Genomic DNA, 57671 nt, shown 5'->3' on the forward strand with positions numbered 1-57671 from the left:
GGTAAAGGTGGGGAAAGCTATCTTCCGGGAACAGTAATTTTTAGGGATCAAATTATTTATGTGTATGCTGAGTCTGAGGACGGATTGTGTACAGACGAGAGTAGTTATTCGGTTAAATATAACGAGTGTCCTATACAGAAAGGTATTTCTCCAAATGGCGATGGACTTAATGATTTCTTTGACTTGTCGAGTCATGGAGTAGATGATCTGAAAATCTTTAATCGTTATGGTTCTGAGGTATATTCATATGGTTTTGGTTACACAAATCAGTGGGCTGGACAGGATAAGAATGGGAATAAACTTCCAGATGGAACGTACTATTACGTGGTGATATCAAAAGGTAAAACCAGAACTGGATGGGTACAAATCAATAAATAATGTATTAGTAATTATTAAGTAAAGTAAAAAAGCTACCTGAAAGGGTAGCTTTTTGTTTTTATTGCTGTCATATAAAGGGATTGGATTTATTAATGCTATTTTTGTAAATATGAATGGTTATAGGGTTATTTGTAAAGGATTTTAATTGTAAAAAGTGTTTAATGAGCGTAATAAAAGGATTGTATGAAACCCATTTGTATGTTGAAAGCTTAGAGCGATCCATAACTTTTTATGAGGATGTTTTGGGGTTGGAGTTGTGTCATGTGGAAGAGGAAAGAAGAATCGCTTTCTTTTGGATAGGGAATACGCAAGAAGCCATGTTGGGATTGTGGGAGAAACCCAAAGTCGAAATAGAACTAAGGCACTTCGCTTTTCGTTGTGAAAAAGATTTTATATTAAATGAAGCTGTTTCCTTCTTAAAAGGACATGGCATTCTACCTTATAACTTTTTAAAAGATGGAAAAGATACACCTATGGTATTTGCTTGGATGCCTGCCTTAGCAATCTATTTTCACGACCCAGACGGACATGAGTTAGAGTTTATCTCTATTTTAGATGGAAAGGCAAGACCCGAGTTAGGTGTAGTTAAATATGATACTTGGTTAGCATTTAATTTATAATACAAGATTAAATTGGCTTTTTATCTGTTGCTTTTTTTGTAGGAATCAAAAAGTTAATTCCTGTTTGAAAGGCGATGCCTCCAAATCGGTTTTCTGTAGCGAAGTTTTGTGTAACTCGAGCCATTAGACCTATTTTGTGGGGAACAATCCAATAGGATACAAAACCTCCAACTCCTGCGGTTTGGTCTGAAACAAAACCACCTTGTGTGCCTTTGTCATCAGATATTTGTTTGGTGTAATGACCGAATAGTCCGACTTCATCACCGCGAGAGTTTAATAGGTAAGAACCTCCAAAATCTAAAGTTAAGTGGGTCCCTTCTTTAAAATCAGTGTCTTTCTGCCATTGATTAAGTTCTAATGTAGGAGCAATACTTAAATTAACTTTAGCACTTGGTTTATATTTCAAAGCTACTCTAATATTGTGTGACCAATATCCATGACCACCATTGTCTAAATCATTTGGTTTATATTTTCCCGTTGGAGCCCAAACACCATAGTTTAAAGCATATTGGAAATTTCCTTGTTTCCATGACAACCAGATTGGTTGTATATACATATCTCCAAAGCCTATGCTTTTGTTGGTGAAATCATATCGTCCAGAACCGGTTTGTATTGAATAATAGTCTAAAGCAATATTTGCAGTTGGACTGTTCAATGTTGGAATAATCATCATTCCCCAGTTGGCATTTAATATTTTTCCTTTACCTCCATAAATTGCCATAGCAATGAATGAGTGGGTTTGAACTTTTTGTTCTATTTGTAAAGAAGTTGGATTGCCTGGAGCCGGGTTGATCAATTGATCCGATTTATTTCCTTTGGCATTGTAGTAATTCATGTCTGCATAGCCATACCAGACTGGAATGATTATACCTTCATGAGGAGCAAAATAATCGTTGGGATTGAAGGAGGAACCATTGTAGTGTCCTTGACTATAACCAATTACACTGAGAAGGCTTAATGCGGTTAAAATAATTATCTTTCTCATAACATTTTAGATTTTAATAGTAGAGTAGTTTGATAAGTTCTCGTTAATTCAATTTTTAATCTAATTCGTCTTTGTGATGCTTGTGAAATATAATTTGTTAATTAAACAAGATTATATAATTGTAATTAAATTTACAATATATTTTAATACGAAATGGATTTTTTCTTTAATGGAGATCTGACAACTTTTAATAAAAAATCCCATACTTATTAAGTATGGGATTTTTTATTAAAAATAAAGGAGAGTCTATTATTCTCTTGCGATAGCAATTTTAACTTTCTTGTTTTTAAGTTTAGTATTTTCTAATTTTTCTAAAAGTGGTTTAACCTTATATGAGCTTATGGCAACAAAGGCTTGTGTATCGCGTACATCAATTAGGCCTATGTTTTCTTTGTTTAAACCGCCTGTTTTTATTAAATAGCCTACAATATCAACTTTGTTGATTTTGTCTTTTTTACCTGCGCTGATGTAGATAGTTTTGAAATCTGTTTGATTGTCAATTTGATACTTTCCACTCAGAACTTCCAAAGGCATTTTAGGGTCAATAAAAGGAAAGTTTTCTTCTTTAGTTACCATAATATAAGCTTTTCCTGAAGCTTTCATACGTGCTGTACGTCCATTTCTATGGATAAAAGCATCTTCTTTCTCAGGAATCTGGTAGTGGATAACGTGTCCTATTTCAGGGATGTCTAATCCACGAGCAGCTAAATCAGTAGAAATAAGAATATGACAACTTTTATTTCTAAACTTCATTAAAGCACGTTCACGATCTTCTTGTAACAATCCACCGTGGAAAGCACTATTTGCAACTCCTTTTTTAGAAAGTGTTTCACTGATTCTAGATACAGCATCACGATGGTTACAGAAAATTAAAATAGTGTCTTTACCAATCTTACCGATTAGTTTAATTACTGTTTCTAACTTCTCTTCTGCTGTAGATACTACTTTACTAAAAGTGATTTCTGGTTGAGCATCTTCTGATTTAAGAAAATGAAGATATTCAGGAGCTTCAAGTCTAGTAAATTCCGGAATCTTTTTTAAAGCAGTCGCTGATGTTAGGAGTCTAAAATTGATATTGTCGAATGAATTAATGATATATTCCATATCATCTTGAAATCCCATTTCAAGAGCTTTATCGAATTCATCTATCACGTAACTTGTAACCGATTCAGTGTTAAATGAGTTCTCTTCAATATGAAAAGCTATTCTTCCTGGAGTTCCTACTAATACAGCAGGAGGTGTGCTAAAGTTGTTTAACTCTGTTTTTGTTGAATGTCCCCCATAGCAGGCATTAATTTTAAACGGAGTCCCCATCTTTTTGAAAACGGTTTCTATTTGAAGAGCTAATTCTCGAGAAGGCACTAAAATAACGGCTTGAACCCCTTTCGTATTAAGGTTTAAACGCTCTACAATTGGCATTAAAAAAGCCAATGTTTTACCTGAACCTGTAGGAGATAAAAGAACGATATTGTTTTTCTTTTGAGCTGCGTTTAATGTCTTGTTTTGCATTTCATTTAACGCTGCTATATTCAAATTTTGAAGTATTGCTGCTTTATTCATAACTGCAAAGGTAGGTTTATTATCTTTTGGTTGGTCTCCTAGGTATTTATTTGGGAAAAAATAAACAGTCTGTTACTTAGTTATTGAAAGTGATTAAAATTTTAAATTTTTAAAAGCTCTGTGTTGATAAAGCGAATTTCTTCTGTATTTAAATCAATATCTATCGCTTTTGCATTTGCAATTGCTTGATTTGCATTTCTGGCGCCGGCTAATACGATTGTAATTGCAGGTTGTAAACTAGTCCAACGAAGAACTAATTGTGATAAAGTAGCACCTTTGTCTAAGGCTAGTGGAGTTATTGCGTCTAGAAATGTTTTTACTTTAGACATGTCAAATTGTTGAAAATATTCATTTCTATGATCGTCGTCTTTTAGTTTTCCTTTTTTAAAGTAGTTACCTGCTAATAAACCTCTTTCCATAGGACTGTAAACGATAATTCCTAGATTGTTTTCCAAAGCGTATGGGATTAAGTCATTTTCGATTCCTCGATTTAGCATACTATATCCAATTTGATTACTAGAAATGTTTACATTTTTGCTGGCTTCTATTACTTGGCTAATATTGTAATTACTTACTCCAGCTGCTCTAATTTTTCCTTGTTTTAGTAAAATTTCAAAAGCTTCCATTGTTTCTGAAATAGGCGTAGTGCTATCAGGCCAATGAATCTGTAATAAGTCTATATAATCTGTTTGCAAACGCATTAAACTTTCTTCTACTTCTTTTATAACATTTTCTTTTGAAGCATACTTATATATAGGTAGCGATTTCCCTGCTTTTTCCGAATTAAAGAAAAACTCACCTTTTCCTTGATTACTTCCGTCCCATACCAAACCAAATTTGGTTAATAATTGAATTTTTGTTCTGTCATAGTCTTTGATTGCTTCTCCTATCATTTCCTCACTAAGTCCGAAACCATAAAAAGGAGCAGTGTCTATAGAGGTCACCCCATTATCTATTGAGGCTTTTATCGATTCTATAGAGTCTTTTTTTTCATTACCTCCCCACATGGTCCCTCCTATAGCAAAAGCACCATATGCAATAGTTGATAGTTCTAAATCTATGCTTCCTAATTTTCTATATTCCATTTTTATAATTTTTGAGTTATGAGTATTGTAGGTTCTCCTTGTGTTTTTTCTTGTATGAATTGATTAAATTCTGTGATGTAAGTTTGTTGATTATGAATTTCTAAACCCTTCTTGTTATTCCATATTTCATAGAATACAAAAGTGTTTAAATCGACTGTTCCCTGATGTAAATCATATTGTATGCAAGCTTTTTCTTTCCGAGCTTTTTGCATCATGTTTTCCAAAATAGTTTTAAGGTCATCGCGATATTCTGTTTTTACTTTAATAATGGCGGTTAAGTATATATTCATGATAATTGTTCATGTATTGTAAATTGTTTTTTGATATGTTGAATGTATTGTTGACGGTAGTTTTCAAGGCGCTCTTCTGTCGCATTTTTTTCTAAATCATGAAAGTGAAATCCTTTTATTTTACTTAAACCTGCAAATTGATTCATTTTATGAAAACCAAATAAAACTCCTTCATCTACAGAGTGCTGGTCAAAGAATTCACCTTTTAATGTGAATGCGGTTTCAGGAGCATTCCAAGAAGTAGTCACCATATATTTCTTACCATGCATCAATCCACCTGTTCCATAATTAATATTTGGATTCTTTCTACTTCTTCCATCATTGGCATAAATACCATTGTTGTGTCCTGCTGTAAATACTTCATCAATGTATTTTTTCAGGCGATTAGGTACTTGAAACCACCATATGGGCGTATGATAAATTATGATGTCTGCCCATTTAAAATTTTCAACTTCTATAAGAGCATCGTACTCATCGTTAATATTTGATATTCTTATCTCAAAGTCATTTTCTAATAGTGTTTCATGGGTCCATTGAGTTAGACTGTTATTAAAAAAGCCTCCTGAATGAGCAAAGGTTTGTCCTCCGTTTATAATAAATATATTTTTCATTTCTATTATTTTAATTATTGATAATACAAAGGTCTATTATTACAATGTATTATCTAAATAACTTAAATGATATGATTGTATTATAATTATGATACATAAGATCTATTGTTGTGTTTAAGACTATACAAGGAAGATATTTAATAACCTATGGATTATATTAGTGTATTATGTTAAGCTAAGGAGGTGGAATTAAGTTTTAAATGAAAGCAGATATTACTGTGTATGAATATAAATGATTTAAGTTTTATATTTGTATTATTTAAATAATAGATATGCGTTGGAATTTAGAATGGCTTAGAACTTTTAAAGCTATATATGAAACAGGTACATTATCTGCCGCAGCACAAGAACTTTTTATTTCACAGCCGGGCGTGAGTTTGCATTTAAATTCATTGGAGGCTTATACGGGATATAAGTTATTTGATAGATCAGCACGCAAAATGGTGCCCACTGAAAAGGGGAAAATACTTTATAATTGGGTGTTAGAACCTCTGAAGAAAATGGAAAATGCCGAGCAACACTTTCACAAGCGGTCCAAAGAGGAACGTGCGACTATTAGTGTAGGAATGTGTTTTGAAACTTTTCAATATACTTTAGAGGAACAGATCGCGAGTCTTCCCTTCAACTTGATAATCAAGTTTGGAGAATATCCTCAAATGCAACAAGACTTGGATAACGGCCTTTTAGATTTAATAATAACTCCACAAATAGGTAATCAACAAAATTTAGAATACAAACCTTTTTCTAAAGAGAGAATAGTTTTAATTGCAGGGAGCAATACTAATACAACTGAGATAGAGAGATTACTAAGTTTAAATGATATAAAAGAAGTTTCTGTGTTGCTAAAGCAACAACTTTGGTATAGTACTACTGCTGATATGGAGCATTTAAGGAACTTTTGGTTACAACATTTCGGTGAACATCCCGATTTTAGTCCGAACTATATAGTTCCTAATATTAGCTCGATAATTAGATGCTTAAGCAATAATACAGGTTTTTCTGTAGTACCTGATTTTTTATGTAGAGAGGCTATTGCATCGGATAAAATCAAATTGATATGGGAGGGAAGTAATCCTTTGGAAAATACACTTTATTTCGGGACAAGAAAGAAGACCATATACCATAAAGAAGTGGAACAACTCGAAAAATTATTGACGAATAAATGGGAATTAGGGAATAAGGAGATTGTTTAAAAGTAATTATTTCTTTTTTTATAAAAAAAACATAAAATGCTAACTTTTTTCTATAAAAATGAGGAACTTAGTATAGTAATTTTAAAATACATAGATATGAAAAACGTAGCAATTAAAATTTTATCAGTTGTATTCCTTTTAATAGGAATGAGTGCCAATGCACAAGAATCAATAATTACGAAAAAGGAATTACCACAATCAGCCCAAAAGTTTATTTCGGATAATTTTTCGAAAGGCATTATTGATTATGTAAAAATGGACAAAGAAGTGTTTTCGACAGACTACAAGGTGAAATTCACAGATGGTTCTGAAATCGAGTTTGATTCGAAAGGGGTCTGGATGGAGGTAGATGGAAATAAAAATACAATCCCGACAGGGTTTATTCAAAAAAACATTCTTACTTATGTGAAAGATAAATTTCCTAATACTCATATTGTAAAAATTGAAAAAGGACGTTTTGAAAAACAACAAGTTAAACTTTCAAATGGATTGGAATTAGAGTTTAATTCTAAAGGTGATTTTAAAAGAATTGATGATTAATAATTTTTTAAAAATGTAAAGTAAAATGAAAAAGATATTTTTATCAACAGTTTTAGTATTGACATTTGCTTTTGCAACAGTATCTTGTTCTTCTGATGATGATAATTCTTCTGATAGAATAATTAATTATTCAGAATTGCCTACAGAAGCCAAGGCTTTTACTGAAACTTATTTTTCTGAGTCAGAAATTATGAGAGTGGAAAAAGACGTGAATTCTATAGATGAATATTATGAGGTAAAGTTTGTTGGTGGTATGGAAGTTGATTTTACTCAGTCTGGAATTTGGACAAATGTTGATGGTAATAAAAAATCAATTCCAACAGGCTTTATTCTGACTCCAATTGTTGAATATGTCACAACAAATTATAGTACGACTTCGATTGAAAGTATCGAAAAACAAACATATGGATTTGATGTTGATTTAGTAAATAATGTTGAACTGCGTTTTGATTTAGAAGGAAACTTTTTGGGATTAGATAATTAGTTGCAAGAGTTTTTTAAAGTAAAAAAAGTCTCGTATGATTTAAACCATACGAGACTTTTTTATAATGTATTTAAGGTGAGGAACTATAAAATAGAGTTTAGTATGAATAACTACTCATTAATAGTTACCCCTAAATAATCAACTTCTTTGGCTAGCACTTCCATCTTCTTGAGGTCTGTCAATTTGCTAAATTTAAGTTTCTCCATTTCAAAGTCGCGTATTACTTGATCGTCAACGCGTTCACCTATCTTTTCAACTAAAGCCGTTGCTGAAGAGTAACAATTGATATTGGTTTCTACGAACTGTAAATAATACAATGCTTTACTATAGTCCCTTTGCGATTCTGCTGCATGTGCTTTCTGAACTAGATTTCTGCAATTTTCTTCTTTAGAATCAAGATAAATTTTAGTGATTATTTTCTCTGATTCTTGATAACAGCTAACAGTTTCTGGTACATATCTTAAATAGTCAAATGCCTTTGAATATTCTTGTCGTTCAATATTCACTCGTACAGTGTTTAAAACAGTAGCGCAATTTGATTGATAAAAGGCAACTATGTTTTTATTGCTTTCAATAAAAAAGCTTTTTAGTTTTTGTTCTTTTCGCAATTGTTGTATTGCTTTTGAAATAGCTTCGGAAGCGTTATCAGCAGTAATGGTGAATACGTGTCTGAATTTATGAAATACAAAATCACTATTAATCCCTTGAGAGGTTAAACCGATTTCAAGCTTTATTACTTTTACTACTTGGATTTCTCCCGCAATCTTCTCACTAATAATTTTAATTGAAGGTACAATTGCAAAAGGACTTTGATGACTAAAAAGATTTTTAGAGGTATAAGTTCCTTGTAAAATATCTTTTAGTTGCTCGTATTGTTCTATTGTTACAGTATGATTTCCTACAGGGGGGTCATAGTTATAATTAGCTTGATATTCTTGTGATTGAGAGAACAAAGTATTGAAAGAAAAGAATAAAAACAGTACACTCAGAATAGTAACTTTTGTTGTTTTGCTTTTCATTATCATGCTTTAATAGTGATATACAATTTTTGTCCGTGGATATTTCTACTAGCTTGAATCCCTTTACTTCTTAAGTATTTAATAATCTCTGTTGCAAAACGATTTAGATTATATGGTCTGTTGGTTTCTTGGTCATAAAGTGGTATTCTTACTTCGTCAAATACCATTTTGTTTTCTAGAATTCCTGTTAAGTTAGCTCTTCCTTTATAAGCGTTTGTAGCAATCCAATCTTCAATAATTTCATTTAGATATTCACCGCCAGCGATTTCACTATCAAAATCTATAGTAGTATTTTCATCTAGATTGAACTCTACCATAGTAGCTCTACCAATTTCACGAATCTCATCGGTTTTAACCATTAATGTATTTAGAAATTCTTCTTGAATTTGATCGAATGCTTTAGAAATTAATTTTTCATAATCACTACTTGCAAACTTACTAGTACCTGTTTTATTTGAAAAACTTGCTCCAGTATGTGTTTCAAAAGCTGTTACATTAAGGACTGTACTTGTTCCACTATCCGACGTAGTTATTTGTACATCGACTTGAACATAGAAATCAGCTCCAGAAGTCGTCAATAGATCTGATTTAAAGTTAGCTTGTCTGTCAGATGTAAAAGCGGCATTAGCTTGTGCAGCTCTTAGATTTGCAACGAAATCTACCGTAGACCACCCGCGTTGATCAAAAGCTTCTTTTACTTTAGAAACTGCTGTTCTGATGTGCGGATTGTCGTCTAAGACAGTTCGTATATCTTCATCTTGTTTATTGTAAGGGACTACCATTATTTTTGCGGCAGCACGAGTAGATTCATCACTTTGAGTTCCTGCAATAGTTGGAGCTTGTGCAAAAGCACTTTCTCCAACTATTAAAGTAAGTATTGCAATAAATAAACACTTAAAAATACTGTTATTTACTATTTGCATTAGAAACCTATTTTATTGATTACTTTGTTGGCTTCAAGCTCTTTGCGTAACATATTGTAGTTTAGTGTAAAAACGGAAACAGCCGAAGTACAGTTACTCTTCTTTTCGCAAGAGTAAAACTCAGTTTTGCCATCTGTTATGAAGCGTTCATATCCACCATTCCAGAAGCTATCAAAGAAAGCTTTGTGTTTCGTTTCTACGGAGATTCCTTCTCTTATTATTGGGTTTTTAAAATCAGTTCCTACAAAACCGAAATAAAGAAGTTGTTGTATTGCTTTTTTCTGTGCTGCTCTACGCGATTTTAATTCTTGTTCTTTTTTCTTTCCATCTACTTCTTCTCCAATTCCTCTAAGTACAACTGCTCCTTGTGTTGGATGTGAAATGACTGCTGAATCGGTGTATGGGCTTGCTACTTTTGTTCCGCAACTTCCTAAAGTTAGTGCTACTAATAATGTAGCTAAGTAAATTTTTTTCATGTTTTTAAATGTTTTAGTTAGATTTTATTTTATTATTTGGTAAGAATTTTAATAGCACCATTGCTTTCACGTACTTTTTTATAAGCTTTTTCTGTTGAGATAATAAGTGCTTCAGAAAAGTTTGCATCTTCAACTTTAATAATACAAGCCACTGCAATTTTTTGATTTCTAGTTATTGTACGATCTCCGATAGTTGCTTCTGTTGTATGGACAACGTCTAATAATTGTCCTTGAGATAATCCAATACCACTTCCAGCTGCAATCATAAATAGATTTCTGTTTTTAGCATCCCAGCTTAGTATGTCAAGTGTTATTGGGAAATTAACATTGGAGAAAGATTTCATGTTTTCATCCAAACGATCTAAGGCTACCGAAAAGGCATCTTCTTTATGCATTTTGATTTCTTGCATTTTTTTGTTTTTTTCTTCCATTGCTTTAATTTCTTTTTTACTAGCGAACTTTTCACGAGCATCCATTATCATTTTAGAAGGCTCTATGTATTCACTAGTAATGTTTTCGGTAGCTATAATTTCTCCAGTTGACACATCAAGTACTTTTACTTGTACTTGTAGCATTGATTCCCAACCGCGTTTTACTTCTGAATGTCTTAAGCTTAAAATATTGGTAGCTATTAGATAACTCGCTCCACGACTTACGCCATCTTGGATGGTTTGTTTGCTGTCTATAAATGATTCTGTTCGTTGTAGTTTTTTTTCATCTTCTAGAGCTTGTAATTTCTCTCTGTCTACAACAGCAAATCTTTTGGTTTTTACGAACGAGTTTATTACTGATTCATGAATCATTCTAGCATCTGAATTGGAAACTGATTCTTCATCATATGTGATAGGAATAAAAGCAATTCCAATTTTGTCTTGAGCTAGCATATAAAAATTGGTAAATAGGAAAAGTAGTAGAGATAATTTTGTTCTCATTTTTTGTTGTTTTTAGGTGTATAAAAAAGATTTGGATAATTTTTAAGGTTAAATAATTCTTCGTTTTTGAAAGGTGCAAAAGTCAATATGTTCTCACTGAAATCAAATAAAACGAGAGGTAGTAAGCGAGTAGTCTTGCTAAAAATGAGAAAGTATAAGTACTACCCAATAGGGTAGTGACTGTTTTAGTGTGTTGATATTTAGTTGAATGGTTGGGTGTTTTTAAGAATGTGTTGAGATGTTTTAAAACAAGGATGAAGCATTTTTTTTTAGTCAATGACTGTTTTAATAATGAAGGGGAGTGGATTTAAATAATAAGTTGTTGAAATTACTTTATAAATAGAGTAAAAGAATACTCACATTCTGTGAGCTTAACAAAAAAACGAATACTTTTGCTCTCTTTTTTGATGAAAATATTTTTCATTTATTTATAATTAATAAAAGCGTCCCTTGTTACGATTATTCTCTTTCATTTATTCTTTTTTCTTAATTAACATATGCTATTCTCAGAATAATAGCTACAAATTATTCAATGAGGATATTGCGACTTTTAATGAGAGTAAGCAATATGAAGAGTCTATACGTAGAATAGAGAGTGTTATATTAAATGAGAAGTCGTCTCAAGAAGATTTATATAATGCTTATTTTCAAAAGTACTATACCTATAAAAGGTTGTTCAATTATACTGAAGCACTTACTAATTTAGATTTAGCTCTAAAGGCAGGTTTAAAAACGAATATGCAAGAAGAAGCGAAGATAAAAGTAGCGGTGGAGAGGATGTTTATTCATTTTGATTTATTGGAGTTTGATAAGGTGACAGAGCTTTTAACTACCATTTCTAGAGAAAATGTAAAACTTCTTAATCCAGAAACCGAAGCGTTTTATTTATCTGTTTTAGGGACTATGAATATACGTTCTAAAGATTATCAATTAGCTGATAAGTATCTAGATGAAGCACTTGTGCTTTTATCAAATCATGCGCCAAAGCATCTTCCGTTAGTTTATAGAAAAAAAGTAGGTCTATATAAGAGTTTAAAGAAATATAAAGAAGCTATCGAGAGCTTTGAGAAAGGATTGTACTACGCGGAGAAATATAAAATAGACATTTATATCATTGCTATGTATAGTGATATTTCTCATTTCTATAGTGATATTGGTGATGTAGAAAACGCATTGAGAACTCAACATATATTGAATAAACTTGCGACGGATTATGATAACACGAATATAAGTGGAAAGCTAAATCAGATTGAAAAAGAATTATTGAGAGAATTAGAAGAACAGAAAGCAGCAAAAAACCGATTGTATTTTGGTAGCTCTATTGCAATATTGATTGCGATTATACTAATTGTTTTTTTCTTTTATAGATCAAATAGGCAAAAACGTATAATCGCTGAGATTGAGAATAGTCAAATACGTATAGAGCTGGATAAAGTTGTTTTGGCAATGAATGAACTTAATCCTCAGAAAGAAGAAACGTATAGTTTTAATTTCACGGATCGACAATTGGAGATTATTACGTTGGTTAAGCAAGGGAAAACGAATAAAGAAATTGGAAGTGATTTGTTCATTTCAGAAAACACGGTTAAATATCATTTAAAAATAATTTATGAAACACTTAAAATAAGCAGGCGAAGTGAGCTTTAAGTATTTTGTTGATCCTAAAGTTTTGATGATTTTTTAAGTAAGAAGCAAATTATATATTATTACAAATTTAGAATGTTGTTCTAAGGTTGATTATTGTAATGAATTATATTTGTAAAAAACGATGTATTATGAGTCAAGTAAAATTAGACATTCTAAAACATGAACAAATACAATATATTGAGTTTGTTTCTAAAGATATTAATCGGGCTAAAAATTTCTATGCAGCTAGCTTTGGCTGGAGGTTTACGGATTATGGAGAACATTATACAGCCTTTGAAGGCGATTTTGTTGATGGAGGATTTACTTCTGGAACTCCTATTAACGGAACTATTTTAATTGTTCTTTATTCAAAGGATATAGAGGCAACAAAAAGTAAGGTAATAAATGCAGGAGGAGTTATTGTAAAAGATATTTTTAGTTTTCCTGGAGGAAAACGTTTTCAGTTTACAGATTTAGATGGGTATGAACTTGCAGTTTGGACAGAATAGGGGGAACTGAAGTATAGGCTCTTATTATGTTATATAGATAAAGCCCGATAGTTAAACTATCGGGCTTTATCTATTTATGGTTATTTTAAAAAATATAGATTCAAATTATACTGTTGAAATCAATGTATTATCTATGATATGTTTCTGAGTTTTCTTCTATATAATTAATCAACGCATTAAATAAAGGGTTAAATGTGTTCGTGTCATATACCCCAATCCATTTAGTATCATATAAAACATCTCCTACAAAAATCTCATCAAAATTTTCGGGATTAATTAATGTTAGTTGTATCCTGTTTTTTTTATCCTTGTTGCTATCAAGCTTTAAATAAAGGAATTTTGTGTATTTTCTATATATATTATTGATACCAATTTTCCCTATTAAAGCGCCCACTTCATCTTGTTTGTTGTCTCTGATAATTTCCTTTTCTAAGTCATCAAAAGTAATAACCCTATCAAAATATCCTATTTTTTCTCCCATTCCCCTTATGAATTCAACATTCGGAACAACAAGTAGTTGTTTGTTATTGTCTAAGTCGTATGGTTGATTCGTTAAAACAACTGCCTTCTTTGTGGACTTGAAATATCCTTCATCATTTTTTTCTGAAACTTTCATTACAGAGCAACTTTGAATCGATAAGGATACTAAGGTTATTATTATGGGAATGATAATTTTTTTCATTGTTGTTGGTATGTGGTTTATTTAAAAATGGGTGTTACTAAGTACAATCAAAAAGGTGGTGAAATGTTTTAAATCTCGTGTATTAGTTTTGCTAGTGGAATTTTTTGCAAAATTATATAAAATAATAGAATTAATAAATTGATTTGTGTAAAAAAAACATATATGCTAATTGTATTTAGTAATTAGATTTGTATTAATAGCAATATGTTGTGATGATAAGAAGTGAAATGCTGTTAAGAATGTGTATATAGGACTTTGAGAGTTTGTTGTTATCTTCTAAGTTAGAGTAAGGAGGAAGCTTGTGTGAATCAGAATAAACTATTGAATCAGTATAGTTTATTGAGTGTGCTACGACGACTTTTAGATGGGTATTTGTATTATCTGAGTCTTTTAAAAAAACTATTACACATCGAAATTAAAATTAGATAAGTTGGTTATAAGGTGAACTAATTACATGTAAAAATATGCTGTAAGAGTAAACTTGACTTTAAATTTTAATACGCAATAAAAAAGCTATATATTAAGTGTTATAAGTCTTTCTAAAATATTGTAACTCTAAACTTAAAGGATTATCTTTGCTCTTTATTTTTTAAACAAAATTATGATTAAAATTACATTACCAGACGGTTCAGTGAAAGAGTTCGCTTCAGGAGTGACTCCTTTTGATGTTGCAAAAAGTATAAGTGAAGGCTTAGCTAGGAATATTATCTCTGCTAGTTTTAACAATACCACCATCGAAACCACGACCCCGTTAACCACGGATGGTAGTTTAGTTTTGTATTCATGGAATGATGAAGAGGGTAAAAAAGCTTTTTGGCATTCTACTTCTCACGTAATGGCACAAGCATTACAAGAATTGTTCCCAGGAGTAATATTGACAATAGGTCCAGCAATTGAACGCGGGTTTTATTATGATGTTGATTTTGGTGAACACAAAGTAACAGATGCTGACTTTAAGGCGATTGAAGATAAAGTATTGCAGATTTCTCGTGAGAAACACGATTTTAAAATGCGCTCATCTACAAAAGCAGAAGCTTTAGAGTATTATAAAAATGAAAAAAATCCTTATAAGGTTGAACTTATAGAGAATTTAGAAGATGGTACTATTACCTTCTGTGATCATGCTACTTTTACTGATTTGTGTAGAGGTGGACATATTCCTAATACTGGAATTATAAAAGCTTTTAAAGTGCTTTCAATAGCAGGTGCTTATTGGAGAGGTGATGAAAAAAATAAACAGTTAACTCGTGTTTATGGTATCTCATTTCCTAAGCAAAAAGATCTGACAGAATATTTAATGATGTTAGAAGAAGCTAAGAAAAGAGATCATAGAAAATTAGGAAAAGAATTGGAGCTATTTGCTTTTTCGCAGAGAGTAGGTCAAGGTTTGCCACTATGGTTGCCGAAAGGAGCTGCATTACGAGATCGTTTAGAACAGTTTCTTAAAAAAGCACAAAAGAAAGCAGGATACGAGCAAGTGGTTACTCCACATATTGGTCAAAAAGAACTATATGTAACATCTGGTCACTATGCAAAATACGGAGCAGATAGTTTTCAACCTATTCATACACCAGTTGAAGGGGAGGAGTTTTTGTTGAAACCAATGAACTGCCCGCATCACTGTGAAATATACAATACAAAACCTTGGTCTTATAAAGATTTGCCAAAGCGTTATGCAGAGTTTGGTACCGTATATCGTTATGAGCAATCAGGTGAGTTACATGGGTTGACACGTGTAAGAGGGTTTACTCAAGATGATGCACATATTTTTTGTACTCCAGACCAATTAGATGAAGAGTTTAAGAAAGTTATTGATTTAGTACTTTACGTATTTGGTTCATTAGGGTTTGAAGATTTCAAAGCACAAGTGTCTGTACGTGATTTAAACAATCCTGATAAATATATTGGAACTGTAGAGAATTGGGAAAAGGCAGAGCAAGCAATTATCAATGCTGCACAAGATAAAGGATTGAACTATGTCATTGAAAGTGGAGAGGCTGCATTTTATGGTCCTAAGTTAGACTTTATGGTGAAAGATGCATTGGGAAGAAGTTGGCAACTTGGAACAATTCAAGTAGATTACAATTTACCAGAGCGTTTTGAGTTAACTTATAAAGGATCAGACAATGAATTGCATCGTCCTGTGATGATTCACAGAGCGCCATTTGGTTCTATGGAACGTTTTATAGCGGTACTATTAGAGCATACAGGTGGGAATTTCCCACTTTGGTTAATGCCTGAGCAGGCTATCATACTGTCTTTGAGTGAGAAATATGAAAAATATGCTCAAAAAGTTTTAGATTTGCTAGAAAATAACGAAATTCGCGCCCTAGTTGATAACCGAAATGAAACAATCGGTAAAAAGATTAGAGAAGCTGAAGTACAAAAATACCCGTTCATGCTCATTGTAGGTGAAGATGAAGAGAAGAACGGAACCGTATCTGTGCGTAAGCACGGAGACGACGGTAAATCGAATCAAACAATGTCTGTAGAGGCATTTATCTCTATGATAGAAACAGAGGTAAAAAGTTCTCTAAAGACGTTTTAGTTAAAGTATAACCTGCTTGAAAACAAGCATTTAAATTTTTATAGCCATAGCAATAAGAAACAACAGAGGTTACAGACCTCGCGAAGAAAAGAAAGATTTGCATCGTATTAACAATGCAATCCGAGTTCCTGAAGTTAGATTAGTAGGAGAAAATATTGAACCAGGTGTATATAAAACAAGTCAAGCAATGCAATTTGCTGACGAACAACAATTAGACCTTGTAGAGATATCTCCTAACGCGGCACCGCCAGTTTGTAAAATAATTGATTACAAAAAATTTCTTTACGAACAGAAGAAACGCGAGAAAATGCTTAAGGCAAAGTCTACTCAAATCACTGTAAAGGAAATCCGTTTCGGACCTCAAACCGATGAGCACGATTATGAGTTTAAGAGAAAGAATGCAGAGAAATTCTTAAAAGAAGGATCTAAATTAAAAGCATTCGTTTTCTTTAAAGGACGTTCGATTATCTATAAAGATCAAGGGCAAATCTTGTTATTAAGATTAGCGCAAGATTTGGAAGAGTTCGGAAAGGTGGAATCTATGCCTGCTTTAGAAGGAAAGCGTATGACTATGTTCATCGCGCCAAAGAAAAAGAAATAAGAATTTCTAGAGATAGGAATTGAAGATAGTTAAGTAAGATAAACGCAAATACCTAGGAACAAAATGCCTAAAATGAAAACTAAATCTAGTGCTAAGAAACGCTTTCAAGTGACTGGCTCTGGAAAAATCAAAAGAAAACACGCTTACAAAAGTCACATTTTGACTAAAAAATCTAAAAAGCGTAAATTAGCTTTAACTCACTCTGGATTGGTACACAAAGCAGATGAGAAAAGTATCAAAGATCAGTTAAGATTAATCTAAACTGAGCTTTCGGTTAAAACAAATTTAATAACCCTGGAGTGGTGCAAAATAAGATTTTAGAAGTGTTTGAAATATAACCGCACACTACAAAAAACACATTTAAAGAAATGGCAAGATCAGTAAACTCAGTTGCTTCAAGAGCAAGAAGAAAAAGAATTTTGAAGCAAGCCAAAGGTTACTTTGGAAGACGTAAAAACGTTTGGACAGTAGCTAAAAACGCGGTAGAAAAAGCAATGCTTTATGCTTACCGTGATAGAAAACAAAAAAAGAGAAACTTCCGTGCATTATGGATTATGCGTATTAACGCTGGAGCAAGACTTCACGGTATGAGCTATTCTCAATTTATGGGTAAAGTTAAAGCTAACAACATCGAATTGAACCGTAAAGTTCTTGCAGATTTAGCTACAAACCACCCAGAAGCTTTCGCAGCTATCGTAAACAAAATCAAGTAAAACGTTGTCAAACCTGATTTATCTTACTTAATATAGAAAGAGTCCTCATAAGGGACTCTTTTTTTTATACCTATGTTTTTATTGCTTGTGGGTTTATGGTAATAATAGAAGTGTAAAAGAGAAACATATACTATTTGCTTTTAAATAGGTTTTACGGGTCTTTACAGGCTTTAGGGTAATAGGTCTTATCATTTCATTGATAAGGGGGTTAAAGAGGCTAAAAACAGTATAACTAGGGGTATTGATAGGACTTTTCAATCTTCATATAGAAGTTATTGTATGGTTTTATTTTAAGTTTACTACTTTAGTTATAAAGTTTGTACTCAATATTGTTTTCTTAATTCCAATAAGAGATAATTTCTAATAATTATGAAGGGAAAAGTAATTGTATCAAATCGTATTTATTTAATGCTATTGTGGTGTGTCTTTGTGGTATCCTCTTTTTTAGTAACTACTATTTCGCTTTATGAATTTAAAGATACTATTTCGGTTGATTTAGAGACTAGTTTTTATAACAGTGTCTTAAAAACAGCATTAGTTATAAGTGTTTTTTATATGCCTATAATCTTGTTGATTAGAGGTGTGAAAGGAAGAAGTTTGCGAAATCTATTAAGTTGTGTTTGGATTAGCTTTTTGTGGTTCTTTCAGGTGCTTGTTGAATTTAGTAATCGAGTGGCAGGATGGAGTACTTTTTCATTATCTGAGTCAATCGTTGTTTCTTCTTCATATAGCTTTAATGTGATATTAATGGCTTTGTTGTTTTATGTTTTGAAATTAAAGCTAGTTCAAAAGCGCGTTAGGGTTAAGTAGTATAAAAGTAAAATAAACAGATAAACATTTTTTTTAAAAATGTTTTAAGTGTAATTATTTAAAGATAAGAGTTTTGTAGATTTATTTTAAAAAAGGAGATTAAAAAGTTTTAAAAACCTTTGCGCAAGAAGAATAAAGTTCTATATTTGCACTCGCAATACAGAACGATATCGTTCGTTTGGAGAAATGGCAGAGTGGTCGATTGCGGTAGTCTTGAAAACTATTGACTGTAACAGGTCCGGGGGTTCGAATCCCTCTTTCTCCGCAAAGAAAAACCGATAGTGAAAACTATCGGTTTTTTTATGCTCAAAAGTTATTGAGAGTCTCACTCTCTGAATAACTTTTGAGCATAAAAAACATAAGAAGCGCTAGCTTCTTATAGGTTTTTCTTTGCGTCCATTACCCCACTAGGAACACCGAAGCTGGATCAATCTCAAAAGTTGTGTTTATGCAAATATTTTGGTCAATCTGAATAAAAAGAAATCTTTGTTTCGACTGATTTCTGCTAAGATTGAAGCTTAATTTTAGAACCCGTAAAAGCCAATTACATTGACTTTTTTCTTAAATTTAGTCAATTAATAAGCTTTTGTTCTAAGTAGCGTTGAAGTGAAACTTTTGCTTTCAATTCCCGCCACTTCGCAAAGCCAAGTCCTGTAATGCGTAATCGCTCTAAACTCCGTACACAAATGAATTTTGAAATTGAAAATAATGGTGAAGTTTCTAAAGAATTTTTAAACTTAGGAATTTCAAATTTTAAAGAGGCTTGTAATTATATTTCACAAATCCAATACAAACGTAATTCAAACAAAAATGATGTTTTATGCATCTTTAAAGATAAAGTAGGAACTTGTAGTACAAAACATTCAATATTGCGAAAATTAGCTCTTGAAAATAATCATCAAGAGATTAAGCTTATTCTTGGAATATTCAAAATGGATAAAGATTACGCTCCAAAAATAAAAAGTACATTAAGTCAAAATCAGTTAAATTATATTCCTGAAGCACATAATTATTTGAAAATAGAAAATCAATGTTTTGACTTTACGAAACCAGATTCGAAATATTCAGATTTTGAAAATAAATTATTAGAAGAACACGAAATTGAATTTGATCAAATAAATGAACATAAAATAGAAATCCATAAGAATTATTTAAGAAATTGGATTATAAATTATCCTCGTTTCGATTTAGATACAATTTGGAAAATTAGAGAAAAATGTATTTCTGATTTACAAAACTAAAATTGCGACTACACATAACACTGTATTTATTAAATATACATATTGGAGAGAAATTTAAAAAAAACTCTCTTTTCTCTCAAAATCAATTATTAAACAGTATATTTAATTCAGAATCAAACGATTCAAATCGTAGTTTAAAACTTTCGGAATAAGGAGCTCACCATAATTCAAAAAAGTGAACATTCCTATTTATAAAGCATACAGTATACAAGAGGCTAACCCTCTTTCTCCGCAAAGAAAAACCGATAGTGAAAACTATCGGTTTTTTTGCGTCTCCTAATTTCAGTTTCTAATGAAAAGTCCTCTAATATAAATCAAAGCTCATATAATTTGCCTTGTTTTAAGCTCCTCTAATAGCTCTTAAGTAAGAGGTTGGTAGCAATCTGAAATTCCTTTAAAACGACTATTAGTGGACTTTATACTGATGTTTATACTTCCTGTAGAACTTAATTCTTTAGGAGATTTATTTCCTAAAGAATTATGAGGTTGATTAGAATTGTAAACTGCTCTCCATTTATTGGAGAGCTTTTGTAGTTGATATGTGAGATTAAATGTTATAGCTCCTCTAATGAAATAATTAAGTCAATTTATAAAATCATTTTGCATAGGTTTTATGGGTTTGGTGTAGCCTTACTCGAAAAAGGAATCATTCTAAAATATTTACTAGAACTATCTTTTTCAAGTTTCTTCATTCTAAAAATACTTTTTATAAAATCTGTACAATCAGAGTCCTAATGATTTAATTCAATAAGTTGTAAAACAGATCTATGATTTTTATTATCTATTAATTTGTACCCATCCCGAATGTTCTTTATCATATGTTTTAACCAGATAGTAATATGTTCCATCTGGCAATGGATTTCCTGAGTGATCTTGTCCCATCCATTGGTTCATATAATTAGCACCATAACTGTATACTTCTGTCCCATAGCGATTGTAAATTTTTAAGCTCTCGACTCTATGTAAGGACAAATCAAATGCATCATTGATTCCATCTCCATTAGGAGAAATCCCTTTTTGTATAGGACACTCTTCATATTGAATAGTATAACTACTCTCATCCACACACAAGCCATCTTTTGAACTCGCATATACATAGATAGTCTCTGCTTTAAATCTTTGTGTTCCTGGTAGTAACTCAAATCCTGAACCACCTGGTCCTGTAAAATATTTATTGTTATTAGATAGAGGAGCCAATATATGAATTCCGCAAGTTAAAATCTCATCTTCAAATTTATCCGCTATAACAGGTTTTGTGATGTTTACTTTAAACGAGGTTTCTTCATAGCATCCTTCTTTGTTATTTACTTGTAATAGATAGATGGTATGCTCTCCTGGTTCTTTTAATACATCACCTGTTTTATACTCAATACCTTTTCCTCCAGATTCGGTATAATAGGATTGGTTGTCTTCTGGTTTAGGAAATACATAGCTAGCACAAATGATTACATGTTCTGGAGTTTGTGGGACTTCTCCTTTTTCAGGTATTATTTGAAATTCAAATATTTCGTGACAGCCTGTTTTAATATTCTCAATTTTCATGAAAATACTAATAGCCTCATTTGTTTTTAATAGTTCATAGATTACGTCAATTGCATTAGTATTCGATTTCGCATCTAATTCAGAATCAAAATAAGATATATTGTAATCATTTCTATCAGAATCACTAAACATTCCTTGCTCCACAATAGTTAGATCTAAGAACTGTTTTTTCAAACTAAATCTACAAAATGATAAATCATTAGGTTTTTTAACGATGCTTGAAATTGGTGGAAACACCTCTACTTTAACAGTTCCAATGGTCTCACATTCTAAACCTAGATATTTAACTTTAATGGTATATTCTCCATCTTCACTAATTTCTAAATTTGGACTATCAGCTCCCTTTATTATATTACCATCTTTATACCACTCGATTTCTACAGGTAAATCATCATTCGGTGTAATGCCAGAATAAATAACACGAGATTCATTTGCACATAATGCTTTTCCATTCTCTATTGTTAGATCACCTCCTAAATCAATTGTTCCAATATTAAAACTACCTGCGTTTATAAATACGGCAGATGCATCTGCTAAGAAAGGACAAAAATCTGCAATTGCTAATTTAATTCGATATGTTTTTCCCGGTTTTACATATACTTTTTCAGAACTCATTGGGATTGTCATTCCAGTATAGTTTATGGGCGCTAATAGAGGATTGTCTTGATTATTAGCATAATGTTTATTGTAAAAATCTGCATTAATATTTTCACAACTCGCACCAGATTTATCACGATCTCTAATAGAAGAGATGGCAATTGGTTCTTGGGTTCCAGGTACCAAAGCAATATTTTGACCTTGGCCAGTTCCTATTTCTGTTAACCAAGCAGCAAATAAAGCCCCTCCAGGATTACAAACAACTGCGCAAGATGTGTTAAAACTATCAGAGGCAAAAATATATTCAAACTTAATAGAATCGCGTATAGGTACAAAATCAAATTCTAAAACTGCAACCGCTTTATGACTACCGAAACCCGTTCCTCCAACATTGTCAATAACATCGTTCAAATCGGGATCTCCTGACCAAAATGGTAAACGAGGTTTAAAAGAACCAAATCCACGATAAGGCCCAGCTATATAATCACTATCATGAGTCGCAAGAACGATTCCCTCTTCGAAAGGAAAATCAGATTCTCCTTTATTAAAATATCCTAACGTAATAATAGAACCTGTTCCATCACCAGCTTGGTATTTTACATTAGAAACTAAATCACATTCAGAATTTATTAAAACGTTTCTTACAAGATGCTCAGCAGACGCTTGATCAATACTTTTGGTTATTTCTATAGGGCCTTTTTCAGAGGTGGTTAAACAGACATCATAAGTTACATTTATCTTCGACATTCCCAATCGAATGTAATACTTCTTTCCTGATGTTAAATTAAAAAGTACTCTTGAGTATTTACCGTCATTTAAGAGAGACTCACAAAGTATAGGTACAACAAAAGAAGTAGAGATAGTAGCACAATCTTGTTCATATAATGCTAAATAAATATTCTTGTCGAACTTTCCTTCTAGGCTGATGATGTTTTCTAAATCAAACTTATGATCTGTAGCAGTAGCAGTGAACTCATACCAGACATCTACCTCAGCTTCCCAAAAACAATCAGGTTTATTAGCAGAAGACATGGTAGCACCAGTATTAGATCCAGGCACAGTAACAATACAATCTATGCCTTTGTTAACTGGAATTGTAATAGCTCCTGAACACTCATCACTTGCTCCAATTTTTGTTCCTGTTTTTAGAGGTGTTCCCCATTCGCTAAAAGAATCTTTAGAGCATTTAGCTCTAACATAAATAGTATATCCAGCTCCTTCATTTAAACCAGAAATCGTAGCTTCGGGTTTTCCAGTTACATTGATTTTTTGAATGGGAGTCGCTGTTTCATCTTCACCGAGTTTAACAACAATAATTTCCCATTCTGCAATACCATCATCTTGTTGCCATTCAATATCAAGTGTTGAAGACGTTCGGTCTACTAGTGTTAAGTAATAAGGTTCTTTACACGATTTTACTTCTTTAATAATCACATTATCAATAGAAAATAACACCGTTTTTTGCGATAGTATACGCCATGCGATATTTCCTTGAGCAGGAGCTGTTTTAAAAAAGACTACTTGTTCTTTCCATTCTGTATTACCATATGTTTTTTGAGGAACCAAAACGGTATTAAATTTAGTAGCAGACTTTCCTTCAGAAGAATATAAAACATCTAAAACAGCATCAGAAGTCCATGAACTAGATTTGTAGTGATATTTTAAAACATAATCTCCGCCATTCATAATCAAAGTTGGTGAAATAGCTAAATCGTTATTGTTAATTTCAGCATAGTTGCTAAATGAGAGAGAGCCATCGCCTTCAAAACCTTCTGAGTAATTCACGTCCCAACTATTAGAATCAAGATTAGCATTAAGCATTTCCCAACATCTAACCGTTTTTAAGTCCCTATTAAATCCATCTACGAAAGGTATAGTATAAACATCACAAGTAGTAACAAACACATAAGGTCCAGACCAAACACTGTATGTTCCATCACTACAAACGGTTCTAACATAAAACTCATAATCGGAATTTGGTTGTAGGGGTAAGCCAGATTGTTTTTTGTCGATAGTTACTTCTTTATTAGAAGTAAGCGTTCCATTTCCTATAGGTTTTCCATTTCCTGCATCTTGAACATAATATTCCCATTTTGTAGCCATAAAATCATCTGTCCACAGAATAGTAGCCTTATTTTTTTCAACATCTTTAATTTGTAGTCCCTGTGGTTCAGGGCAGTTTTCAACCACATCCACAAAAATATTGTCTAAATATATACTCTTAGCACCAACACCTTCTGTATGCCATGCAAAACGCACATCACCTCCATAATTAGTTACAAAAGATGTTTGTTCTATATAGCTATCCTGTTTGTAAGCTTTGTTAGCAACAATAACTTTGGTAAAATTGTTAAGTTTACTACCAGAATTAGAAGCTAATACTTCAAAATTATTATTCGCATTATAGCTGTTCGTTCGAAAATGATATTTAAGTCTATATATTTTTTTTGAATCAAAAGCAAAAGTAGGACTCAAAAGCCAACTATCTGTATTTACTATATTTTCATAGTCATAAACACCCAAGCTAATACCGTGACTTCCTTCATACTGCATATATTCTAGTAACGCCCATGGATCTGTGAAATCCCAACATTCAATAGTTTCAGAGTCTGTATTGAATCCTTCCCAAAAGGGTAGTGCTACTGTATCGCAAAGTGTTCTGAATACAAAAGGTCCAGACCAATAGCTATAACTCCCATTTCCACAGTCTGTTCGTACATAAAATTCATATTCTTTGTTTGAAAGTAATTTTACTCCATTATACATTTCAGTAACTGCTACCTCTTTTTTATTTGAAGATTCACCTTTTCCAGTAGGTATAGGTCCACCGATATCTTGTACCCAATATTCCCATCCTGTCGCTTTAAATGCATCCGTCCAGGTTAATGTTGCTCCATTTTTATTAAAGTCTTTAGCTCCTAAATGTAACGGCTCAGGACAATTAATAACCTCTTCTACAAATACATTGTCAATTTTAATACCACCACCATCTATAGCATGCCATGCAATAGAGGCATCCGTAATGCCTGTGAGAAACACTTTTTGCTCTAAATAAGTAGTATTTGTATAGGGGGAATCTGGTACCAATACAGTATTGAAATCTGGTATTCCTACTCCTCCAGTAGTTGATAGTAGTACTTCAAATCGATTAATATAATAAGCTCCAACAGAATAATGATATTTGAATCTATATACTTTCTTAGGATCTAATAACAAACTTGGGGAGATTAACCAATCGTCGTATGGTCCCGATCCATTTAAAGACATAACCCTATCCCCCTCATATTGTGAGAAATCCTGAGTTTTCCATATTCCATTCCAATCAGTAGCATTATTGTTATTATCCAATATAACCCAACAAGCAAGCGTTTTAGAATCCTTATTAAAACCTTCCCAAAAGTTTAAGGATACATTATCACATGGAGTTCTAAAACGAATAGGACCAACCCAATCACTAAATTTGTTGCCTAGGCAAATTGATCTAACATAAAAATCGTATTCTGTATAAGGTTTCAAATTGCTACCTCCAACACCATTAGTAGCAATTATATTAACAGACTTTGACCCAGTAATATATCCACTTCCAACAGGTGTTCCTTCCCAGGCTTCATTAACAAAATATTCCCAAGAACTATTCTGATCATCTTTCCAAGTAACAGAAGCAGTGGTTGGTTTTATATTACTGACAATAACTTTTTTATCAGGAGCTATACAATCAGCTGCTTCTTTTCCCCATGAGAAATTCATAAAGAGCAAAACAAGTAAAACAAAGTAATTTTTCATTATAATAATTTTTAAATTATACCAAATATTCTATTTAAATGCTGATCTTAAACTTAAGATAAAGCTTCTAAAAACGCTTAATTCTTTATAAATATAGATGTATCAAATTACCTTAGGGAAATTTTAAAATACAACTATTACTTTGCATTCGCTCATTATGTTATTTATCGTTGGATCTAACTACATAATAGGTTCAATCTTAAAGAGAATTTCTAAAGTCATCTTGCTCTTTCCATTCTTTTACATAATTAGCTTTCTATATCATTTCCTTGATTAGACTCTCCTTTCTTTTGATCATCATTCTTTATTCCACGTTGCTTGTTTGTTTTACTTTTAGAATCCGATTGACCAAAATTGTAACTAAAGGAAATTCCAAAAGAACGGAACGGAAGCTTCATTTTACTAGTTTGAGAATAGCTAGGAGAATTTACTTGCCATTCAAAATTCTTATTTTCAGAGAATGGATCTGTTATGCTTAAACCAATAGAAGCTTTTTTATCCATAATTTCTTTCTTTATACCCAAGGTCCACATACTAAATGCAGGAGCTGTTCCTTGAAAAGTACGTTTAGAAGAATTCACCATGAAAAATGATTCAGCTGTTATGGAATTATCAAATTTGTAGCTAGCGTTTATAAATGCTCTGTATACTAAGTAAATCTCGTCTGTTTGAGAACTCAAAGCATTGTTAAACGAATTTCCTTTTGCTTCATATGTAAACAAACTGATATTACTTCTCAAAGTCAAATTTTTTAATGGAGAAAAGGAAACAAACAAATTAGTTCCAAAGGATTCGTTAGTTCCGATATTTTCAAAAGTGGTTAATGAAATCGGCTCTCCTGGAATAGTTGTATTATCTATTTGATTTAGGCTTTCTATTACATCTATTGTTTTGCGATAGAAGAAGGATGCGTTAATCATCGCTCCTTTAATAAAAGTTGAATATCCCAATTCAATATTATGAGAAAGCTCTGGCTTTAATTCAGGATTTCCTTGTTGTTGAACAATGGGATTAGATGTATCTCTAAAAGGATTAAGATAAAAAAGACTTGGTCTTTGAATACGTTGATTATAGCTTAGTTTCAAAGATGAGGTTCTATTTAATTTTCTTGATATTACAGCACTTGGTAATAAATTGGTATAGTCATTATTGAAAGCCTCTATACCGACTGTTGGCTCACCTTCTAAAATAGTATGCTCCATTCTAACTCCCGCTTTTACCTGGTAATTTTTCGAAAGGTCAAAACTATATGTCATATATCCTGCTATTACATCTTGATTATATTTAAATTCATAGGATCTATTATCTATAAATTGATAAAAACCATTTAGAAATTCACGTATATCTGTTTCACTTGAAATGTCTCTCAGAATGGTTTTGGCTCCTACTTCTAGAGTCGTTTTACCTATGGGTTGACTATAGTCTACTTGAAAAGTTAACTCGTCATTTTTACCACTGTTTATTCCTAGTTCATCTGTACGCAAACCTTCTTCATACACGGTAGTATAATCTGTATCGTTATTATTTCTTGAAAATTGTCCTGAAAAAGAAAGTTCATGGTTAGGGTTAGAAAACTTTCGGGTATAATCCGCCGACCAGTCAAAACCGTTGATTTTAGTTTCTTGATCTAGATTTGAAATCAATGAGTTAATTGCATTGTTTGAATATAAAAAGTTTGAATTAGTAAATCCATCCTTACTTGTTTCAAATGTATTCGTAGAAAAAGTAGTAGAAAATAAATCTTTGTCCGATAAATCATAATCTACACCTAAAGAACCTCTTAAACCAGAACGAGTAGTTCTATGTTTAGACTTTTGCTCTATTGTTGGATTTCCAGATGCATCAAACTGTTCAAACTGGTTAGTAACGTCTTGTGGCCACATATAATTTCCACCTAAATTAACCACTACTCCAAGTTTACCTTTTCTTACATTAACACTTGCATTTCCGTTGTTATGTCTAGTTCCGATTCCTCCAGAAATGGAACCATAAACACCAGCAATATCTTTTCTTTTAGTAATAATATTAATAATACCCGACGCACCTTCAGCATCATACTTAGCAGATGGACTTGTAATAACTTCAACACTTTTTATTTGATCAGCTGAAATCATTTTCAAGGCATCCCCCATATTATTAAGCATCATCCCCGAAGGTTTTCCATTAACTAATATACGGACTCCTTGATCTCCTGGTAAAGAAACATTTCCATCAATATCTACTGAAAGCATTGGAACCTTGCGTAAAACATCTATTGCGTTTCCTCCAGCAGATGTTACATCTCGTTCTGCATTATAAACCAATCTGTCTATTTTATTCTCAATTATTGGTTTATCAGTTTGAATTATAATTTCTGAAAGTGCTTCCTTGCTAATATTTAGAACTATAGATTCTAAATTGTTTTTACCTGGTTTTAAAGTATAATTCAAGTGTTTTTTAGGTTCATAACCGATAAAGCTAATCGTTATATCATATACCCCTAAATCGAGGTTCTCTAGTGAAAACTCACCTTTCTCATTAGCAATAGTACCATTTATTTTTTCAGTATCCTCTACTGAAATTAGAGAAATAGTTGCATAATAAACCGCTTCTTTACTGAGTGAATCAATCACTTTTCCTGTTAATTGAGCTTTTGGGCTTTGAGCTAAAATAGTATTAGAACAGATTATTGATAGAAAGATTGCAATGGTTTTTAAATAATTCATTTTTTGTTAGCTATTGATTTTAGTGTTAAAGGATATAATAGATTTATGTACAGACTATAATGCTTTGATAAATTAGCTATCATCTTAAATAGGCGTACGTAATACGGCGTGACGTTATTTAGATAATAAAAGTGAATCAAAGGTTGCTGCCTTAAACAAACATCAGCAATTAGTTCTGTGTGAGAAAAAAAAATAGACGAAGTGGTGTTTTTTAGGATTGAATGCAGCTATTAATAGTATTAACAAAAAATATAATAAAAATTAAAACGGCGTGTCCAATAATGCTATTGCTTAAACAGGCACTTTGAACAAATATGTGCTAAAAAATGTTATTTGTGGTTAAGTAGCAATAGAAGAAGGTGTGTTGTTATTTTATCCAGAGATTAACAAAGTTATTGTATTCATCCCTATAGGTAGTTCCTACTGGAATTGTCTTGTTACCTATCTTGACACTGTTTTTTAAAAGTGCGTCTACACAGGCAAATGATACAATATAAGACCTATGAATTCTTAAGAAACCATGATGAGAAAGTTTATCTTCTAATTTTTTTAAACTGATTAAAGATAATATTGCATTGGAGTGATTGTTTAGATGTATTTTAACGTAATCTTTCAATCCCTCTATGTACAATATATTGCGTATTTCAACCCTTGTGATTTGCGAATCTGTTTTAATAAAAACATAATCTTGATTATCTTTCGGATTATTATCAGGTACTTCAAAATTCTGTTCAATTCTTCTTCTCACCTTAGACGTTGCAATTATGAAATCTTCATAATTAAAAGGTTTTAATATATAATCTATAGCTTCAACACGATAACCTTCCAAGGCAAACTCACTATAAGCCGTTGTGAAAATAATATAAGGTTTGTTTTTAACATTACTAGCCATTAAAATTCGAGCAAGCTTTATACCTGTTAAGCCTGCCATTTGAATATCTAATAATAATAGTTGAACTTCATTAGATTGTATATAATCTAAAGCATCTATAGCGTTATCAAATGCAGCAACGAGTTCTAAAAAAGGGGTTTGCGAGACAAATGAACTCACCATATTTAAAGCTAAGGGCTCGTCATCAACTGCGATACATTTAATCTTCATTTAAATCAATTTTCAAAAGCACGTTAAATTCATCATTTTTTGTTATAGATAGAGAATATTTATTCGGATATAATAATTCTAATCTACGACGAGTATTATCAATTCCAATCCCATGTTGATTATCATCAAATCTTTCATCTATAACATTTTCGAATACCAAGTTTTTTGTATAAAATACAACCATGAAATCTTCTACTTTTAACCCAATGGTAATTGGGCTGTTTGATTGTGCACTTACTCCATGTTTGAAAGAATTCTCTATAAATGGTAAAAATATCATAGAAGCAATTTTTAAATCAGGAGATTTTATATCAATAAAAAAATCGACAGATACTCTTTTAGGAGATCTCATTTTCATTAGATCCACATAACTATTGATAAACTCAACTTCCTTAGAAAATGTGTGCGTTTGGTCTGAGATGTCATATAAAAGGTGACGCATTATGTTTCCCAATTTTTTAATAGCCATTCTCGATTCTACTACATTAGTATAAGTCAAAGCATTAATAGTATTGAGCGTATTAAAGAAAAAGTGTGGATTAATCTGAGATTTTAAAAAGGAAAGCTCCATTTCCAACTTGTCTTTTTCTAGTTTTAATCTAATATTCTTCTCACTTTGCCATTTCTTTATTAATATCCCAGCGATATTTACACCTAAAATTAATATTTGAATAAGAAAGATATAAAAGAAAACAGAGATTGTTTGAGCCCAATGGTTTTGTTTATTTCCATTTTCTTTTATGGCTTTTTGAATTTCCTCCGAAAGATTTAACCATTTTCCAGACTGTTTGAGCAAAAATACCATTAGAATGCATACAAGGCATAAGATAAAATAGTATTGAAAATATTTTTTTTGAAATAAGAATTTTGGAGCCAACCATTTTGTATTCAGAAACAAAAGACTAAGTAATAAAAGAAAGAAAACAATTTGATTAACCCAATACACAAATGGTAATCGCATTCCATAGGAGAGAGGTATCATTAAAAATATTAATATACCTATTAGTGCAATCCCTACTAAATTGGTTACTTTACTTTGATTTGTCATCTTTACTTCTACTGATACTAAATTCAAGAAAAAAGTTAAATCTAACAAATTTTGTCGACCAGACATTCTTTTTAGTCGATGAGCGTGATTGTTTTCTCGATGAATTTATTATTTCTAGATAACCAATTTGAATTTTCATATCGCTTCAACGCTATTTAGGGACGTTCACTTTTTACCGTTACTGTTCACGCATCACTTTTCACTACTTTCAGTCTCTAATGAAAAGTCCTCTAATATAAATCAAAGCTCATATAGTTTTCCTTGTTTTAAGCTTATCTAATAGCTCTTTAGACAAAGAGGTTAATTGTCCTTTAAAACCCCTTTAAAACGATTGTTAGTGGCTTTTATGCTGATGTTTATACTTCCTGTATAACTCGTTTGTTTAAAAGAACATAGATACTAAATCCAAAAGATTATTATCAAATGAGACATTCAGATAGTTGGATTTCAAGTAGCTTTGCTTATGATTTTAAACGATTTATTGATGTATACTACAATGTGTTATTTAATACCCAAAATGATTAAAATATGGAACAAAGAATTATATTATTAAGTGTGTTATTATTTACTTTAGGTTGTACACATGGTGGTTATAAAAACTATAATGACCTATTAGAGGTGAAAACAGGAATGAGTTATAATGAAGTTGATATTATGAGCCAGGATTTGGTGCATCGGATGATTACAAGGTTATTTTTAGCATAAAAGATAGTATAGTAGTGGATGTTGAATATGGGGATTAAAGTACTTATTCCTAATGGATGATTAGTAAAAAACAAAAAACATTTTTTTCACCAAACAATTCAGGCAACTTTAGCCGGATAATTGTAGTAAATTTTCGGTAGAGGGTTAGTGTGAAAATTCTGCTTGGTTTTTAACTCAAGCAGAATTTATTTATATATTTTGAGGCAAAGACATCAGTGACTTGAAAAAGAGATATCTTTAAACTTAAAAAGCTCAAACCCTCAAAAATCTTATTTCGTCTCACGTTTCTGTAATTCAAATCACAAAAATCACAGTTCAGACAATTTCAGTCTCCTGTCTCCAATTCTCTGTCTCCCTATTGAAAAGTGACATAATCTCCTTTCAATCCTCTCAATTCCACAATCTATCAAGGCTTGCAAGTCCTTAGTTTAAAGCCCCTTTTAGGACATATTTTTTTATTTCGTATTGATTAGTTTAACATAATTTCTTTCTCTAAGTTAGCGGAAATTTAAGAAATATGTCTGCTAACGAACTGCACTTTTCTTCTGATTTAAGATATAAATATAATAACTAAGAATTTGACGAAATAAGGATATAGAGGGTGGTTTTACGAAACTCCGCCATATTTTGTTTCGCGAAAAAACAATGTTATTAGCAATTTTAGAACAAAACTCACGTATGAACATAAGACTCATGACAAAATTAATTTTACTTATTTTATTTTTCGCTGGAAACACGGTTTTTGCCCAAACCAAATATCAAAAAGATTTCATTGAATTTTGGACATACATCGACAACCATTATGCTTATTTAGAACAACAAAATATAGATTGGAGGAAAGTCAAAGAAATTTATGAACCTCAAGCGGAAAAAATCACAGATGAGCATGAATTTATTCAGTTCTTAGAAAAAGTTTTGAACGAATTGCACAACGGACATTCTTCGCTTAATACCAACTTAAATTCGTCTAACAGATTAATTCCTTCTGGTTCGGATTTATATATTGAAAAAATCAATAATAAATATTTAATCAAAGATTTGCGTAAGGGCTTTGGTACAGATTTGTCTGGTCTGAAAATTGGAATGGAGGTCACACTTTATAATGGAAAACCAATCGAAGTGCAATTGGAAAAGTTTCTTCCAAAATTTACAGATAAGGCTAATCAAAAAATGTATCAGTATGCTCTCGATATGCTTTTCGCAGGAACTCACGACACCAAAAGAGAAATTACAGTAATTGAAAATGGAAAAGAAAAAACCTATTTTCCTATTACTTACGGAAACAGAGATGAATTACTATTCACTAAAGTTTTGAATAGAAACACAGCTTATATCAAAATCAATAATTCTTTAGGGAACAATAATTTAATCGCAGAGTTTGACAAAGCATTGGACAGCTTGTTTCAATATAAAAATCTAATCATTGATTTAACAGAAACGCCTGGAGGAGGAAATACTACTGTAGCCAGAGCTATAATGGGAAGGTTTACAAACAAACTTCTACCTTACCAAATTCACGAGTTTGACGAAAACCAATATCAAACCAAAAGACATTGGGTTGAATATGTAACGCCAAGAAAAGAGATTTATAAAGGTAACGTCTTTGTATTGGTTGGGCATTGGACAGGAAGTATGGGAGAAGGAATAGCAATTGGATTTGACGGAATGAAACGAGCTAAAATTATTGGAACTCAAATGGCTGGACTTATTGGAGCTATTTCAAATTTTCAATTAAGGGAAACAAAAATCGGATTTCAATTTCCGACAGAAAGATTATATCATATAAACGGAACACCAAGAGAAAATTTCGTACCTGAAATACTCACAAAAAATAGTGAAGAAACGATACAAAAAACTAAAGAAATTGAATAAAGAAACTACAGCTATGAACTGTCATTTAGGTTGTGAAAATTTAATCAGTTAGGTATCTAATGATATTTATAATCCAGTTATTTACGATAATTAGAAATTGAGTTAAAAGCTATATAATATATTATATATATTCAGATCTAGGAGTTTTTTTGTGGAGGTTGTTTGTCCGGTTCTGTAAATATGATGTGATAGAAGAGTAATCACAGAAGCATTGGGCTAGAAATATATCCGTATTAATAATGGTATTTATTGGATTGATAGGCTTGTCTGTAGTGTTTTTTGAAAATTGAGAAATCAATAAATAATTTTAATAGCTTATGTATAGAGTTTCTATAATACTTATGTTCTTGTTTTTGGTGGTTTCATGTAAAAGCTCAATAGGTGTGGTTGATTTTGATTATTCAGGAGAGCCTAATTATGATAATTTCTATTTAGTAGATACAATTAAAATAGAAGAACCCATTGTAATCAGTTCTGAGAAATTTGGTGGTCGCTATATTATTTCTCGAGCAACTTTAGAGAAATATGACAATAAAAGGGAATTCTTCAGTAGACCTGATGTTTTTGTTTATGGCGATGATTTTTATCAAGTATTGCCATATAAAGAACATACTAGATATGCCTACCCTAAATACGATGAGTGTGATAAGTTTGTCCAAAACTTCGAGATAATTAAAGGATTGTATGTGTATTCTTTCAAACAAGATTCGTTAACATTCTTACTAGGATTTATCAACGCTAATTATTATTACAAAACACATAGTGGGTTTCATGTAAATATTCCTGATTATCGAGAATATGATTACAAAAGAAATTTTTACAAAATAGTTTTTCCTTATTGTAAATAAATTGCTTAAATATAATAGTGGGTATTTCGGTCTGACCATATCAATGTGGCACATGCGTGTGCCACATCCTGTCCATTGTGGAAAACTAAGGTAAAATTGTCTGTAATCTCGTAATGTTCTTGCACTAAAACCCTTCCCTAAAACTTGTGATAAATTTTTAAGAATGTATTTTCCAGAAACTGCTATTTGTTTAAATGAATTTTATTGGTTCTCTCTTTGTATTAATCTATTTTTTGCTTGTTGGATAGATAAATGTAATTTGCTTTCTAGCAGTTTCATATCGGGTAGTTTTGTTAAGTATTCTCCTATTTTTATATTGCTTTTATCTAGCTGTAGGAGTTCGACGTGTTCTTCATTCTTATTTGAGCATAAGATTAGACCTATCGGTAAATTTTCTCCGCTAACCATTTCATGTTTCTCTAACCAACGTAAATATAATTCCATTTGTCCTTTGTGGGCAGCTTCAAATTTCCCTAGTTTAAGTTCAATAGCGACTAGACATTTTAGACGTCTATGATAAAAAAGAAGGTCAATATAATAGTCCTCATTATCTATAGTGATGCGTTTTTGTCTCGCCATAAAGGCAAAGTCCGAACCTAATTCAATTATGAAGTTTTGTAATTCAGCAAGTATCGAAGTTTCAAAATCTTTTTCGGAGTAGGTGTCTTTAAGTCCTAAGAAATTCAAAAAGTAAGGATCCTTAAATACTAAATCCGGACTTATTTGCCGTTCACTCTTCAAAAGATCTAACTCTTTCACTATGGTTTCATCAGACTTTTTACTTATGGCTGTCCTTTCATACAACATTGAGTTAATTCGTTCTCTGAATGTGCGAACGCTCCATTTTTCTAATACACACATTTCAATGTAAAACGCTCTCTTGATGGGATCTTCTATAGGAATCAGAGCAATTAGATGTGTCCAACTCAATTGTCGTATCACTGATACGACAATTTCTTTTTCAGGAAATGTAGATGCGAATTGTAACATTCTGCGAAGGTTTTTTTCCGAAAATGAACTACCATATTCTATTGCTAATTGACCAGATACTAGTGCGATAATTTGTTTGCCATAAGTAGCACGCTTTTCATCTAATATTTCTTGATTTATACGTTTCCCAATGCTCCAGTATAGTAAACTCATAGAAGAGTTTACTGAGATTGCTAGTTCTTGTTTACTGGTAGCTATTAATATTTTTAAGTCTTCAATAAGATGATTGCTTCTATAGGTTTAATCTTTACTATATATAAATTATATAGTAAAGATAAAGATGCACAGAAACAAATAGATAGTCTTAATTCCACATCATTAAGGTTAAAAGAATTAGTCGAAAATCAACAACAAGAACTAAATGAATTAAAAGAAATAGCTTGCAGTTTGAACCTAATGGCGATTAATGATGGAAAGCGTTTAGAAACTAGTAGAATACCAATTATAACGATTAAAACTGCTTCGCCATTACTTGGTTTAGGTTGTAATCATAGAATTGAAATAATAAATACAAATAAACTATGTGATCTAATAGAGTTTGAAGTTTTAGGACTTTCAAATCCTATCAAAGACAACATTATTTGTAATGAGGGTACACATTATTTAGCATTGAACTTTAATGAAAATGTTACAGATTTATTACAGTTGATTATTAAATATAACACTTATACTGGTACATGTTACTACCAATTTGTGACTTTAATGAAAAATACGAGTCATACTCTCTTATCAGTATCTCCTTCATTTATATATACTGAAGAGATATATAAAACAACGGAAGCTTTTAAAAATAAACTAACAGCCTTTAAGTAATAGATATTTAGAATACTTTATCTATTACTATTTATTATATTTGATTTAGAATCAAACGATTCCAATCATAGTTTAAAACTTTCGTAATAAGGTGCTTACAACAATTCAAAAAAGTGAACCTCCCTATTTATAAAGCATACAGAGTAAAAGAGGTAATCCCTCTTTCTCCGCAATAAACACTGATAATTAGTCAGTTAAAGTATAAACACCCAATTTTACACCCAAAAATGTAAAGTTGGGTTTTTTTATATCTTTTATTTAAGTAAATTAGTGTAATATTTTACGAGATATAGATTTACATAATTACGATGTAACTGTTTCGTAAAAAAATAGGATCAATCTCAAAAGTTGTGTTTATACAAATATTTTGGTTAATCTGAACAAGAAGAATTCTATGTCCTTTACCTCTCTAAATTGGATCAAGATCAAAAGTTAGGATTAAGTGAAAATTTTAGATAATCTAAATAGGAAAAGCCTCAATATACATCAGTTAAATAAGCCCTACCTCGCACCATCCTTTAGGTTAGTAATCTATAAAGATTCATATAGTAATGGAGGTATATAAAGCAATTTATCAACAAACTACTTATAATGTGGTAAGATCATAAAATTATTTGTTTCCGAATTGAAAAAATATTGAATGACATTAGTAGAGGCCTAAAATTCTATTATTAAGGCAACAATCCGTATTTTTGTAACAAACGATGGGATATGAAATACCTAATAGTAGAGGATGAACGGTTTGCATACACGGAATTAAAGCGAATGATGGAACGGTTACGTCCCGATTATGTATTAATCGGACGAACAGAATCTGTAGCGGATACGATCCTATTTCTTGAAAATAATCTCGTAGAACTAATAGTATTAGATATTCGTTTAGCCGATGGAAATTGCTTTGAAATATTTGAAAAAGTTCAGGTTTCAATACCGATTATATTTACCACTGCCTATGACGAACACGCTATTCAGGCTTTCAAATATAACAGCATCGATTATCTATTAAAACCTGTAGAAGAAGACGCTTTATTAGTTGCTTTGAATAAATTAGAACGACACTATGGGAGAAAAGAGGCGGCATTTGATTATAAAAAATTAGAACAGCTGTTATTGGGTAACCAGAAGAAAAACCGTTTCCTTGTTCAAATCGGCGACACCTATGACTATATCGATATAAACGATATAGCTTTTTTCTACAGTGAAGAAAAAATAGTTTTTCTACATACATTTTCCGATAGAAAATATATTATCGATTATACATTAACCCAAATAGAATCACAATTAGACAGAAAAATGTTTTTTCGGGTTTCCCGCAATTGCGTTGCTAATATTACTTCTATAAAAAAAATTAACAAATACTTTAACAGCCGTTTGAAGCTTGCCTTTCACCCCATTTGTCCACAGGAAGTTTTGGTAAGTCGTGAGCGAGTTTCAGATTTTCTAAAATGGATAGATGGATGGAATTGAAAACGATGAAAAAGATAAACAAAGAACATATTTTTGCTTTCGTAATCATAGTGATTACATTATTGGTTGTATTTTACTATGTTTTTCAAACATTGACCGGAAAAGAAAAGAATTTTACCCAATTCATTTTAATAAATCTACTCCCCTGTACATTTATTACAGTTATTGATTTTCTGATTGTTCACACAATCTATAAATACTTAAAAGTACGCAATATCTATCTTCATGTTACATTAGATTTGTTGATATCTTCTGTATTTTCAGTTTTAGTGGTATTTCTTATAAACTTTGCATTTAGCGGATTTTCTACATTTAATAGCAACCCAGAAATTCTTAAATCTTCCATTTTCATAATTCTTTGGAACAGCATTGTGGTGTTGCTAATTGAAATTTTCTTCTATAGCCAACGACAAATTGATGCAGAAAAAACAATTGCTATTATTGAAAAAGAGAAAATTCAGTATCAATACGAAACATTGAAAGCACAAATAAACCCTCATTTCTTATTCAACAGCCTCAATGTTTTGGCATCCTTAGCTTATGAAGATGCAGAGAAAGCAAATCTATTTACCAAAAAAATGTCAAGTGTATATCGTTATGTATTATTGACAAGTGAACGCCCTACGGTTACCTTAAAAGAAGAACTAGCATTTTTAGATGCCTATGTGTTTTTAGAGAAAATTCGGTTCGGAAATAACCTACAAATATCACTTATCAATCAAGCTGATTTAAGTAAAGAAATAATCCCTGTAAGCCTTCAATTACTAGTGGAAAATGCTGTAAAGCACAATATTGCTACCGTTAATAAACCATTAACCGTTAAAGTCGAAATAACCGAGAATGAGATTACGGTTTCCAACAATCTTCAACCTAGAGCTAGTGTTGAGGGCGGCGGTATTGGGCTAAAAAATTTACAGAAACAATATGCATTAAACAACAAAGCAATTGATGTACTAAAAACAGAAACGCAATTTATAGTAAAATTACCTTTTTTGGATTAAATACTGTCTTTGAAGTTCTATGTTACATCTAGAGTTCATTTTTGATTTTATTAGATATCTCTCATCTGCGCTGCAATACACCTCATCCTAACAATAATAAACTTCGTCGGAAAGCACTTCGCTAAATTTTTTCTAATAACGAGTTTTGCAGTGTATTATTCATTCAAAACACAATTTTACGATGAGAAAGCAAATAAAATTATCAGTTGTTGCTCTAGCAGCATTCTTTATGGTTTCAGTTTCGGCAAATGCCCAAGAAAAAGTATCTATAGGGATTAAAACTCAAGCCAATTCAACATGCTATAAGATTGAGAAGTTACGCGATAGTATTGAAGCCATACTAAGAAACAAAAATGCTGTTGTCGGTGTAGCTATCAATGGAATGAACGAAAGCGATTCGTTAAGCATCCACGGTTCTAGACATTTTCCTATGCAGAGTGTTTTTAAATTTCCGATTGCATTAACAATGTTATCAGAAATTGACAAAGGTAATTTTTCACTTGGTCAAAAAGTAGCTATTCATAAAAATGAACTTTTACCAGATCTCTGGAGTCCAATTAGAGACAAACATCCAGAAGGGGCAACTTTAACTATTGCTGAAATTTTGAGGTACACCGTGATGATGAGTGATAATGTAGGATGTGATGTTTTATTAAGATTACTTGAGAAACCTGAAGTGGTAGAGAACTATATTCACAAGAAAGGTTTCAACGATTTTGCAGTTAAAATCAATGAAGAGGTCATGCAAAATAATTGGGATCTGCAATTTTTAAATTGGACAACACCAACAGAAGCAAACAACATCCTTCGAGTATTCTATGAAAATATAGGGAATCAACTTTCTAAAAGAAGTTATGATTTTATTTGGAATGTAATGAAAGAAACAGAGACAGGGAAAGACCGCTTAAAAGGTCAATTGCCGAAAGGAACCATTGTTGCCCATAAAACAGGCTGGTCTGGTATTAACAAAGAAACCGGGGTTTCTGCTGCTGTAAATGATATTGGGGTTGTTTTTCTCCCTAACGGAAATCACTTTTACATCAGTGTTTTCGTTGCCGATTCAAAAGAAGACACGGCGACTAATGAAAAAATCATCGCAGATATTACAAGATTAGCTTGGGATTATTTCATTAACAATGGAAAATAGGAACACTGTTGATCTTACCGACCCTTTTAAACTATCCGTCAAATTTAACAATCATTGATAGCTTTTCATCTGCGCTGCAATACACCTCATCCTACCAATAATAAACTTCGTCGGAAAGCACTTCGCTAAATTTTTTCTAATAGCGAGTTTTGCAGCGTATTATTCATTCAAAGCACAATTTTACAATGAGAAAACAAATAAAATTATCAATTATTCATTCAAAGCACAATTTTACAATGAGAAAACAAATAAAATTATCAGTTGTTGCTCTAGCAGCATTCTTTATGGTTTCAGTTTCAGCAAATGCCCAAGAAAAAGTATCTATAGGGCTTAAAACTCAAGTCAATTCAACATTCTATAAATATGATTCTGAGAGTATCTATTCCAACAGTTCACAAGAAATAGGTGGTTCTGCCGGTGCATTTTTAAAATATGATTTTAACAGCTGGTTTGCCCTTCAAACTGATTTGATCCTTCACTATCGAAATTCTGAGATGGAAAACAAGCTCACCAAGAAAAAATCCACGTTGGAATCTTATGACTTAGAACTACCTGTTTATGCAGTCTTTCAGACCAAACTCGGTACTGGTAAAATATTTGTAGGCCTTGGCCCCTACATAGGTTACGGAATACAAGCTAAAACTGGAGATGTGGATATGTATGATAAGGATGTAACAGGAAAAAAACCTATGAAACAACTCCATTATGGAGCTTCTGCTATCCTTGGATATGATTTTGGTCATTTTCAAATCAACGCTTCTTATATATCTCAAAACGGAATAGGGTCAATGAAAGAGACTTCTCCGCTAAGACGTGAATCATTGGGTTTAGGCATTGGGTTTAGCTTTTAAATTTTACTAGGAAGTTTCCTATTTTCTTAGAAAATCAATATTTTTAATTTCAATTGTTGGTCGTATAAAAAGCGACCAACAATTGTAAATAATACTTATCCGAATGAAAAAAGTAATTCTTATACTAATAGTTAACCTAATTTCTGTCTTCTCAATTTTTGCACAGGAAATTAAACCAAACAGACCTCAAGAGCCCCAAAAGCCCTATCTCTATTATTCAGAGGATGTTATCTTTAAAAATAAACAAGAGGGAATCAATCTTGCAGGAACTTTAACACTCCCACAAAAGGATGGTGTTTTCCCAGCCGTTATTTTGATAAGTGGTAGTGGTCCCCAAAACAGGAATGAGGAATTGGCAGGACATAAACCCTTTCTAGTATTGTCTGACTATCTTACAAAAAACGGAATTTCTGTATTGCGTTACGATGACCGTGGAACAGCTTTTTCTGAAGGTGACTTCAACAAGGCCACCTCTGTAGATTTGGCAACTGATGTAGAAAGTGCCCTAGCTTACCTAAAAACCAGAAAAGAAATCAATTCTCAAAAAATAGGATTAATAGGTCATAGTGAAGGTGGTTTGATAGCTCCTTTAGTGGCTTCAAATTCAAAAGACGTTGCATTTATTATCATGTTGGCAGGTCCGGGTATTCCAGGAGACGAAATCCTTTTAATACAACAACGTTTGATAGCAGAAGTGTCGGGAACCAGTCAGAAAAAAATAAAGGCAACAGAGAGAATGAATAGAAAAATCTTTGACATCGTAAAAAAAAATGCGAATACTTCGAATTTACATACGGAATTAAGAATAAATTTAGAATTGTTTTTAAGTCAAAATCCAAGCTTTAAAATACCTGATGATATGTCCAATGACGAGTTTATCGACTTACAAATCAAAACCTATAATACACCATGGATGCAGAATTTTATTAAGTATAACCCTGAAACCACATTAAAAAAAGTAAGAACTCCAGTTTTAGCTCTAAATGGAGAAAAAGATTTGCAAATCACACCTAAAGAGAATTTAAGAGCAATGAGAAAAGCATTTCGAAAAGCCAAAAATAAAAATGTGACAATTAAAAAATTACCTACTTTAAATCATTTATTTCAGGAGTCTGACACAGGTTTGCCGAACGAATATCAGCTTATTGAGCAAACTTATTCACCTATTATGCTAGAAGTGGTATTGAATTGGATAAACCTACAGACCATGTAAATTAAAAAAAGCTTTCTGACTCCCTATGGAGGTTCAACCTCCACAGGAGAATCGAATCAATTCTTTGCTTTGAGATAAAACCTTTTCCTCCTTGTTGTGAATCTCTAAAAAAATGTTTTTTAAAAGAATATTATTTAATAGTTAGTGATTTTGAGAGGACTATTGATTTCTAGCCAAGTATTCCTCAAATGAATCACTAACTTAGTAAATACAAATGAAAATTTCCTCCAAGGTGGGTGGAACTTGGGGCTTTTTATTTAAAGTCTCAACGCCAGAAATTTAGAATAATTTTTGAGGGATATGGTGGCATATCTGAACTTTACTTGCATAAGCACACATATTACCATGTTCTGTTGCAAAGGTTATAAGAAAGTTCGAACCATTTATTTACTTCAATTCTTTATCATTAATCTTGTTTCTCTTGTTGTGTGATAAGTGGTTTATTTCTAGGTAGTTTAATGCTCGTTTTGATTTGCTAATTTCTTCAGATCTTCCAGAAAATGGTTCGAAAATTGTACTGGGAGGACGACCACACTTACACTAAGTAAGGTCTAAAACCCTCAAATTCTATGAATTTGAGGGTTTTTTGTTTTATTTCATATCAAGAAACCCCAATAAAAATAGCTTATATGATAGACAGTAATAATTTAAACAAACATTTAACACTATAAACTAGAATGAGAATTTATATATTACTCACAAACCACGACAAATAAGCTGCTCATAATAGATTTATCAATATTTTTTTAAAATTCATTATAATGAAAAAATTACAATTCAAAGTATGCATTAATGCACCTGCATCCAAGGTATATGATTTTATGCTTGGTATTCCAGTAAATCAACATATGATCAATGGACGTCTTTGTTTAGTCCTAGATCCACCTATGAAGGAACTTGGAATAAGGAAGGGAAAATTTTATTTATTGGTGTAGATGAGAATGGAGAAAAGGTGGGTATGGTTTCCAAGATAGTTGAAAATATTCTCAACCGATTTGTTTCTATTCAACATTATGGTTTTTTAAAAGACGATAAGGAAATTACAGAAGGTCCAGAAGCAGAAAAATGGGCAAATGGATTTGAAAGCTACACCTTCGAAGAAAACAATGGGACTACAACCGTTACTATTAATTTAGACACAACAGATGATTTTTAGATTATATGGATGAGAGCTACTCAAAAGCACTAAACAAGTTAAAAGAACTTTGTGAAAAATAAAATTTTCAAAATATCTCAAAAAGCAAAAAAACAAACGAAGCCTAAATACGTCAGATTGTTTTTAAAATAGCATGAACATATTTTACAAAGTTATTCTGTGAAATTTTGAGCCCTCACAGCTCTAAAAATTTCACGGAAATAACTTTGTTTAACATTTTAGAATATTATTTATTTTCACTCCATTCTTTGAAAGACTTAGCTGTTTTAGGATTTTCAAAGAAGAAATGATTTACATTTTCTAATCGACTTATTAATTGTCCCTTTTCATTTACTAAACGCTCATACTCCGATTTTTCAATAGTATTCTTAACTGCTACATACATTGAGAAGCCTGTTGCTAGAAGAAAAAAAGCATTCAATGCCATCAGGTATAGCAATCTTTTAGAGCTAACTGCTTTATAAACTTTTAAAAGTTCCTCATTGTTTTTTGTTATCTCTCGATGAAATTGCTCAAAGTCATTATGTAATCGTTGACTTTGTTCTTTTTCTATATCTCGTAGTTCAGCAATATTTACTGTTACTTTAATATTACTCAATTGCTAGATAGTCTCTAAATGAGATTTTTCACTTTGTTTTATTGTTTGCTCTAATTGTATGACTTGCTGAAGAAAAAAGAAATTCAGAAATATCTATAGTATGACTTCTACTAACTAGAGGTTCAGTCAATGGCGGATTAAGGTAGAGTAGAGATTAAAAATTTTATTTTACATCAATTATTAATAGTATATTTGATATAGAATCGAAACGATTCCAATCATAGTTTAAAACTTTCGTAATAAGGTGCTCACAACAATTTAAAAAAGTGAACATCCCTATTTATAAAGCATACGGCATAAAAGAGGCTATCCCTCTTTCTCCGCAAAGAAAAACCGATAGTGAAAACTATCGGTTTTTTTGCGTCTCCTAATTTCAGTCTCTAATGAAAAGTCCTCTAATATAAATCAAAGCTCATATAGTTTTCCTTGTTTTAAGCTTATCTAATAGCTCTTTAGGCAAGAGGTTAATTGTCCTTTAAAACCCCTTTAAAACGATTGTTAGTGGCTTTTATGCTGATGTTTATACTTCCTGTAGAACCTATTTCTTTAAAAAGAACATAGATACTAAATACAAAAGATTGAATGCAAAACAACACAAATTATGTGGTTTTATTTGGGTTTCCTTCGAGTCTCCTTCGGGTCTTGTTCGGTAAATGAGCCTCTAGCCCAAGTAAACACTAGAAATCCCCGAAGAATCCCCGAATAAAGTACTTTTGTAATGTTGTTAGGTGTTGATATATAGTGGGTTATAAAATATTTTGAATCATTATATATCAAATGATATCAAAATACTTATAATACAAAACGAGATTTGTATTTCCCTCCAGTTTTGCGATAGAAAGAATAGGTAAAGTAAATCCGCGAGAGCGGAAATACAATTAATTAAAAGAACCTTACATAGTCATTTAATCCTTTAAAGGATTTTTATTTTTCACAAAGTTCTTTCAACTTATTGAGTGCGGTTGAATAGGACTGATTCATATAATCTAAGAAATCATCAGTTGTATCTAACTCAATAGTTACAGTTGTAGAACCATTTTCTTCATCGAATATATAGTTTTCAAATCCGTTAGCCCATTTTTCTGCTTCTGGTCCTTCAGTAATTTCCTCTCCAGCTTTTAAGAATCCGTAATATTGAATAGAAACAAATTTGTTTGTAATATTTTCTATTACCTTGGAAACCATACCTACTTTTTCTCCCTGTTCATTTAAACTAAAAAATAGAACTTTACTTTCTTTCTCCCAATTTCCTTCATAAGTGGATGTAGGATTAAATGCAGATGTCCATTGTTCATAAGTTGATTTGTTTTTAATACCTAACATAATATCATAAACCCTAGATGCAGGAGCATTTATGCTTATTTTGAATTGTAATTTTTCCATGAAATTTATATTTTAATAATTATGTTTTGGATTATTTATTTGTCTTACTATCTTCCTCCTTCTCCACGAACTTAATATAAAGCTTAGTCTTTAGGTCTTTATTAGTACTGCTAACTTCCTTTTCTTTAACTAAGTTTTACATTACGTTTGAAATAACATTTGATTTAGGGCTGTTTAAATTTCCATTTTATATGGTATTACTTTCACAACCTTATCTATAAGTTTTTTACCTACAGTTCCATCTTTTTTTATCATAGGCACTTGTTCATATTCTATAACAACCATTTCATCATTAAGAGAAGTTGATAAAAATAGTTTGTCGAATGACTTTAAGACGAATATACTTTTTAAAATTACCATATGTCTTAAGTTGTATTTTTCATCTTGACTATATGATTCAACTTTACCTACAAATGATTCAGCGAAGCCCATTTTTTTACTTAATTTTCTTTGAGACCAATTATGTTTAATTCTTAAAGCTTTAACTCCCTCGATGAGTTCAAATTCTACAGAATACATTGGGTCTGATTTAAAAGTATTAGCCATATTACTAAAATAAATATGTACCGTAAATTTGGTACATTAAAAAGATTGTTTATATTTGTAATTCATAATGGAACAAGAGAATCGTTTTATATGATTCTTAACCATAAAGTCTCGGGCCTTCCGCAGACCATCGTTCCATAATTTCAAATTGTGAGAACGATTTTTTGTTTCTAGCCAGTAGCTCCCCGCTACTTTTCCAAACCCAAAAGAGGAGAAGGCTTTCAAAAAATCAGTCTCATGTCGGAGGTTGTGCTCCTAGGGTGTGAGTCCTGGTTCTACAAATTCCAACCCCTTTCTTAGTTTTCTTTTTTGGAGAAAACATCGTCAAGGTGCGCAATAAAATTCAACACTTTAAAAGTAGCATCTTTCGTACTATTTTCCAAACGGTAAATTATCCCTGAAAGGAATATTTTAGACGGTCTGTTTTTTGTATTGGCAGACTGTCGCCGCTTCTTATAAGTGATTTTTCACTTTTAATTATAGTTCTCCCTTTTTTTTGCTAATCGCTAATCGCTAACCGCCAATCGCATTTGTTGGAGTGTGAATTCTGAAGTGTGAATGCTAGATGTGAATATTGGATTGCAAAAAGCAAAAATGCAGTTAGCGATTGGCGAAAACGCAAAAATGCAAAACCTAGGAATCCTAATGGATACTTTACTAAAGGTTTACTCAACCTCCATTTAAAGTACACTTAAAGTTTATAAAACTAATGTAGGTTAAATGGACTTTAGATAGAGTTTTAAAGGGTGTTGGATATAGAATAGGAGTGGTAAAGTATAGTTTTGAAGGAGATTGCGGATCAGGTCCGCAATGACCAATACTCTTTTCAGACCTCTGATTAATCATCACAGTTTTTACTTCGTCAGTTTGCTTTTTCAGTCGCCTGTCTCCAACTTTCTGTCTCCATTTCCTATTCTCCCTTAGCTTCTTTGCTCATTAGCATCTTAGCTATAAAAATGACTTTCAATTACTCAAATTATAATTAACCCTTGATTTGGATTCTAGTTTCTCTAACATCCAACATCTAACAACTAGGGCGGAGCGTTAAGGAAATGTCTAGTAGACATTTATAGCGAACGAGCCAGTAGGCGGAGGTGGCAATAATCAAAAATTAAACACCTAATAAATATGAAAAAGAACTTGTAAAGGCTTTATTTTTAAATTGTTAATCACACCTTATGTTGCCCTAACAATCCGTATTACTAACAAGGTTTTGCGACCTCAGATTGGAATTCTACACACTTGTTTACGGATATCTACAAGTAAAAACAAACTACAATTTACGATGCTTTCAACGGGATGTTGGAACGCGTACAGCTTTTTGGTGACGAGAAATGCATAAGGCGTAAAAAGTGATGCGTGAAGCGTGATGCGTCTTTGAACACAAAATCTCGTCATTAAATATAGGGCGGAGCGTTAAGAAAATGTCTAGTAGACATTTATAGCGAACGAGCCAGCAGGCGTGATGGCCATAAAGGTGACTGGAGACTGAAGTAGGGGCTTTAGGATATAAATTGCTAATAACTAACCACTAAAAACCCCTTCGCTCCTTAGCAAATAACCAGATTCACAGATTTACAAATCAGCATTACAAACAAATCAACCATTCTTAGCTTCTTTGCTCCTTAGCAAATAAACAAATTCACGAATAAACAAATCAACATTTAAAATAATGAAAAATACATTTATAAGAAATTTAATGATACTAATCCTAGTAATCATAAGTGGAGCGATCTATGCTCAAAAGAAAGAAACAATAACCATCACAGGAAAAGTAACGGTAAAAGACACCGGAAAACCACCATTAGGGGTAATCACCGTTTTAGAAAAGGGTGTTGCTGAACATATGGCATTTGGGGATGTGATAGGAACAAACCGCCATACTTTTATCCAAAAAGACGGGACTTTCAAATTCACCATTAATAAAGGTGGGTCTATTATTATAACAGATAACAAACATCGTTATATGCCACATGGACTTAGAAACTTAGACAAAAGTCAAGCAGTAAATGTTGAGCTGAGAAGAATACCAAACTTTGAAAAGTCGGCGTACCCACCTAATGAATTACACAAATTAGAAACTAATTTTGACGTAACAAAAAAAGTAAAAATATCGGGTAGAGTTACAGATAAAGGAGGAAAGGGACTAACTGATGTTTATATAACTCAAAGTAATGTATTCAATGAAAATGAAGATATGGCTTTCTCTACCACAAATAAAAATGGAGAATTTTCCTGTAAAGTATTAAAAGGGGGGCATATCCTTATAGGTGCTAAGGGTTATGAGCTTCTCGAACTTAATGCATCTAAGGATACGGTGGTTAATGCAAAACTAAAACTGGTTAATCCGTTTAAATAACTCGCTAGATGTTAGTTGCTCGATGCTCGATTTTAGTGGTATTGGGGCAGTCGATAATCTAATCACCAACAACTAATAACTAAAATCCAACAACCAACATTCAAAATTATGAAAAACAAAAACAACACAAGCTGTATCAGCTTGCTGTGGCTATTCTTTTGTTTATCTACTTCACTCTATGCACAGGAAATTATTTCTGTGCAGGGGAGAGTAGATGGGGCAGAAGGTCCACTAATAGGGGTGACGGTTCTTATTAAAGGAACGCAGTCCGCTACAGTAACTGACAGTAAAGGGGCTTTTAAGATTAAAGCACCTAAAGGAGCGAGTTTGCTCTTTGAATTTATGGGCTACACTTCTCAGGAAAGGGAAGTGAAGGTCAATGTGATGATTGTAAAACTCAATCAGAACACAGAGTCTTTGAAAGAGATTACGATCAATACGGGGTACTATAATGTGAAAGAAAGAGAACGCACGGGGAGTATCGCTAAAATCACCGCAAAAGATATTGAATTGAGTCCTGTAGTAAATCCACTGCAAGCTCTTCAAGGACGCATGGCGGGAGTGCATATCACCCAAAACACTGGAATAGCAGGAGGTGGGTTTGAGATTGAAATTAGAGGAAAGAATAGTTTAGGGCTTTCTAGTACTGATGCTAATAAACCCATGTATGTAATTGATGGTGTTCCCATTTCTGATATTTCAGTAATGAATAGCTCTGGGTTTACAACCTCTTTATTTAATAGTAGAATTTCAATCTTGAATGGTATTAATCCCAAAGACATTGAGAGTATAGAGATTTTAAAAGATGCAGATGCAACAGCTATTTATGGTTCTCGTGGGGCTAATGGGGTGGTGTTGATTACCACTAAAAAAGGTCAAGCGGGTAAAACTCGTTTTACGATTAACAGCTCTACGAGCTTTTCAAAGGTTGGGAAATTCATGGACATGATGAACACCGAGCAGTTCAACCAAATGAGAGACGAGGCTTTTGCGAATGATGGAATTACCGTTTTTCCTACAAATGCTTATGACATGAACGGAATGTGGGATAGAAATCGCTATACGGACTGGCAAAAGGAATTGATTGGTGGAACAGCTATTAGTAAAGACATTGCATTAGGTGTTTCGGGAGGAAACGATTTTACTCGTTTTAATATCAACCTGGCGCATGGCGAGAATGGAACGGTGTTTCCGCAATCGGGCAAAGGGTTTGTTAGAAACTCTGCCTCGATTAATTTGAATCATCGTTCAAAAGATGATAAATGGAACATCAATGTAATGGCGAATTATTCGGTTTCTACCAATGATTTACCTTCAGCGGATTTAACAAGACAATCACTACTACTGCCACCCAATGCACCTGCTTTGTATGAAGCAAATGGTAAATTAAATTGGCAGAACAATACATTTTTTAATCCCCTAGCTCCTTTGGGCAAAACCTATGATAATGAAACCCGAATGTTGGTCTTGAACACTCAAATCGGTTATAAGATTTTACCTTCGACGAGTATGAAGCTAAACGCAGGGGTAACAACCAATTCATTTGAAGAGAATGTTTTGGAGCCTCATACTATTTTTATACCAAGTAGAAATCTAACTAGTAATTCAGGTTCAGTTTCTCAGAAAGCAAATAATAATTTAGATTCGTTTATCATTGAACCTCAACTTCATTGGGAAAAGAAATTGGGTGACCATAGTTTAAAAGCCTTGGTAGGTGGAACTTTCCAATCCAATTCGAGTGATATGTTTAAAATTACCGGTAGAGGCTTTAGTTCCAATGCTTTTATTAGAAATATTGGATTGGCTCTCATAAAAGAAGTCAATCAAATTGGAAATAGTGAGTATAAATATGCGGCACTTTTCACTCGTTTGAATTATTCGTTTAAGGACAAATATATAGTGAACTTAACAGGGCGTAGAGACGGTTCAAGTCGTTTTGGAGATAACAATAAGTTTGGAAATTTTGGTGCAGTTGGAGCAGCTTGGATTTTTTCAGAGGAGAGTTTTGCTAAGGATTTGCAATGGTTGAGCTTCGGTAAATTGAGAGGGAGTTATGGGACTACGGGTTCAGATGCTATTGGTGATTATATGTATTTAGATACCTACACAGCTAACACAGTTTTGTATAATGGATTACCGGGATTGTATCCCTCTCGTCTTTTCAATCCCAATTATAGTTGGGAAAAAACCACCAAGTTAGAAGCAGCTATAGAGTTTAGTTTATTTAAAGATCGAATCAATGCTAGTTTGGCGTGGTATCAGAATCGCTCCTCGAATCAGTTGTTAGCGATTAACCTACCTGAGATAACTGGTTTTCCTTCTATATCTGACAACTTTGGCGCTACGGTTCAAAATAGAGGGTGGGAGTTGACCTTAAACACTGTGAATGTTCAAAAAGAAAATTGGAATTGGATTACGAACTTTAATATCTCACTTCCTGAAAATAAATTGATTGCTTTTCCTGGTTTAGAAGACTCTACGTATAAGAATAGATATGTGATTGGGAAAACTATCAACCTAGTTCCTTCCTATAACTACGAAGGGATCGATCCCGTTACAGGGCTTTATAAATTCACAGATTATGATAATAATAATATTATAAATACTCAAGATAAAAAAGTGTTTGTAGAACGAGAGATGAAGTTCCACGGTGGACTTCAAAACACCCTTTCGTATAAGAATTTTAGTTTAGACTTCTTGTTTCAATTCGTAAAACAAACCAATTACAATTATGATAATATTGCAACTCGTCCAGGAACTTTGGTTACTAATTATCCATCAAGAGTTGTAGATCGTTGGACACCTTCTAATTTAGATGCGGAATATATTAAAGCAAATGCGTCAAATAATGCTGCTTCGACTAGTAACACTTTAATGAAGCAAAGTAACAGAGTTATTTCTGATGCTTCTTTTATTCGTCTGAAGAATCTGTCTTTAGGTTATCAACTAGCCTTACCAAAACTGGGAATAGAAGCAGTGAACTTATATGTTCAAGGACAAAACCTTTGGACTTTGACTAATTATTACGGTATAGATCCTGAATTCATATTTATTGGGAACTTACCACCACTGCGTACCATTGCTTTTGGAATGCAATTAACCTTTTAATTTTTTATTATGAATTCCAACATGAGTTTTACAAAATTTAAAGAATAGCTTACTCATGTTTGCTTCATATCCACTAACAAATAAAATTATGACACCATCATGAGCTTCAAAAATGTATTTAATGGTTTACTCATGATTGCTTCATATCCAATAAAAAAATATAATAATGAAAAACCTATACACTTACATAAAAAAAGGGATTGGCTTATTGATGATAAGTCTATGCCTTACAAGTTGTGAAGATTTAGTAGAAATTGAGCTCCCAGACAACCAACTTAACACTCCAAATGTGTTTTCTGATAAACACACTATAGATGCAGCGCTTTCAAATTTGTATTCTAATTTTAGAGATGCTCCTATATTTAAAGGTGGAAATTTGGGAGATTTAGGAAGATATACAGATGAACTAGAATCTTTTTCGCAAGAAGATTTGCTATATACAAACACTATCACAGCTTCAAATCCTACTGTAAGTCAATTGTGGAGTCTATCTTATTCCAATATCTATCACATTAATGCTTTTATAGAGGGCTTAGAAGCTTCTACTATTTTGGAAGAACATGAAAAGAAAGTGCTATTGGGAGAAGCTTATCTCTTAAGAGGGCTGTATTATCACTATCTCACTCAGCTTTTTGGAGATATTCCTTATATCACCACTACCGATTACAAAACAAATAGTCACATTGGTAAAAAGACTCATTTAGAGGTTTTGGATTTAATTGAATCTGATTTGAAAATAGCCTTAGAATCATTGGATAATGCCTATAAACACCCAGATCGTATTTATCCAAACAAGGCGGTGGTTGAACTCGTTTTGGCAAAAAATTATCTATTGCAAAAGCGTTATGATCTAGCAGAACAATATGCTCAAAACATAATTGATAACCCACTTTATGGTTTAGAAACAGATTTAAATAAGGTGTTTAAAAAGAGCGCTCAATCTACCTTATGGCAAATGAGCCCTAATGATTTGATCCCCAGTTTTACAGCTACTAATGATGCTATGATATATATTTTTACGAGTTTGCCTCCAACGAATTTTGCTTTGTCTTTTGCATTGTTAACAGCTTTTGAAACCCATGACTTGCGATTGCAATATTGGACTAAAGAGGTGAGCAATGGAATGAATTCTTATTCCCATGTTTATAAATATAAAAACACTTTTAATAATACCGATGAGTTTTCAATCATCTTTCGTTTGGAAGAGGCTTACTTCATAAAAGCGGAGGCATTGGCTTATCAGGAAAAAGTTTCAGATGCGGTGAATGTTTTAAATGAGATTAGGACAAAAAGAGGATTAGTAGGATTGCCAACCACTTTGAGTAAACCTGATTTTATAATAGAATTACTAGCTGAATATCAACGTGAGTTTTTTACAGAAGGTGGTCATCGTTTTTTAGATTTAAAGCGAAACAGTCGTTTGCAGGACTTAGAAGTCGTTAAACCCAATTGGGAAGCGAAACACGCTTTGTTGCCGATTCCAGAATCGGAATTACTTATGAATGAAAACCTAAAACCACAGAACTATGGATATTAGGAAGTGTTTTTGGTTATTAGTATTGTTTTATTCTACTATCTCGTTTGCAACTGCTCAACGAGATAGTATTTCAATAGACCCTAGGTGGAATTATTGGCATGTGGATGCGATGGCGCCCAATGGAGATTGGGCGTTTTTATATAAGATTTATACAAATGACAGAAGCAAGAATGAGGCTTTTGCAGTGCATACGGATACTAAAAAAAGAGTCGATGTAAGCGGGATTTCTCAACCTCAATTTACTTCTAACGACTTTTTAATCGGAACTAGAGCAAAGGAGACTGTTGAGGTAGATCTAAGTACTAATATAAAAACTTCCCTAGGTATTTTAAGTCAAAGAGATTGGATAGAAGAAGAGCAAACACTCTGTTATATTGACGAGAAAAAGGAATTGGTATTAAAAAAATATGCTAAGAATGGGAATGAGGTAGTGTGGTCTAGAAAAGGGGTGACTAAATATTTAGTAAATCCTTTAAAGACCGCGATTCTATACCAAGAAGAAGACAGTACTGAACTTTACTTTTTAGATTTAAAAACCCTGAAAGAAAAGAGTTTGTTAGATTTAAAAGAACCTTTAGTTTCTGTGACTTGGAATATTCAGGAGAATGCAATTGCAACTAGTTTGAAAGAAAATAAGATTCTCTTTGTTGATTTAAAAAAAGAAGAAACGAGAATCATTGAATTGCCAAAATCAGAATCTCCGATTGCTGAATTAAACCTCAGTTTTTTTCTTAATAACGATTTGTATATCAGTTATAAGATTTTAAATGCAGAGAAAGACCCTATAGAAAACTATCTAGATATTTGGAATGGAAACGACAGAGATTTAAAAAATAAAGTTAGACCAAGGCAAAAGGGAGAGTTGAAAGCATTTGTCTATAAACAATCAAAAACTCAATTAGTCGAACTACCGAGAAGTGAAAAGCAAGACTATTTGAATATGGGAATACCGAACTATTTATTGGTTTACGAACCCTTGGAACTACAAGACTATTCTCAGGCATATGAAAATAAGCGTTATAGAATATTAGATTTAGAGACTTTAAGAGAAAAAGGCGATTTAGCGGTTTCTTATAGTCTAGAATTTAATTTGAGTAGGTCTAATAATGGGAAGTACATTATATATTCCAATAAAAACAAATGGGAGGTGTATGATTTTGAAAGTAAAGAACGCTTTGAGATTCCACACAAGAATGAATATAGCACTCCTATATGGTCTAGTGATTCTAGAAGTATCTATTATCAAGACGAATCTAATCTGTTTGTTTTAGATGTTGTTACTAAGAAAAAAAGACAGCTGACGAATTTTGTGGGTATTAATCAGATGAGCTATCAGAATAAAATTCAAAATTCAAATAGTTTTTATGCAGATATAACAAAACCTTTGGTGTTTAGTATCCGCAAACCGAATGAAGATAAGACTTCTTACTATAGTTTATTTAATGACAAGTTAACCAAGATTATTGATATGACTTCAAATAAATTAAACTTGAAGTATATTTCTAAAGGAATATCTTCTGATAGAAAAACACTGGTTTGGACAGAAGAAAATTACAATCAACCCCACACTGTGAAAGTGTTTCGAAAAGGAAAAGTAAGTACGCTTTTAGTAGCTGAGGTACCCGAAGAGCTCTACAGCTGGCGAAAACAAAAAGTGATTCATTACAAAGACAAATACGGTGTCGATTTAACGGGGGTGTTGTGGTATCCAAAAGATTTCAATCCGTCTAAAAAATATCCAATGGTGACTTGGATTTATGATGTAGGACAAGGAAATGATAGATCTTTGTTTGATATCCCTACTTTGCTAAATCCACACGGTTTTAATAGGACGTTGTTGAATGAACAAGGTTATTTTGTTTTTCAAGCGGATACCTATGTCTCAGACGAAGGTCCTGGAGTGTCAGCAGTTGAATGTTTGACCAAAGGAATTGAAAAAATCACTTCTTTAGAACCATCTATAAACAAGACCAAGATAGGCTTGATAGGACATTCTTTTGGAGGGTATAAAACTAGTTTTGTTTTAGGGAATTCAAAATTATTTGCAGCAGGGGTTAGTGGGTCTGGAATTCATGATTTAGTCAGTTTTAATTACGAATATAATTATCATTTACAAAGACCTAATTATTTTAGAGTTGAAGGACCTCAACAAGACTTAAGAGACTCTTTTGGGGAGAATCCAACCAAATATTATAAGAACTCACCCATTCACTTTGCTCAAAATTTCGAAACACCAGTTTTGTTGTGGGCAGGAATGGAAGATTACAATGTTCATTGGGAAAATACGCGTCATATGTACATTGCTTTAAAGCGCTATAAAAAACCGGTGATAGCCCTTTTTTATAAAAAAGAAGGTCATGGAATGTGGGATAATCGAATAGATTTAACGTATCGAGCTTTAGATTTTTTTGATTACTATTTGATGGATAAGAAAAATGTAGGATGGATTTCAAAAGGTGTCAATTATGAAAGCTATTAGATAAATTTAAAAAAGCAGCCTCAAAACTTGAGACTGCTTTTAAATGATTAAGTAATAGTATTATTAAATCGTTCTTTCATATAGAGGAAAAATGACTTTCCATTTTAACTCAAGCATATTAAAATATCTAGCACCATATAATCTTACTGGAACATCATCTACTTCCCAAAGACATTCTATTTCTGTATTGAAAAGGGTACAATTTGTGGGAAATGGAGCAGATAATTGTACTGCATTTCCAGATGCATCTTCATAATAAAATGGGCCTGAATGAACTGGTTGCGTTTGTTGAGGTGCTTCTGCAACAGTTTCAACAATTCCTTTTACTGGTTCTGCTGGTGGATTGATGTCCATCGCGAATCCACTTCCGATTGTCATAGTGAAAACTCCTAGAGTTACTATGAACTTTTTGATTTTATTCATAATATAAAAAATTTAATGCTAGGCCTATTACATAAAAAGGAGAGGACTAGCGTTCTCCTCTTAATGGCTGCCTATTCCTGATCTGGGAATAGTTCCATTAGGCTCGCAACAGTTCTATGCTGTTGGTGTTGAAAGAAGTTGCAATTTGAAGGTTTCTAGAATTTCGTCTTAATGCTCCGTTCTTTCAAAAGCTTTAAACAACTATAATTCTCAGAAAACGCTAATCTCATATGCTTTTGGATCTCTATCCTTTGCTATTAATTGTAGTAAATAGGTTTTCGATTTTCTAGTGTTTTACAGATTGATTGATGCTAATCAATTAATCTGTAACTATTTGATAGGGTAAAATTAGAATGTGTTTTTTGATTATTTACTTGATGCAAGTTGCTATTTACTTGATACAGAGGTCTATTTGCTTGATGCAACTGTCCTTTTACTTGATGGTACTTTAAAAAAGAGTTACTATTTTTAAAAAAAAGTAAAAATGCCCCAAACCTGTTAGACATTGTTTGGGGCATTTTTTATTATAGAAAGTTCTTTTGTTTTTGTACTTCGCTTGGACTCTTTCCAAAGTGGTTTTTAAAGGCAACATAGAATGTATTGGGGTTTTTATATCCTATAAATCGCGAAATTTCTTCGGATTGTAGATCCGTAAAGATGCGTAAGTGTAATCCTTCCAAGAGTTTTTTGTGGGTTAGGTATTGATCGACAGTTTTCTTTGAAAAGTTTTTTAAGAGGGAATAGATTTCGTCTCCGATTATTTTTAATACGTAGTTTTCTCCTCTTAAGAATTCAAAGCCGTTTTCTTCTTCTTTTTTGTTTTCTTCTTCTTTTTTGATTTGTAGCAGCTCGTATTTTTTTAAGCTGTTAAGCTTGTAATACTCTAACTGACTGTCGTAGGAATAGGTTTCTGGAAAATTGAAGTTGTAGATAAATACGCGGTGCGACGAATTTTCGGAGTCGTAGATATAGCATCCTAAAATGCCCATTACGCGGTTGTTTTCTAATTCGATCAGGTCTTGGAAAGGGGTATAGGCATTGGTGGCTTTAGACCAATTGGGAGCGCTTTCTTTTGTTTTCTTGAGAGCTTTGTGCAGATAGTGATTGTCATCGGGTGGTTTGCCACAGACTATTTCGATTTCTTTGTTTTGAACTTTCAAACAGAAAAATTCATTGTGGATTTGAATACTCTGTATGTCGAATGACCTATAGACTGGACCGTATAATTGAGTGTCAATCATAAAGCTTATAAAGGAACTTGCATTGGACGTCAATAAATGTAATGCCGAAAAAAGATATTCTTTTGGTATGCTCTGTCGATTAACATAGGTTTCCCAAAACGTATATATCGTGTCTCTTAAATATTCGTATAGTTTGGTTTTCATAGGGCTTTCTCAATTCTTATTTTATTTTTATAGTCTTATGAATAGGTCTCTATTTTTAGAGTATTGAATTTAATAAAAATATTTAACATAAAAAATGACAATTGTTGTATTTTGAATTTATTTTTGAGGTTTTATTGATTTTAATGAATTTTTACCGCTGAACATAGGGTTTTTATTGACCTTGTTCTTTTTAGTGGCGGTTTGGTGGAAAATGACTATTTTTCACGTTTAATTCAATTTCTTAATGAACATTAGTGTAGTTCCCTATACCTCGAATGATTTTAACCGATGGAATGACTTTATACAGCTTTCTAAAAACGCTACGTTTTTGTTTAGACGAGAGTTTATGGCTTATCATCAAGACAGGTTTGTGGATGCTTCTTTAATGTTGTTTAAGAACAAGAAGCTAGTGGCGGTTCTGCCTGCAAATGTGGTGGGAGATTTAATCGTTTCTCATGGGGGACTCACCTATGGTGGGCTGTTGTGTTTGAAGGAAATTAAGATGAAGGAATACCTAGCTTATTGGGCCGCGATTTTAAAACATCTGAATGGAATTGGAATAGAGAGAATACAGTTGAAAGAGCTGCCGAGAATGTATAACCGATTTTGTTCAGAGGAGTTGGATTATATGGTGTTCTTAACGCAGGGTACTTGTTTTAGAACAGATGTGCTTTCGGTTATTGAACAGAGCAATAAACTGCCAGTTTCAAAAAAGAGAATGGTCTCTATTGAAAAAGGGTTTTCAATGGGGTTCTATGTGGAGGAGGAACAATCTTTCAAAAGCTTTTGGAGAGATGTATTGATACCTAATTTGAAAGAGAAACACGGGGTTTCTCCGGTTCATTCTTTGGAGGAAATAGAAAAATTACACGGGCTGTTTCCAAAGGAAATTAGACAGTTTAACCTTTATAATAATGAAAATATGCTCATTGCGGGAGTTACCGTTTTTGAAACGGATTTAGTTGCTCATGTGCAATATATATCGGGTTTAAAGAGTTGGAATGACATGGGGGCTGTAGATTGGTTGCATCACTATCTCATAGAGGTGGTGTTTAAGGAAAAGCCGTATTTTGATTTTGGAAGTAGCAATGAAGTGGGGGGACGTAAGTTGAACGATGGATTGTTGTTTTGGAAGGAGAGTTTTGGTGCGCGTACGATGGTTCAGAATTTTTATGAAATAGAAACAA

The 57671-nt window shown here is 32.4% G+C and carries 49 protein-coding genes and 1 tRNA gene (1 of these 50 running past the window's edge); 29 read left to right on the plus strand and 21 right to left on the minus strand.

Annotated features, from left to right (window positions below; genetic code table 11):
* On the plus strand, window positions 1-378 hold a 378-nt coding region (locus BM024_RS06480; RefSeq protein WP_143077732.1), incomplete at its 5' end, for a T9SS type B sorting domain-containing protein.
* Window positions 379-539: 161 nt separating this feature from the next.
* Window positions 540-998 (plus strand): VOC family protein, encoded by a 459-nt coding sequence (locus tag BM024_RS06485; RefSeq protein ID WP_090678655.1) that lies wholly within the window; start codon window positions 540-542, stop codon window positions 996-998.
* Between the two features lie 7 nt (window positions 999-1005).
* Here BM024_RS06485 and BM024_RS06490 read toward each other — a convergent pair whose 3' ends face one another.
* The 5 genes from BM024_RS06490 to BM024_RS06510 form a co-directional block, all read right to left on the minus strand.
* Window positions 1006-1983: a SphA family protein gene (locus BM024_RS06490; protein WP_090678656.1), complete on the minus strand. Its 978-nt coding sequence runs from the start codon at window positions 1981-1983 to the stop codon at window positions 1006-1008.
* A gap of 249 nt (window positions 1984-2232) precedes the next feature.
* Window positions 2233-3543 (minus strand): DEAD/DEAH box helicase, encoded by a 1311-nt coding sequence (locus BM024_RS06495; protein WP_090678657.1) that lies wholly within the window; start codon window positions 3541-3543, stop codon window positions 2233-2235.
* A gap of 101 nt (window positions 3544-3644) precedes the next feature.
* Window positions 3645-4628: an aldo/keto reductase gene (locus BM024_RS06500; protein WP_090678658.1), complete on the minus strand. Its 984-nt coding sequence runs from the start codon at window positions 4626-4628 to the stop codon at window positions 3645-3647.
* Window positions 4629-4630: 2 nt separating this feature from the next.
* A complete protein-coding gene (locus BM024_RS06505; RefSeq protein ID WP_090678659.1) occupies window positions 4631-4918 on the minus strand; it encodes a putative quinol monooxygenase in 288 nt (95 codons plus the stop codon).
* Window positions 4915-5529, minus strand: a complete 615-nt coding sequence (locus tag BM024_RS06510; RefSeq protein WP_090678660.1) for an NAD(P)H-dependent oxidoreductase — start codon at window positions 5527-5529, stop codon at window positions 4915-4917. Before BM024_RS06510 ends, BM024_RS06505 begins: the two co-directional genes overlap by 4 nt.
* Window positions 5530-5801: 272 nt before the next feature.
* On the opposite strand from BM024_RS06510, the gene BM024_RS06515 reads away from it, so the two are divergent.
* The 3 genes from BM024_RS06515 to BM024_RS06525 all read left to right on the plus strand — a co-directional run bounded on the left by BM024_RS06515 (window position 5802) and on the right by BM024_RS06525 (window position 7746).
* Entirely contained in the window at window positions 5802-6722 is a 921-nt protein-coding gene (locus BM024_RS06515; RefSeq protein WP_090678661.1) for a LysR family transcriptional regulator, read from the plus strand.
* A 96-nt stretch (window positions 6723-6818) separates the two neighbouring features.
* On the plus strand, window positions 6819-7262 hold the full coding sequence (locus BM024_RS06520) for a PepSY-like domain-containing protein (RefSeq protein WP_177190171.1): 444 nt from the start codon (window positions 6819-6821) through the stop codon (window positions 7260-7262).
* Window positions 7263-7287: 25 nt separating this feature from the next.
* Window positions 7288-7746, plus strand: a complete 459-nt coding sequence (locus BM024_RS06525; protein WP_090678663.1) for a PepSY-like domain-containing protein — start codon at window positions 7288-7290, stop codon at window positions 7744-7746.
* Between the two features lie 110 nt (window positions 7747-7856).
* Here BM024_RS06525 and BM024_RS06530 read toward each other — a convergent pair whose 3' ends face one another.
* Genes BM024_RS06530 through BM024_RS06545 form a run of 4 tightly spaced genes read right to left on the minus strand, consistent with a single transcriptional unit; the run spans window position 7857 to window position 11096 of the window.
* Window positions 7857-8765, minus strand: a complete 909-nt coding sequence (locus BM024_RS06530) for a hypothetical protein (protein ID WP_090678664.1) — start codon at window positions 8763-8765, stop codon at window positions 7857-7859.
* A 2-nt stretch (window positions 8766-8767) separates the two neighbouring features.
* On the minus strand, window positions 8768-9688 hold the full coding sequence (locus BM024_RS06535; RefSeq protein WP_090678665.1) for a DUF6175 family protein: 921 nt from the start codon (window positions 9686-9688) through the stop codon (window positions 8768-8770).
* Entirely contained in the window at window positions 9688-10164 is a 477-nt protein-coding gene (locus BM024_RS06540; RefSeq protein WP_090678666.1) for a hypothetical protein, read from the minus strand. Before BM024_RS06540 ends, BM024_RS06535 begins: the two co-directional genes overlap by 1 nt.
* Before the next feature lie 32 nt (window positions 10165-10196).
* On the minus strand, window positions 10197-11096 hold the full coding sequence (locus BM024_RS06545) for a CsgG/HfaB family protein (protein ID WP_090678667.1): 900 nt from the start codon (window positions 11094-11096) through the stop codon (window positions 10197-10199).
* A 450-nt stretch (window positions 11097-11546) separates the two neighbouring features.
* Between BM024_RS06545 and BM024_RS06550 the strand changes: the two genes are divergently transcribed.
* Window positions 11547-12743 carry a LuxR C-terminal-related transcriptional regulator gene (locus BM024_RS06550; protein WP_090678668.1) on the plus strand — a complete coding sequence of 399 codons (1197 nt, stop codon included), beginning with the start codon at window positions 11547-11549 and terminating at the stop codon, window positions 12741-12743.
* Between the two features lie 128 nt (window positions 12744-12871).
* Window positions 12872-13231, plus strand: a complete 360-nt coding sequence (locus tag BM024_RS06555) for a VOC family protein (RefSeq protein ID WP_177190172.1) — start codon at window positions 12872-12874, stop codon at window positions 13229-13231.
* 127 nt (window positions 13232-13358) lie between these two features.
* Here BM024_RS06555 and BM024_RS06560 read toward each other — a convergent pair whose 3' ends face one another.
* A complete protein-coding gene (locus tag BM024_RS06560) occupies window positions 13359-13847 on the minus strand; it encodes a hypothetical protein (protein WP_245753868.1) in 489 nt (162 codons plus the stop codon).
* A gap of 667 nt (window positions 13848-14514) precedes the next feature.
* Here BM024_RS06560 and thrS point away from each other — a divergent pair.
* The 7 genes from thrS to BM024_RS06595 all read left to right on the plus strand — a co-directional run bounded on the left by thrS (window position 14515) and on the right by BM024_RS06595 (window position 19826).
* The gene (gene thrS, locus BM024_RS06565; protein ID WP_090678670.1) at window positions 14515-16461 is read left to right on the plus strand and encodes a threonine--tRNA ligase; all 1947 of its coding nucleotides are present in this window, start codon (window positions 14515-14517) and stop codon (window positions 16459-16461) included.
* Window positions 16462-16558: 97 nt separating this feature from the next.
* The gene (gene infC, locus BM024_RS06570) at window positions 16559-17062 is read left to right on the plus strand and encodes a translation initiation factor IF-3 (protein ID WP_177190173.1); all 504 of its coding nucleotides are present in this window, start codon (window positions 16559-16561) and stop codon (window positions 17060-17062) included.
* A gap of 63 nt (window positions 17063-17125) precedes the next feature.
* Entirely contained in the window at window positions 17126-17323 is a 198-nt protein-coding gene (gene rpmI / locus BM024_RS06575) for a 50S ribosomal protein L35 (RefSeq protein WP_090678672.1), read from the plus strand.
* Between the two features lie 107 nt (window positions 17324-17430).
* Window positions 17431-17775, plus strand: a complete 345-nt coding sequence (gene rplT / locus BM024_RS06580) for a 50S ribosomal protein L20 (protein WP_090678673.1) — start codon at window positions 17431-17433, stop codon at window positions 17773-17775.
* A gap of 369 nt (window positions 17776-18144) precedes the next feature.
* A complete protein-coding gene (locus tag BM024_RS06585; protein ID WP_090678674.1) occupies window positions 18145-18585 on the plus strand; it encodes a hypothetical protein in 441 nt (146 codons plus the stop codon).
* Between the two features lie 180 nt (window positions 18586-18765).
* Window positions 18766-18850 (plus strand) — tRNA-Ser (locus BM024_RS06590).
* 421 nt (window positions 18851-19271) lie between these two features.
* Complete coding sequence (locus tag BM024_RS06595) at window positions 19272-19826, plus strand: hypothetical protein (protein WP_090678779.1); 555 nt, start codon at window positions 19272-19274, stop codon at window positions 19824-19826.
* 360 nt (window positions 19827-20186) lie between these two features.
* On the opposite strand, the gene BM024_RS13905 is transcribed toward BM024_RS06595, so the two are convergent.
* The 5 genes from BM024_RS13905 to BM024_RS06615 form a co-directional block, all read right to left on the minus strand.
* Window positions 20187-20396 carry an integrase core domain-containing protein gene (locus tag BM024_RS13905; RefSeq protein ID WP_394333271.1) on the minus strand — a complete coding sequence of 70 codons (210 nt, stop codon included), beginning with the start codon at window positions 20394-20396 and terminating at the stop codon, window positions 20187-20189.
* A gap of 207 nt (window positions 20397-20603) precedes the next feature.
* Window positions 20604-25748 (minus strand): choice-of-anchor J domain-containing protein, encoded by a 5145-nt coding sequence (locus tag BM024_RS06600; RefSeq protein ID WP_090678675.1) that lies wholly within the window; start codon window positions 25746-25748, stop codon window positions 20604-20606.
* 248 nt (window positions 25749-25996) lie between these two features.
* On the minus strand, window positions 25997-28453 hold the full coding sequence (locus tag BM024_RS06605) for a TonB-dependent receptor (protein WP_090678676.1): 2457 nt from the start codon (window positions 28451-28453) through the stop codon (window positions 25997-25999).
* A gap of 367 nt (window positions 28454-28820) precedes the next feature.
* Window positions 28821-29555 carry a LytR/AlgR family response regulator transcription factor gene (locus tag BM024_RS06610; RefSeq protein WP_090678677.1) on the minus strand — a complete coding sequence of 245 codons (735 nt, stop codon included), beginning with the start codon at window positions 29553-29555 and terminating at the stop codon, window positions 28821-28823.
* On the minus strand, window positions 29545-30669 hold the full coding sequence (locus BM024_RS06615; protein WP_090678678.1) for a sensor histidine kinase: 1125 nt from the start codon (window positions 30667-30669) through the stop codon (window positions 29545-29547). The genes BM024_RS06610 and BM024_RS06615 overlap by 11 nt, the downstream gene beginning before the upstream one ends.
* A gap of 462 nt (window positions 30670-31131) precedes the next feature.
* Here BM024_RS06615 and BM024_RS13700 point away from each other — a divergent pair, with 462 nt between their 5' ends.
* The 3 genes from BM024_RS13700 (at window position 31132) to BM024_RS06625 (ending at window position 34028) form a co-directional block, all read left to right on the plus strand.
* Window positions 31132-31308, plus strand: a complete 177-nt coding sequence (locus tag BM024_RS13700) for a hypothetical protein (protein ID WP_177190175.1) — start codon at window positions 31132-31134, stop codon at window positions 31306-31308.
* Between the two features lie 693 nt (window positions 31309-32001).
* Window positions 32002-33180 (plus strand): S41 family peptidase, encoded by a 1179-nt coding sequence (locus BM024_RS06620; RefSeq protein WP_090678780.1) that lies wholly within the window; start codon window positions 32002-32004, stop codon window positions 33178-33180.
* A gap of 317 nt (window positions 33181-33497) precedes the next feature.
* Window positions 33498-34028 carry a hypothetical protein gene (locus BM024_RS06625; protein WP_090678679.1) on the plus strand — a complete coding sequence of 177 codons (531 nt, stop codon included), beginning with the start codon at window positions 33498-33500 and terminating at the stop codon, window positions 34026-34028.
* Window positions 34029-34229: 201 nt separating this feature from the next.
* On the opposite strand, the gene BM024_RS06630 is transcribed toward BM024_RS06625, so the two are convergent.
* Window positions 34230-35237 carry a PDDEXK nuclease domain-containing protein gene (locus tag BM024_RS06630; protein WP_090678680.1) on the minus strand — a complete coding sequence of 336 codons (1008 nt, stop codon included), beginning with the start codon at window positions 35235-35237 and terminating at the stop codon, window positions 34230-34232.
* A 3-nt stretch (window positions 35238-35240) separates the two neighbouring features.
* On the opposite strand from BM024_RS06630, the gene BM024_RS06635 reads away from it, so the two are divergent.
* From BM024_RS06635 to BM024_RS13805, 7 genes are all read left to right on the plus strand, one after another.
* Window positions 35241-35831, plus strand: a complete 591-nt coding sequence (locus BM024_RS06635) for a hypothetical protein (protein ID WP_090678681.1) — start codon at window positions 35241-35243, stop codon at window positions 35829-35831.
* Window positions 35832-36542: 711 nt separating this feature from the next.
* Window positions 36543-37298 (plus strand): LytR/AlgR family response regulator transcription factor, encoded by a 756-nt coding sequence (locus BM024_RS06640; RefSeq protein WP_090678682.1) that lies wholly within the window; start codon window positions 36543-36545, stop codon window positions 37296-37298.
* Between the two features lie 5 nt (window positions 37299-37303).
* A complete protein-coding gene (locus BM024_RS06645) occupies window positions 37304-38299 on the plus strand; it encodes a sensor histidine kinase (RefSeq protein WP_090678781.1) in 996 nt (331 codons plus the stop codon).
* Window positions 38300-38480: 181 nt separating this feature from the next.
* Window positions 38481-39446 carry a class A beta-lactamase, subclass A2 gene (gene bla / locus BM024_RS06650; RefSeq protein ID WP_218148706.1) on the plus strand — a complete coding sequence of 322 codons (966 nt, stop codon included), beginning with the start codon at window positions 38481-38483 and terminating at the stop codon, window positions 39444-39446.
* A 236-nt stretch (window positions 39447-39682) separates the two neighbouring features.
* Window positions 39683-40297 carry an outer membrane beta-barrel protein gene (locus BM024_RS06655; protein WP_262493023.1) on the plus strand — a complete coding sequence of 205 codons (615 nt, stop codon included), beginning with the start codon at window positions 39683-39685 and terminating at the stop codon, window positions 40295-40297.
* 103 nt (window positions 40298-40400) lie between these two features.
* Window positions 40401-41510, plus strand: a complete 1110-nt coding sequence (locus BM024_RS06660; RefSeq protein WP_090678684.1) for an alpha/beta hydrolase family protein — start codon at window positions 40401-40403, stop codon at window positions 41508-41510.
* 865 nt (window positions 41511-42375) lie between these two features.
* Complete coding sequence (locus BM024_RS13805) at window positions 42376-42666, plus strand: DUF3189 family protein (RefSeq protein WP_245753870.1); 291 nt, start codon at window positions 42376-42378, stop codon at window positions 42664-42666.
* A gap of 226 nt (window positions 42667-42892) precedes the next feature.
* Here the strand turns inward: BM024_RS13805 and BM024_RS06670 are convergent, their stop codons facing one another.
* The 3 genes from BM024_RS06670 to BM024_RS06680 form a co-directional block, all read right to left on the minus strand.
* On the minus strand, window positions 42893-43264 hold the full coding sequence (locus BM024_RS06670; protein WP_090678685.1) for a hypothetical protein: 372 nt from the start codon (window positions 43262-43264) through the stop codon (window positions 42893-42895).
* 924 nt (window positions 43265-44188) lie between these two features.
* Complete coding sequence (locus BM024_RS06675; RefSeq protein WP_090678686.1) at window positions 44189-44647, minus strand: SRPBCC family protein; 459 nt, start codon at window positions 44645-44647, stop codon at window positions 44189-44191.
* Window positions 44648-44821: 174 nt separating this feature from the next.
* Window positions 44822-45193, minus strand: coding sequence for a helix-turn-helix domain-containing protein (locus tag BM024_RS06680; protein WP_090678687.1), 372 nt, complete (start codon window positions 45191-45193; stop codon window positions 44822-44824).
* A 1672-nt stretch (window positions 45194-46865) separates the two neighbouring features.
* Between BM024_RS06680 and BM024_RS06685 the strand changes: the two genes are divergently transcribed.
* The 4 genes from BM024_RS06685 (at window position 46866) to BM024_RS06700 (ending at window position 54676) form a co-directional block, all read left to right on the plus strand.
* Window positions 46866-47552, plus strand: coding sequence for a carboxypeptidase-like regulatory domain-containing protein (locus BM024_RS06685; protein ID WP_090678688.1), 687 nt, complete (start codon window positions 46866-46868; stop codon window positions 47550-47552).
* Window positions 47553-47660: 108 nt separating this feature from the next.
* Complete coding sequence (locus BM024_RS06690; RefSeq protein WP_090678689.1) at window positions 47661-50660, plus strand: SusC/RagA family TonB-linked outer membrane protein; 3000 nt, start codon at window positions 47661-47663, stop codon at window positions 50658-50660.
* Window positions 50661-50826: 166 nt separating this feature from the next.
* The gene (locus BM024_RS06695; protein WP_090678690.1) at window positions 50827-52197 is read left to right on the plus strand and encodes a RagB/SusD family nutrient uptake outer membrane protein; all 1371 of its coding nucleotides are present in this window, start codon (window positions 50827-50829) and stop codon (window positions 52195-52197) included.
* Window positions 52187-54676 carry an alpha/beta hydrolase family protein gene (locus BM024_RS06700; RefSeq protein ID WP_090678691.1) on the plus strand — a complete coding sequence of 830 codons (2490 nt, stop codon included), beginning with the start codon at window positions 52187-52189 and terminating at the stop codon, window positions 54674-54676. The genes BM024_RS06695 and BM024_RS06700 overlap by 11 nt, the downstream gene beginning before the upstream one ends.
* Before the next feature lie 63 nt (window positions 54677-54739).
* Here BM024_RS06700 and BM024_RS06705 read toward each other — a convergent pair whose 3' ends face one another.
* A complete protein-coding gene (locus BM024_RS06705) occupies window positions 54740-55099 on the minus strand; it encodes a hypothetical protein (protein WP_090678692.1) in 360 nt (119 codons plus the stop codon).
* Window positions 55100-55623: 524 nt separating this feature from the next.
* Window positions 55624-56484 carry a helix-turn-helix domain-containing protein gene (locus BM024_RS06710; protein ID WP_143077733.1) on the minus strand — a complete coding sequence of 287 codons (861 nt, stop codon included), beginning with the start codon at window positions 56482-56484 and terminating at the stop codon, window positions 55624-55626.
* A 244-nt stretch (window positions 56485-56728) separates the two neighbouring features.
* Between BM024_RS06710 and BM024_RS06715 the strand changes: the two genes are divergently transcribed.
* Window positions 56729-57671, plus strand: the 5' portion of a protein-coding gene (locus BM024_RS06715) for a hypothetical protein (protein ID WP_090678694.1). The gene runs 35 nt beyond the window's last position; only the first 943 of its 978 coding nucleotides appear in the window; its start codon is at window positions 56729-56731; its stop codon lies off the right edge, out of view.

The organism is Myroides guanonis (assembly GCF_900114085.1).
GTDB classification, from domain to species: Bacteria; Bacteroidota; Bacteroidia; order Flavobacteriales; family Flavobacteriaceae; genus Flavobacterium; species Flavobacterium guanonis.

Excerpts from the sequence above, each read along its gene's own strand:
- BM024_RS06485 (WP_090678655.1), top strand. The coding sequence starts at position 540 with ATGAGCGTAATAAAAGGATTGTATGAAACCCATTTGTATGTTGAAAGC.
- BM024_RS06490 (WP_090678656.1), bottom strand. The coding sequence starts at position 1,983 with ATGAGAAAGATAATTATTTTAACCGCATTAAGCCTTCTCAGTGTAATT.
- BM024_RS06495 (WP_090678657.1), bottom strand. The coding sequence starts at position 3,543 with ATGAATAAAGCAGCAATACTTCAAAATTTGAATATAGCAGCGTTAAAT.
- BM024_RS06500 (WP_090678658.1), bottom strand. The coding sequence starts at position 4,628 with ATGGAATATAGAAAATTAGGAAGCATAGATTTAGAACTATCAACTATT.
- BM024_RS06505 (WP_090678659.1), bottom strand. The coding sequence starts at position 4,918 with ATGAATATATACTTAACCGCCATTATTAAAGTAAAAACAGAATATCGC.
- BM024_RS06510 (WP_090678660.1), bottom strand. The coding sequence starts at position 5,529 with ATGAAAAATATATTTATTATAAACGGAGGACAAACCTTTGCTCATTCA.
- BM024_RS06515 (WP_090678661.1), top strand. The coding sequence starts at position 5,802 with ATGCGTTGGAATTTAGAATGGCTTAGAACTTTTAAAGCTATATATGAA.
- BM024_RS06520 (WP_177190171.1), top strand. The coding sequence starts at position 6,819 with ATGAAAAACGTAGCAATTAAAATTTTATCAGTTGTATTCCTTTTAATA.
- BM024_RS06525 (WP_090678663.1), top strand. The coding sequence starts at position 7,288 with ATGAAAAAGATATTTTTATCAACAGTTTTAGTATTGACATTTGCTTTT.
- BM024_RS06530 (WP_090678664.1), bottom strand. The coding sequence starts at position 8,765 with ATGAAAAGCAAAACAACAAAAGTTACTATTCTGAGTGTACTGTTTTTA.
- BM024_RS06535 (WP_090678665.1), bottom strand. The coding sequence starts at position 9,688 with ATGCAAATAGTAAATAACAGTATTTTTAAGTGTTTATTTATTGCAATA.
- BM024_RS06540 (WP_090678666.1), bottom strand. The coding sequence starts at position 10,164 with ATGAAAAAAATTTACTTAGCTACATTATTAGTAGCACTAACTTTAGGA.
- BM024_RS06545 (WP_090678667.1), bottom strand. The coding sequence starts at position 11,096 with ATGAGAACAAAATTATCTCTACTACTTTTCCTATTTACCAATTTTTAT.
- BM024_RS06555 (WP_177190172.1), top strand. The coding sequence starts at position 12,872 with ATGAGTCAAGTAAAATTAGACATTCTAAAACATGAACAAATACAATAT.
- BM024_RS06560 (WP_245753868.1), bottom strand. The coding sequence starts at position 13,847 with ATGAAAGTTTCAGAAAAAAATGATGAAGGATATTTCAAGTCCACAAAG.
- thrS (WP_090678670.1), top strand. The coding sequence starts at position 14,515 with ATGATTAAAATTACATTACCAGACGGTTCAGTGAAAGAGTTCGCTTCA.
- rpmI (WP_090678672.1), top strand. The coding sequence starts at position 17,126 with ATGCCTAAAATGAAAACTAAATCTAGTGCTAAGAAACGCTTTCAAGTG.
- rplT (WP_090678673.1), top strand. The coding sequence starts at position 17,431 with ATGGCAAGATCAGTAAACTCAGTTGCTTCAAGAGCAAGAAGAAAAAGA.
- BM024_RS06585 (WP_090678674.1), top strand. The coding sequence starts at position 18,145 with ATGAAGGGAAAAGTAATTGTATCAAATCGTATTTATTTAATGCTATTG.
- BM024_RS06595 (WP_090678779.1), top strand. The coding sequence starts at position 19,272 with ATGAATTTTGAAATTGAAAATAATGGTGAAGTTTCTAAAGAATTTTTA.
- BM024_RS06600 (WP_090678675.1), bottom strand. The coding sequence starts at position 25,748 with ATGAAAAATTACTTTGTTTTACTTGTTTTGCTCTTTATGAATTTCTCA.
- BM024_RS06605 (WP_090678676.1), bottom strand. The coding sequence starts at position 28,453 with ATGAATTATTTAAAAACCATTGCAATCTTTCTATCAATAATCTGTTCT.
- BM024_RS06610 (WP_090678677.1), bottom strand. The coding sequence starts at position 29,555 with ATGAAGATTAAATGTATCGCAGTTGATGACGAGCCCTTAGCTTTAAAT.
- BM024_RS06615 (WP_090678678.1), bottom strand. The coding sequence starts at position 30,669 with ATGTCTGGTCGACAAAATTTGTTAGATTTAACTTTTTTCTTGAATTTA.
- BM024_RS13700 (WP_177190175.1), top strand. The coding sequence starts at position 31,132 with ATGGAACAAAGAATTATATTATTAAGTGTGTTATTATTTACTTTAGGT.
- BM024_RS06620 (WP_090678780.1), top strand. The coding sequence starts at position 32,002 with ATGACAAAATTAATTTTACTTATTTTATTTTTCGCTGGAAACACGGTT.
- BM024_RS06625 (WP_090678679.1), top strand. The coding sequence starts at position 33,498 with ATGTATAGAGTTTCTATAATACTTATGTTCTTGTTTTTGGTGGTTTCA.
- BM024_RS06635 (WP_090678681.1), top strand. The coding sequence starts at position 35,241 with ATGATTGCTTCTATAGGTTTAATCTTTACTATATATAAATTATATAGT.
- BM024_RS06640 (WP_090678682.1), top strand. The coding sequence starts at position 36,543 with ATGAAATACCTAATAGTAGAGGATGAACGGTTTGCATACACGGAATTA.
- BM024_RS06645 (WP_090678781.1), top strand. The coding sequence starts at position 37,304 with ATGAAAAAGATAAACAAAGAACATATTTTTGCTTTCGTAATCATAGTG.
- bla (WP_218148706.1), top strand. The coding sequence starts at position 38,481 with ATGAGAAAGCAAATAAAATTATCAGTTGTTGCTCTAGCAGCATTCTTT.
- BM024_RS06655 (WP_262493023.1), top strand. The coding sequence starts at position 39,683 with ATGAGAAAACAAATAAAATTATCAGTTGTTGCTCTAGCAGCATTCTTT.
- BM024_RS06660 (WP_090678684.1), top strand. The coding sequence starts at position 40,401 with ATGAAAAAAGTAATTCTTATACTAATAGTTAACCTAATTTCTGTCTTC.
- BM024_RS06675 (WP_090678686.1), bottom strand. The coding sequence starts at position 44,647 with ATGGAAAAATTACAATTCAAAATAAGCATAAATGCTCCTGCATCTAGG.
- BM024_RS06680 (WP_090678687.1), bottom strand. The coding sequence starts at position 45,193 with ATGGCTAATACTTTTAAATCAGACCCAATGTATTCTGTAGAATTTGAA.
- BM024_RS06685 (WP_090678688.1), top strand. The coding sequence starts at position 46,866 with ATGAAAAATACATTTATAAGAAATTTAATGATACTAATCCTAGTAATC.
- BM024_RS06690 (WP_090678689.1), top strand. The coding sequence starts at position 47,661 with ATGAAAAACAAAAACAACACAAGCTGTATCAGCTTGCTGTGGCTATTC.
- BM024_RS06695 (WP_090678690.1), top strand. The coding sequence starts at position 50,827 with ATGAAAAACCTATACACTTACATAAAAAAAGGGATTGGCTTATTGATG.
- BM024_RS06700 (WP_090678691.1), top strand. The coding sequence starts at position 52,187 with ATGGATATTAGGAAGTGTTTTTGGTTATTAGTATTGTTTTATTCTACT.
- BM024_RS06705 (WP_090678692.1), bottom strand. The coding sequence starts at position 55,099 with ATGAATAAAATCAAAAAGTTCATAGTAACTCTAGGAGTTTTCACTATG.
- BM024_RS06710 (WP_143077733.1), bottom strand. The coding sequence starts at position 56,484 with ATGAAAACCAAACTATACGAATATTTAAGAGACACGATATATACGTTT.